Genomic DNA, 53640 nt, shown 5'->3' on the forward strand with positions numbered 1-53640 from the left:
GTCGGCGCCTGCGGCGGGCTTTCCCCCACCCCGCCCCTTCCCGAAACTGGGGGCAAGCCCCCAGACCCCCGAAGCACGCTTCGCGCGCTGTCCTCAAACGCCGGACGGGCTGAAGGTGCGGCAACGGGCCGCACCCAACCCCGGTGAAATCACTTCGCGTTACGCGCCAGCTCCAGCGCGTACTTCTCCCACCACTGGCCCGCCTCCGGGCCCCCCTTGCACGTGCCGTCCGACTCCCCCGGCCGCTTGACCCACAGATACGCGTCGACGAGCGCGTCACCCGTGCGCGTCGTCGGCGGCTCGCCCAGTGCCCGGCCCGAGGGGTTGCACCAGGATTTCTCGTGGTCGGCGCCCGACAGCGGGCCGTTGCCGTTGCGGCTGGTGTCGATGACGAAGTGCTTGCCGCCCAGGAGGGCGGAGAGGGTTCGCCCGTATTCCTTGTTGTCCTGCGTGGTCTGGAAGTTGGAGACGTTGAGGGCGAATCCGTCGGCCTGGTCGACGCCGGCCCGCTTCAGCGGATCCACCATCCGGTCGGCGGGCGTGACCCAGCTGGAGTTGCCGGCGTCCAGATAGACCTTGGTGCGGGGCAGTGCCTTGAGCTTGCCCACGGCCTCCTTGAGCAGGGCGTACCGCTCCTCGTGGAACTGCTGGGGGGTGCAGCCGTCCTCCATGTGCGGCAGGGAGTCCGGCTCCAGGATCACGGTCGCGCCGCGGTCGCCGATGCCCTTGGCCGCCTTGTCGAGCCAATCGCGGTAGGTGTTCCCGTCGGAGGCGCCGCCCTGGCTGTACTGACCGCAGTCGCGGTGCGGGATGTTGTAGAGCACGAGCAGCGCGACCCGGTCGGCGGCGGTCGCCGCCTCCGTGTAACCGCGGGTCTGGCCCTCGGGGTCGTCCACCCCGATCCACTCCGCGACCGGCTGGGCCGCGATCTTCGTCAGGAGGTCGGCCTTGTCGGTGCTGCCGTCCTTGCGGAGCTCGGCCGACCGCTTGGAGGCGGTGGACTCGGGGTTCACCCAGAAGGGGACCCGTGACTTGGGCAGTTGGGCGGGCTGCCGGGGCGGCGCGTCGGCGGCCTTCGGCGGCTCCGCGGAGGAGGAATCGGATGAGCATCCGGCGAGCAGCAGCAGGGCCGCCACCGCGGCTCCGGCTCCTGTACGGGCCGTACGGGCACGACATGTGCGGCCGGTGTAGCTGCCGTACATCCATTCCCCCTTGGGTGTACTTCCTGTGGGGTGTCCCCCCGCCACCACGGGACATGACCGGTCTTTTCCATGCTTGCACAGAAAACGCCGCCGCCGTGGGCGGTCGGGGGATGACCCGGTGTCAAGTCGCCCTGTTGGAGCAGGGGAGGGCCGTGCGGCGGGGTCAGGCATGTCCGGTGCCGGTGAGGTAGGCGGAGACGACGACGTTGGCGCTGTAGGAGCGGCGGGCCCGGTCGTAGGTGCCGCCGCAGGTGATCAGGCGCAGCTCGGCGCGGTTCGCCCGGCGCGGGCCGTAGACGCGGTGGGCGTCGAAGTGCTCCTTGGTGAAGACGGAGACGTCCTCGACGGTGAACTCGGCGGTGGAGCCGTCCGCGCGGTCGACGGTGACGGTGGCGCCGCGCTTGAGGGCGGCGAGGTCGTAGAAGACGGCGGGAGCGTGGTCGGTGTCGACGTGGCCGACGAGGACGGCCGCGCCGGGCGAGCCGGGCCGCGGTCCGCCGCGGTACCACCCGACGGCGCCCGCCCGCTGGTACGGGGGCGGGTCGACCGCGCCCAGCGGGTCGAGGCCGCGGTCCTCGACGGGGGCCCTGACGCCGACGGACTTGATGACGAGGCCGCGGGGGCCGGCCGGCGGGAGCGGGGCGTGGGCCGGGGGCAGCGGGTGGGCGCTCGGGCGTCCCGCGGCGGCGACGTCACCGGCCGTGGGGGTGGTGGTCACGGTCCCGTCGGTGATCTCACGCCCCCAGAGCCACAGGGCCACCAGCAGCGCGGCCCAGGCCACTCCGGTCAGGAGGCGGCCGTGGCCGCTGCTGCGCTCTTCGGACATCTCGGCGGCCGCCCTTCCGTCACCGTCGGCCGACGGGGGTCCGGCGGCGGTACCAGGTCACCCCGGCGGCGGCCAGCGCGGTGCCGCCCGCGAGGACGAGGCCGGGGACGCCGGGGGGATCGGCGGCGGCCGCGGTGCCGCCGCCACCGGCCGGTACGGGTGCCACGGGCGAGGGCGCCGGAGGGCGGCGCACGGCGCGGCCGGCGTGCTCGGGGGACCGGGCGTCCTCATGGGCGACGACCGTCAGCCGGCCCTCTCCGGTGCCGTCGCGGCCGTCGCAGCGGACCCTGACCGCGTAGGTGCCGGGCGCCGCGGTCGAACGGACGGTGGTCTCCGCGAAGAGTCCCGCCCGGTCCTTGGCGAGCCGCGCGTCGGTGACGAACGCCGGGGAGGTCGCGGTCGCCTTGTCGGTGGCGCACCCCGCGACGCGCAGCTGGACGCGCGAGCCGGGGGTGCCGGTCACGGGCGTCAGGGAGACCGCGCCGGGCATGGTCACGGGGCCGTCCTGGGCGTACGCGGGCGCCGCGCACACGGCGAGAGCCGCCAGAGCGGCGCACAGAGCGGATCGGGCTGGGTCCATGGGAAACCTCCTGGTATCCCAGAGACTCACTCGCCTTCGCGGGGCGCCGCATCCGCTGCGTGGCGCCATTGCTCCGTCCGGTCGCGGAACCAGCCCATTGCCGGACCGCTGCGCTCAGACGAGGTCGACGAGGTCCGCGATGGAGTCGACGACGCGGGAGGGGCGGAAGGGGTGGTGGTCGACGTCCTCGGGGCGCGTCAGTCCGGTCAGGACCAGGAACGTCTCCATGCCCGCCTCCAGGCCGGCCAGCACGTCGGTGTCCATCCGGTCGCCGATCATCGCGCTCGTCTCGGAGTGCGCGCCGATCGCGTTGAGCCCGGCCCGCATCATCAGGGGGTTCGGCTTGCCGACGAAGTACGGTTCCCGGCCGGTCGCCTTGGTGATCAGCGCGGCCACGGAGCCGGTCGCCGGGAGCGCGCCCTCGGCGGAGGGCCCGGTCTCGTCGGGGTTGGTGGCGATGAAGCGGGCGCCGCCGTTGATCAGCCGGATCGCCTTGGTGAGCGCCTCGAAGCTGTAGGTGCGGGTCTCGCCGAGCACCACGTAGTCGGGCTCCGCGTCGGTGAGGACGTAGCCGATGTCGTGCAGCGCGGTGGTGAGCCCGGCCTCGCCGATGACGTAGGCGGTGCCGCCGGGCCGCTGGTCGTCGAGGAACTTCGCGGTGGCCAGCGCGGAGGTCCAGATGTTCTGCACCGGCACGTCCAGCCCGATCCGCTCCAGCCGGGCGTGCAGGTCCCGGGGGGTGTAGATGGAGTTGTTGGTCAGGACGAGAAAGGGCTTGCCGGATTCGCGGAGCCGCTTGATGAAGGCGTCGGCCCCGGGCACCGGAATGCCCTCGTGCATCAGCACACCGTCCATGTCGGTGAGCCAGGATTCGATCGGCTTGCGCTCTGCCACGGTGGGACTCCTGCCGTCTTCCGCCCCGTGCCGGGGCTGGGGAACGCCGGGGCGGCACCGCTCGTGCGCCGTCCCGACGCCTCCAGCCTAATCAGCTTCCGGTCGCCTTCTTCCACGCGTCGACGTACGAGACAAGGTTCCGGTTGATTTGTGCCCAGTCGGGGCGGAATATCTCCACGCCCTTCATGATCTTCGCGAGTGCGGTGGCGTTCTGGTCGGCGGCCTTGACGTCCGCGCGGGCGGGAAATCCACCGGCCACGGACGATGCCTGCTGCTGCACCTCGTCGGAGAGCAGGAAATCCAGGAATTTCTTGGCCTGTGCGGTGTGCGGGGCGTTCTTCACCAGTCCCGCGGCGTAGGGGAGGGCGAACGTGGTGGGCTTTCCGTTGCTCCCGGCCGGGAAGAAGATGCCCTGATGGGGCATGGATTTCATGTTCGCGAAATTCATCTGGACGTCGCCGTTGGCGACGAGGAGTTCGCCCTTGTCCGTCTTGGGGGCGAGCTGTCCCGTGGAGGAGGAGGGACCGACATTGTTCTTCTGGAGTTTCCTGAAGTAGTCCATGGCGGCGTCCTGACCGCCGAAGTCGTGAAGTGCCTTGATCAGTACGGCGGTGCCGTCACCGGCGACCCCGGGCGTGGAGTACTGCACCTTGCCCTTGAACCGGCTGTCCAGAAGGTCGTCCCAGGTCTTCGGCGGGTCCTTCAGTTCCTGGGTGTTGTGGATGAAGCACAGGTAATTGTCGACCACGGAGGTCCAGGTGCCGTCGGTCGACCGGTCGCCATCGGCGACCTTGTCCGCACCCGCGGGCTCGTAGCGGGCGAGCAGTCCCTTGTTGTCCGCCTGCTGGATGAACGGCGGCAGGGTGACGACCACGTCGGCCTTGCTGTTGGAATGCTCCCGGATCAGGCGCTGCACCATCTCGCCGGAGCCGCCCTCGACGTATTTCACCTTGATGCCGGTCTTCTCCTCGAAACTCTTGAAGACCTTGTCGTAGAAGCCGGATCCGTCCTCCGACTTGAGACCGTCCGCGCTGTAGACGGTGATCTCCTTGGCGTCCGCGCCGGACGTGCCGCCGCAGCCGGTCAGGGTCGTGGCGAGGACGGCGGCCCCGAGGACGGCGGCGGTGAGCGGCTGGGGGAAGCGGGCCATGACGTGTCGTGCTCCTTGGTTCGGGGCGGTCATCGGTAGGACGCCCTGGTGCGGACGCGGGAGACGCCGAGCAGGACGGCGAGCGTCGTCACCATCAGGACGACGGCGAGCGCGGCTCCGGCGAAGAGGGCACCGCGGTCCGTGGTGCCGAAGATCTTGACGGGCAGGGGCAGCCAGTCCGGGGGGTAGAGCATCATCGTGGCGCTCAACTCCCCCATGGACAGGGCGAAGCAGAGCCCCGCGGCCGCCGTCAGGGACGGCAGGAGCAGGGGCAGTTTGACGTGCCACAGGACGTAGGAGGGCCGGGCGCCGAGGCTCGCGGCGCTCTGTTCGTAGGCGGGGTCGAGGCGGGCGAGCGCGGCGGTCACGGACTGGTGGGCGAAGGCCGTGACCAGCACGGTGTGCGCGACGACGACGATCTCGCGGGTGCCGTTGAGCAGCAGCGGCGGCTCCGAGAAGGCGACCAGCAGCGCCAGCCCGACCACGACGGACGGCACGGCGACCGGCAGCATGAACAGGGCGTCGACGACGCGGCGTACGCGGCGCCCCAGGCGTTCCGCCGCGAGGGCGGCCCAGGTGCCGGTGACGAGCGCGAGGGTGCTCGCCGCGACGGCGGTCAGCAGGCTGGTGGTCAGCGCGCTCAACGAGTCGCCCCGCGCGATGTCCTGATAGTGCGTCAGTGTCGCACCGGAGGGGAGCGCACCGCTCCAGTTGGTGGCGAAGGACGCGGCGAGGACCACGAGGAACGGCAGCGCGAAGACGGGCAGGAAGAGCGCGAAGAAGACGGTCCGGACGGTCCAGCGGGCGAGGCGGCTATGCACGAGCACGGCCGGCACCTCCCTTTCCGGTGACGAGCAGGCGGTAGAGGCCGTACAGCGCGACGGACAGGGCGACGTTGACCACGGCCACGACGCACGCGCCGGTGTAGTCGCCGTCCAGGATCGCCTTGCTGTAGACCAGCATCGGCAGGGTCGTGACGCCCTTCGCCCCGGTGAACAGCACGATCCCGAACTCGTTGAGGCACATGACGAGTACGAGGCTGCCGCCCGCCGCGAGCGCCGGGAGCGCCTCGGGCAGGATCACCTGCCGCACGATCCGCGGCGCCCGCGCCCCCAGCGAGGCCGCGGCCTCCAGCTGCGCGGTCTCCACCTGCGAGAAGGCGGCGAGCAGGGGCCGCATGACGAGCGGTGTGAAGTAGGTGATCTCCGCGAGCAGTACGCCCCAGGGCGTGTGCAGGAAGTCGAACGGCCCGTCGGTGGCCCCCGTGACGTCCGTCCACAGTCCGTTGGCCATGCCGCGGGAGCCGTAGACGAAGAGCAGGGCGAGCGTGATGAGGAAGGAGGGGAACGCGAGGAAGATGTCGATGAACCGGCTCAGCGCTTTGGCGCCGGGGAACGGCACGAAGGCGATGACGAGCGCCAGGGTGAATCCCAGCACGAGGGCACCTGCGCTGGCGCCTGCCGCGATGGTGACCGTGTTCCAGAGGGCTTCGCGGAAGGCGGTCTGCCGGAAGATCTCGCCGTAGCCGTCGGCTTGCCGGACGACGAGGGCGAGGGGGTAGAGGAAGAAGAGCGCCAGCGCGATGAGCGGGGGCAGGATCCATAGGGCGCGTCGGCTGCGGGCCGGTTCACCGCCTGCGGCGGGCTTTTCCCCCACCCCGCCCCTTCCCGAACCGGGGCTCCGCCCCGGACCCGCGGTTTTCGGAGCACGGTCCGCAAGATCAAGCCCGTCCGGCGATTGAGGACGCGCCCGAAGGGCGCTCCCGCCGCAGGTGGCAACGGACCGGTGGCCGGGGGTCTGGGGCGCGAGCCCCAGTTTCGGGAAGGGGCGGGTAGGGGAAAAACCCTCGGCCCGAACGCTACGCATCGGCCACCACCACCGCGTCCCCGGAAGAGAAGTGCACAGCCAACCGCTCCCCCAACACCGGCACCACCCGAAGCTCCGGCACCTCAGCTGTCACTTCGGCCCCGTCGGCCAGCGCCACCGTCACCCGGTGCGACGCACCGCGCCACTGAAGCCCCGTGACGGTCCCCCGCAGCACATTGGTATCGGAACCGTCCGGCTCCCCCAGCCCGATCAGATGCGGCCGCACGCAGACCGTCACCTCACCCGTACCTCTGCCTTCGCGGACACGAAGCCGTGCCCCACCCACCTCGACCACACCCGTCCCGCACCACACACCGCGCAACAGATTCGCACTGCCGACGAACGACGCCGTGAAAGCGCTGCCCGGCGACCGGTACAACTCCCGCGGCGTGCCGCAGTCCTGGAGGCGGGCGCGGTCCATGACCGCGATGCGGTCGGCGAGGGTGAGGGCCTCGGACTGGTCGTGGGTGACGTAGAGCATGGAGACGTCCGGCAGGTCCCGGTGCAGCCGGCCCAGCTCGGCGAGCATGTCGCCGCGCAGTTGCGCGTCGAGCGCGGAGAGGGGTTCGTCGAGGAGCAGCACTCCCGGCCGGACGGCGAGTGCCCGCGCGATGGCGACGCGCTGCTGCTGGCCGCCGGAGAGTTCGCGCGGATAGCGCTTGGCGTACGCGCTCATGCCGGTCATCTCCAGCGCGTCGGCGACCCGCCCGGCGATCCGGTCGCGGGGCGCCTTTCGCGCCTTGAGGCCGAAGGCGACGTTGGCGTCGACGCGCAGGTGCGGGAAGAGCGCGTACTGCTGGACGACCATGCCGATGCCGCGCCGGTGCGGCGGCAGCTCCGTCACGTCCCGGCCTCCGATCAGCACCCGTCCGGAGGCCGGCCGGACGAACCCGGCGACAGCGCGCAGCGCGGTGGTCTTGCCGGAGCCGGAGGGGCCCAGGAGTGCCATGACCTCGCCGGGCTCGACGGTGAGGTCGAGCGAGTCGAGCACGACGGTGTCGCCGTAGGCGACGGAGACCCCGTCGAAGCGGATGCCACCGCTCGTGGTGGTGGTCGTCACGACTCGTACTCCGCTATCAGGTCGGGCAGTTCGGCGACCGACGGCAGGACGGCCGTGGCGCCGGCGGCCCGTAGCGCCGTCTCGTCGTGCGCCCCGGTGAGCACTCCCGCCACGAGCGACGCGCCGGCCCGGCGCCCGGAGAGCATGTCGTAGGAGGTGTCTCCCGCGACCGCGATCCGCTGGACGGCGTCGACGGCGCCGGTGCGCAGCAGCGCGGTGAGGACCATGTCGGGGAAGGGGCGGCCGCGGCCCGCGTCGGCGGGGCAGAGGGTGAGGTCGGCGAGGCCGGTCCAGCCGAGGGCGGTGAGGATCGCGTCCTGGGTGACGCGGGCGAAACCCGTGGTCAGGACGACGGTCCGGCCTTCGGCCCGCAGGCGTTCGATCGCGGCGCGGGCGCCGGGCACGGGGGCGCAGTGCCCCTCGCCGACCAGCCGTCCGTACGCCGCTTCGAAGGCCGTGTTGGCCCGCTGCGCCCGCTCCTCGTCGCCGAAGAGGTGCCGGAAGACGGAGATCTTCGACTCGCCCATGGTGGCGCGGACATGGGCGAGGTGGGCGGCGTGTTCCGCCGACCTGGGCCGTACGCCGAGCTCGGCCGCGGCGCTCTCGAAGGCCCGCTCGACGAGTCCTCCGTCGGCGACGGTCGTGCCGGCCATGTCCAGGACGACGAGCCCGATCGTCGCGTTCTTCCCGTCGGTCACGGAAGTCATCTCCTTCACCAGCCCAGTTCGTTCGCGGTGGTCTCGGCGATGGCGGGCGCGCAGGTCATGCCGCGCCCGCCGGGCCCGGTCACCAGCCAGATCCCTTCGCGCACCCGCTGCCGGTGCACGACGCGCGTGGTGTCGACACACTGCGCGTACACCCCGGCCCAGCGGCGCCGGATCTTCGGCAGGGGCCGGCCGAGTAGCGTTTCGGTGACGGTCGTCAGGTGTTCGTACGGGTCCTCGTCGACGTCGAAGGCGAACGGCGCCTCGTATTCGTGGGTGTCGCCGATCGTCAGCCCGCCGTCCGCCCGCTGGACCATGAGCAGTTGCATCCGGTGCTCGGCGGCGACGGGCGGCTGGCTCTGCGCGGCGGCCAGCGCGTCCAGGGCGGGGCCGCCGTAGGCGGGGTAGTAGCGGAAGCTGTCGGCGTCGGCCACGGAGGTGGTGAGCGGCTCGCCGAGCGGCGCGGTCTGCATCATCTGGAGGCGTACGCGGCGTACGGGCAGGTCGGGTGCGAGCTCGCGGACCAGGCCGCCCAGCCAGGCGCCGGTGCAGAGGACGACGGCGTCACCGGTGTGGGTGACTCCGTGGTCGTCGCGGACGGCGTGCTCGCCGATGGTCTCGCGGACCTCGCGGCCGCCGAGGAAGGTGTAGCGGCCGGAGGCGAGGAGCGCGTCCTTGAGGGCGCGCTGGGCGGTGCGCGGTTCGACGGCGGCGTCGCGCGGGCACCACAGGGCACCGCGGAAGTCGCCGCGCAGGGCGGGGTTGAGCTCGCGGGTCTCCTCGGGCCCGAGGAGGGCGAAGCCGCGGGCGGCGGCGTCGGGGCGGGCGAGGGCGGCTCGGGCGACGGCCAGCTCCGCCTCGTTGGTGACGACCGTCAGCGAACCGTTGGCCCGGAAGCCGAGGCCGGGGACGCCGTCGGCGATCTCCGCCCAGAGATCCCGTGCGCGCAGGGCCGTGTCCAGTTCCTCACCACCGGCCCGGCCACTGACCCAGACCAGGCCGAAGTTGCGGACCGAGGCACCCCGGGCCTCGGCCTCGCGCTCGATGTGGACGACCTCGTGGCCGCGTTGGACTGCGTGCCAGGCGTGCAGGGTTCCCAGCACGCCGGCTCCGACGACTATGACTCGCATGCCGGGAACGTTCGTCGGGGCGGGTGACCCGAAGCGGTCCGCACAGCGACGGGACGGTGAACGGGCTGTCAAAGTTGGCCTAGACCCGTTATCATTACGTTACATACGAGGGGGGTGCCGGGCGGTCTACTCCTACCGTTTCGTTCCGAGATGTGTGGTGAAGGAGAAGCGGTCGCCCCGGTAGAGCGACCGCACCCGCTCCAGCGGGCGGCCCTCCGTGTCCCGGGACAGCCGGTGGATCAGCAGCATCGGCAGCGCGGGCGGGGTGCCGATGAGGAGGGCCTCGCGCGGCGTGGCCAGGACGGTCTCCAGCCGCTCGTCCGCGTCGCCGAAGGAGATGCCGAGGTGGTCGTGGAGATAGCCGTAGAAGGAGGAGTCGGGCTCGAAGCCGGTGTCCAGGCGCGGCACGCGCTCGACCGCCAGATAGGTGCTCTCCAGGCCGACCCGCTCGTCGTCGGCGAGCAGTACGCGCTCCATGTGCCAGACAGGCGCGCCCTGTTGGACGCCGAGGTCGGGCGCGAGGGCGGGCGGGCAGGGGAAGCGGTCGAGCCCGATGAGGGAGCGGCCGGGCCGGCGGCCCTGCCTGCGGACGCCCTCGGTGTAGCTGGCGAGGGCGAGGGGCTGTTCCAGCTTGGGCCCCGCGACGACCGTGCCGCGCCCCGCGCGCCGCAGCCGCCCCTCCAGCAGCAGTTCACGCAGGGCCTGGCGGACGGTCTCGCGTGACACCTCGAAGCGCACCGCGAGGTCGCGTTCGGTCGGCAGCGGCTCGCCCTCGCCCAACTCGTCGAGCAGGGCGGCCACTCGGGTCTTGACCGCGTAATACTTCGGGATGCGGCCGTGCTCGGGAATGCCGGCGCGGATGGGCGCGCCGGGTGCGGCGCCGGGTGTCTGCTCCCCGGTGCCGCCGGGGTAGTCCATGAAGTCCACGGCGCGATCCTCGCACCTCAGCGCCGTGCGCGCCGCGCCCCGAAGATCATGGAACCGCCGGCGAGGACCAGCGCGAAGGCGGCCGCGCCGATCGCGAAGAGCGGCCGCTGGGAGCCGGTGTCGGCGAGCAGGGAGCGGTGCCCCGCCTCGGTGGCCTCCCCTTCGCCGGGCGCCTCGTCATCGGCGCGGCCCGCGCCCGGGGCGGCGCTCGCGGCGGTGCCCGCGACGCCGAAGGTGTAGTCGTCGGACTCCCCCACCCAGTCGCCGTCCCCACCGCGCCGCTGCACGGCGGTCACGTTGAACGTGACCGGCCCCTCGGGCGCGCCGCCGGTGAAGCCGAGGCGTACACGTACGGGCACGGCGGCGTGCGCGGGCACCGCGAAGCCGGGGAAGTCCGGCGAAGTGCCTTCGAAAACCCCGACGTTCTCGGCCTCGTCGGTCCGCTCGAGGCGCACCGGCCGCCAGCGGGAGGCGGCCGTGTCGTAGAAGTCGAACCGGATGTCGCCCGGCCGCAGCGCGCGGCCCCGGTCCGCGAACACCGCCACCGGGTGCACGTCCCGGCAGTCGGCCCCGGTGCCGTTGCGCAGCTCCAGCTCCCAGACCTGCTGGTCACCACCGCGCTCGTACGTGACCGGCCCGCCCTTCAGCCGCGCGGCGATCGGAAACGTGGCGCTCCCCGGACGGCCGCAGCGCGACTGGACGGGCGCCCGGTCGAGGGGCGGCCGGGGGTAGGTGGGTGCCGCCGACGAAACGATCGCGAGCGCGACGGCGCCGACGACGAGCGCGCGGGGCAGGTACATCGCGAAACCTTTCCGGAGGGTCCGGGAACGCGAGACACGGTGGCAGCGCGGGGCGTGAGACCAGGGGCCCGGCACGGCTCGGGTGGGCTGAGTGGGGGTGCGATTCCGCTCGATGTGCGTATTTTCTTTTGATCCGTACGGGCGGGGGTCCTGCGACCGGGCACGGGGTCCGGGGCGGAGCCCCGGCTACGGGGAGGGGGAGGACGCCCCCTGACCGACCGCTCCGCCGAACAGCGGCGCCAGCGCGAGCTCGGCCGCGCCCGCCACCACGGCCCTCGCCTCCGCCACCTCCACCCGGGCCGCCTCGCCGACCACCGCCCGCACCCCCTCCTCGAACCGGGCGGCATCCGCGAGCACCGTCCTCCCCCCGAGCAGCACCAGGTCGACGTCCAGCAGCCGCACCAGGTTCTTCGCGCCCACGCCCAACAGCCAGGCCGCGCGCCCCACATCCCCCGACGCCACCGCCTCCAGGCAGAGCGCCTCGACGCAGCCACGGCTGCCGCACGCGCAGAGCGGACCGTCGAGCTGGAGCACTTGGTGCCCGAACTCCCCCGCCCCCGTCCGCTCCCCCCGGTGCACGGCACCGCCGAGCACCAGCCCCGCACCGAGCCCCGTACCCAGGTGGAGACAGGCGAAGGACGACGCCCCGCCGCGCGGCAGCAGCCCCAGCGCCGCCGCGTTCGTGTCCTTGTCGATCACCACCGGCACGCCGAGCCGCCCGGCGAGCGCGTCCCGCAGCGGGTATCCGTCCCACCGCGGGAACCCCGTCACCTTCCCCAGCACGCCGCCACGGTGATCGAGCGGGCCCGGCGCGGCGACCCCGACGCCCAGGAGGGTTTCCGGAAGCAGGCCGTCCAGCAGCGCCCCGATCTCGGCCAGCACCGTCTCCGCCCCCGACCCGAAGGCCAGCGGAGCCGTACGCGTCTCCACCTCGGCGCCCGACAGATCGACAAGGGTCGCCGTCATCGCGTCCCGGTCCAGGTGCAGGCCCACGGCATGGCCCGCCTCCGGGACCAGACGGAGCAGCGTCGGCGGCTTGCCGCCCGTCGAGGCCCGGCGCCCGGCATCCGTGGCCATCCCGGCCGCCCGCAGCCGCGCACCAATCTTGCTGACGGCCTGCGGCGTCAGGCCCGCGACCGCCGCCAGCTCGGCCCTGCTGGCACCCTCCGACCCCGCGTCACGCAGCAGGCCGAGGACCACGGCGGTGTTGTGGTCCCGCAGCGCTACGAGATTCGCCCCGGCCGGGCCGAGCGGCGTGGGTCCGGCGGGGCGGACGTCCGACCGGACACCCGGGCCGACGGGGCGGGCGCTTGGGCCGACGGTCCGGGTGTCCCTGCCGGCGTCCCGGCGGGCGTCTGGGCTCATGCCCGGGCGGGTGTCCGGGTTCGTGTCCGGACGGGCCTCCGGACTCATGCCCGAGCGGGCATCCGGGCTCGCGCCCGAGCGGGCATCCGGGCTCGTGCCCGGGCGGGTGTCCGAGGCGGCGTCCCGGCGTGCGGTCCGACCGGCGGTCCGGCCGACGCCTGGGGCCGTGACCGGGCGGGTGTCCGGGCTCGTGTCCGGACGGGCGCCCGGGCTCATGCCCGAGCTCGTGTCCGAGGCGGCATCGCGGCGAGCGGTCCGACCGGCGGTCCGGTTGGTGCCTGGGGCCGTGACCGGGCGGACGGCCGGGGTCGCGTCTGAGTCGGGGGTGTTCGCGCTGCTCACCTCACCATTGTCGTCACCGCTTGCACTTTCGCAACAGCGTTGCCAAAGTGGAGGGCATGGATGGCACCCCTGACACCCCCCGCACCCCCTACCGCGTCGGGCTCATCGGTTACGGCCTCGCGGGCTCCGTCTTCCACGCCCCGCTGATCGCCGCGACCGACGGTCTCGTCCTCGACACCGTCGTGACCGCCAACCCCGAGCGGCAGCGGCAGGCCGTCACCGAGCACCCCGGTGTCCGTACCGTCGCCGACACGGACACCCTCTCCGCCCGCGCCGACGAGCTCGATCTCATCGTCATCGCCTCCCCCAACCGCACGCACGTCGCGCTCGCCCGCACCGCCCTCGAAGCGGGACTGCCCGTCGTCGTGGACAAGCCCCTCGCCGCGACCGCCGCCGAGGCCGAGGCCCTGGCCGACCTCGCCGACGAACGCGGCCTGCTGCTCAGCGCCTTCCAGAACCGCCGTTGGGACAACGACTTCCGTACCGTCCAGCAGCTCGTCCGTGACGGCTCGCTCGGCGACGTCCTCCGCTTCGAGTCCCGCTTCGAGCGGTGGCGGCCCCGGCCCAAGGGCGGCTGGCGGGAGTCCGGCGACCCGGCCGAGATCGGCGGGCTCCTCTACGACCTGGGCAGCCACGTCGTGGACCAGGCCCTCGCCCTCTTCGGGCCCGCTGCCACCGTGTACGCCGAGGTCGACATCCGCCGGCCCGGCGCCGAGGCCGACGACGACACGTTCATCGCCATCACCCACACGAATGGCGTCCGCTCCCATCTGTGGGTGAGCGCCATCACCGCCCAACTCGGGCCGCGCTTCCGGGTGCTCGGCAGCTCCGCCGGCTATGTGAAGTACGGTCTCGACCCCCAGGAAGCGGCCCTGCGCGAGGGGCTCCGTCCGTCGGACGACCGTTCGGCCTGGGGCGTCGAGCCCGAATCCGCCTGGGGGCGGATCGGTGCCGGGGAGTCCCCCCGTACGGGTGGCGGCGAACCCGTCCGCACCTTGCCTGGTGACTACCCCGCCTACTACTCGGCCGTGGTGGAGGCCCTCCTCTCCGGTGGTCGGCCGCCGGTCTCGGCTCGGGAGGCCGCGGCGGCTCTGCGGGTGCTGGAAGCGGCTCGGGCCTCTGCGGATGAGGGACGTGTCGTGCGGATCGAGGCAGCGGCTGCCTGATGGTTGGGGTTGGCCGGCTGGAGGCTGTTCGGGTCGTTGGCGTTGAGCGGTGTGCCGTGCGCCGTGCGGGTCGAGGAGGGTTCGGCGTGCCTACGGGCCGTGGAGGTTACGGCGTGCCTACGGACCGTGGAGGTTTCGGCGTGCGTGCGGGTCGAGGAGGTTCGGTGTGATGGATGAGGAAGTCTCGGCGTGATGGATGAAGTTGCTCGCCTGGAGGGCGATGAGCGGCGGCTCGTTCTTGAGCGGTTCGGGAACGATGACGCCTGGGAGCTTGGATCCCTGCTCGTTTCCCTTGCTCGTGAACGTGGTGCGGCGGTCACGGTCTCCATCCGGCGGGGTTCGCAGCGGCTCTTCCACTGCGCGCTGCCGGGGACGTCCGCCGACAATGACGCGTGGATCGACCGCAAGTGCCGGGTGGTCGAGCGGTATGCGGAGTCCTCCTTCCTGGTCGGGGCGCGCTTCCGGGCCAAGGGGCGTACCTTCGAGTCTCACTCCCGTCTCGATCCTGATCGCTATGCCGCGCATGGTGGGGCGTTTCCGATTCGGCTGCGGGGGACGGGGGTTGTGGGTGTGGTCGCTGTCTCCGGGCTGGCCCAGGGGGACGATCACGCGTTGGTTGTTGCGGGGTTGGAGCGGTTTCTGGGGGTTACGGGGGGCTGACGCTGCGGGGGGCTTGCCGTTGTTGGGGACGGTGCGTTTTGTCTGCCGGGTGCGTTGCGCCTGCGGCGGGCTCGCCGTTGTTGGAGGGGCGGGTTCGTCTTGCGTCTGCGGGTGCGTTGCGCCTGCGGCGGGCGGCCTCAATCGCCGGCCGGGCTGGGGTGGTGGCTGGACCGGGGGTGTGGCCTCCGGGCTGAGGACCTGGAACGCGGTGCGTGGCACCGTCACGCGCATTGGGTGCCCCGACGACGCACCGCGTTCCAGAACCCCACCCTCCGGCCCCACCCCCTCCGCCGGTGGGCAACATCGGGGTCGTCCGGCCTCTCCTTCCGTAACTTGCTATGCGGGGGCTACCAGTTCGACCTCGAAGCCGTCGTCGTTCTCCAGGAACGCCGCGTAGTGCGATTGCCCTCCCGCGTACGGGTGGCGGTCGGCGAACATCAGGCGCCAGCCGTGTTTCTTCGCCTCTTCGGTGATGGTCTCCACCGCGGTCCGGTTCTCGACGTGGAGGGCCAGGTGGTTGAGGCCCGGGCGGTGGCGGTCGTGGGTCCGGGTGGTGAGTGCCGGGGACTGCTCGACGACGATGTAGAAGGATCCGAGCCGCCAACTGCGGCCGTGCTCCCAGGTCTGGTACGGCTCGTATCCCAGGGTTTCCAGCAGCCATCCGAAGGTGTTCGCCGCGCGAGTGAGGTCGGGGACCCAGAGTTCGAGGTGGTGGGGCATCCCGGTTGGCTGTTCCATGGCCGTGCCTTCCTGTCGTGGCTCCGCCGCATGGTGTCACCCTCCGGGGCGCCACCCCTTGCGGCGGGTTCGGCGCATCAGCCACTCGGCGGCCGCTCGGTCCGCGAGCGCGGCGGTTGTGCGGGGTGAGGTCAGCGCCTGCGCTATTCCTGGTGGGCGCACCGCGCGGTATTCCGTGAACCGTCTGACCCCGCACCTTCCGCACTGCGCCTCGCCTCCTGTGTGTGTCCAGCTGTCGCGGTGAGCGCATGCGAGCGTCGCTACGGCGGTCACAGTCCGTGCTCCAGACGCCAGTGCGCCCGCTGGGCGAGGACCGCTTTGCCGGCTTTGAGTTTGTCGGCGCCGGCCTGTGCGTCGCGCAGTGCGGCCGCCAGGTCCGGGCACTCCGCGCAGCCTCGGAACGGTTTGATCGTCTGGGGCCGAAGGCCGATCACTTCCCGCTCATCTCTTGTGGCCAACCGCAGGGCGGAGAAGGGGACTTCCCACTCCCGGCCGCCTCCTGGTTCGCGTAGGTGCACGCGCCTCCCCACGCTGTCGATCACCTGCCCGATCCGCTCCTCGCGGGTATCCACCACGAACGCGCCGTTCCGATACGTCATCGCTCCGCGCCTCCCCCTGATGTCGATGCAACTACGCTCTGTAGCCACACGTCTACGATGAACCGCCATTTGGACTAGCGCAACAAAGTTGGGCCCATAGTGGGCCAGCTTCATCCTTGTGGGTGATCGCCGCGCCTGTGGCCTGGGTTCTGGACCACACTGAGCAAGCACTGCCAGCAGGGGAGGAAGCAATGGGGAACGCCCGTCGGACAGCTCGTCGCCGCAGGCTGGGCACCGAGTTGAGAGCACTTCGAGAAGCGGCCAATATCTCGACCGAAGAAGCGGCGAAGGCTATCCACGGCGACAAGACAAAGATCAGCCGACAGGAAACGGGGCTGTTCCGTACCACTCGGCTTGAGCTTGAGGTCTTGCTCAACCTCTACAGCGCCGAGGACGAGAAGCTACGGAGGTGGCTCATCGCTCTCGCGGCCGAAGGGAACAAACGCAGTTGGTGGCACCGGTACAGCGAGGCGCTCGCGAACCACTTCAAAGAGACGCTGACGCTGGAGTCGGACGCGGCAAGCATCGCGGCGTTCCAGTCCCGAGTCGTTCCAGGGCTGTTGCAGACCCAGGCGTACGCGACCGCCGTACTCGAAGGCCAATCGCAACCACTATCCGAAGAGCAGCTCAGGCTGTCTGTTGACATTCGGATGAGCCGCCAGAGCATCTTCCTGCGCGGCAACCCTCCCAAGTACGCAAGTGTCTTGACGGAAGGGGTTATCCGTCAACAGATCGGTGGGCCCCAGGTCATGGCTGATCAGCTGCGGCATCTGGCCTCCCTGAGCCAGAGTCCCGAGTTGGCGATCCAAGTCGTCCCCTACTCGCAGAGCAGGTTCACAAACACCGGCGGATCCTTCATCCTGTACTCCTACCCTGAGCCCCTGGAGTTCGATGTCGTCCAGGTGTCGTACCTCGGAGGCGACCTGTACCTGGACGAAGACGAGGCGGTAGCGAAGTACCGCAAGGCTTTTGGAGAGCTGCAAGCTTCAGCACTGCCAGTACAGGAGTCAGCCGAGCTGATCTCATCCATCGCGCAAGAGCTTGAACGCGAGTGAGGTACATCCTGTGATACGCCACGATTTCTCCCACCGCAGATGGCGGAAGTCCTCTTACAGCCCTGACGAAAGCGCCGACTGTGTCGAAATACGGCTCGCGGACGACCTCATATCCATACGGGACAGCAAAATGCCCCCCAGAGGCACCCTCGCCGTCCCGTCCCGGACCTGGGCGGCCTTCGTCCGTGCCGTAGAGCACGACCGGATCGGGCCCACCTAATGGCGCCGCTCCTGATGCGCTGATCACCGGCCCGCCCTAGCGTCGATCTTGGCGAGAGTGGGCGATCCGGGAGAGGGCGATGCGCGGTCTGACGGTGGATCATCGGCGCCTCATGCTCATTTTCCTGACGCTTGCCCTGATCACCGTCGCCTTTCAGACAACCGCGCACGCCCGTCATCGGACGTGCGCGCCTTCCCTGCGTGACGGGTGTACGCACCCGCCCGCCATCGTCTCCATGGGTGACAGCTATCTCTCCGGCGAAGCCGGGCGGTGGGCCGGGAATGCCGATACCGGAGCCGGTGGCAGTGCGTGGGGGACGGATCGCGCCGCGGTCTATTGCAATGCCGACGAGACCAGCTGCGATCACTACCTGCCGCGCGTCTACGGCAACACCTCGTACGACCGGGGCGGCAACCGGTGCGACCGGTCGTACAGTGCCCCGATCACCACCGCCGCCTACCCCGGCGTTCCTGCGGAGCGGCGCTTCGACATCGCGTGCTCCGGCGCCACGACGTACGAGTTCACCCATGCGTACGACGAGAAAGGCGAGCGCCCGCAGATCGAGCAGCTCAAGGATCTCGCCAGGGAGTACCGGGTCAAGATGGTCGTCGTGTCGGTCGGCGGCAACGACCTGAAGTTCAAGGACATCGTCGAGTCCTGTGCGAAGCGATACCTGGCGCCGTCGTGGTGGTTCGTCGACTACTGCAAGGACGCCTGGGGTGACATGCGCGGCGAATTGGACGCGGTCGAAGCCAAGGTGACCCGGACACTGAAGGACATCCGCAAGGCGCTGGAAGACCTCGGTTACGAGGAGGCGGACTACCGCCTGGTCATGCAGTCCTACCCGGCTCCGATCCCCCCGGGGTCGGACTACCGCTATCCGGAGAAGTACGTGAGGTACACCTCCGGCGGCTGCCCGTTCTACAACACGGATTCGGACTGGGCCCGGGACACCCTCGTGGGAGGAATGGGAGACCGGCTCAGGCGGGCCGCGTCCGAAACGGGTGCGACCTTTCTGGACGTCAAGAACGCGTTCACCGGCCATGAGCTCTGCGCCAAGGAGGACCGGCAGGCGACCGAGGGCAACTCCACGAAGAACCCGCTGAAGTCCCAGGAAGCGGAATGGGTCCGCTGGATCCCCTATCTCTATTTCTCCGGCCTCCCCTGGGCTTCCCAGGGGGATCAGCAGGAGTCCCTGCACCCGAACTACTTCGGCCAGCTGGCCCTGGGCAAGTGCCTGACCCGGCTCGGCGAAGAGTTGCAGCTCACCACCCGCACCACGTTCGAATGTCTCAACGACGGACGCAACGGCGCGGACGGCATGAGCGTCACGAGAACCCCGTAGCAAGGAGTCCGCATGCTGGTGCGCCGGCGTCTGAGAGCGCTTTCCGTCATCGGTGCCGTCGTCCTGGTCGTGGCGCTCCCGGGTACGGTCGCGCGCGCCGAGCCGGTGGATGACGACATCGCCTGCGAGGGGCCGGGCAGCGACGATTCCTCCGGCGCCCTTCCGCCCGACAGCGCGCCCAAGGGCCGGAAGCACGGCGGATGGACCCCCACGAAGTGGCCGACCGGCATTCCGAACGCGGGTGACGCCCGGATGATGCTGTACAACCTGACCGTCGAGGACAAGCAGGTCGCCAATTACGCACGGACCAAATTCAGGGTCAGCGGCAGCAAGGACTGCTGGATCAAACAGGGTCCGGACTGCTGCTCCACGCGGGAGATCGTGCTCCAGAACCAGTCCACGACGCCGGTGACGCTGAAGGGTAAATGCAATGTACTCACGGGGAGTTGGACGAGTGAGTACGACAACAAGCCGCCGTTCACCACACCCAGGGGCGTCGACATCGATCACATCGTGCCGCTCAAAGCCGCATGGAACTCCGGTGCCGAGAAATGGGACGTCGCCAAGCGGGAGAGGTTCGCCAACGACATCTCTCCCAACACCCCGCAGCTGATCGCTGTTTCAGCGTCGTCCAACCGCTCCAAAGGTGACAGGCGACCCGACCAGTGGATGCCACCCGAGCCCGGCGCGCAATGCCCGTACAGCGAAGCCTGGGTCGCGGTGAAGAGCAAATACGGCCTGTCGGTCACCCCGGACGAGAAGAGCGCCCTGACCGCGACACTGCGCCATTGCTGAACCGCTCGCCGGGCGGCTACATCCGGCTCCTCCCCTGGCGGGACCGGACGAGGACCATCAGGCCCAGGCCCGAGCCCGCGAGCACCAGGCCTCCGCCCAGCACCATCGTGTCCCCCAGGGGAGGTGTGCTGTGGTGGTGCACCGGTACGTAGCGCGCGGGCGGTCGGTCCAGGCCCGTGAACGCGCACACCAGCAGCGCACCGGACACCACGGTCATGGCGACCAGCGGCCGCCGGCCGCGCCACCGTCTCGGACGCCGGTGCCGGCCTGTTCCGCCCAATACCTTGCGCATGTCCGAAAATATGCACACTCAGGGAGCGCGAACGGGGCAGCACACGCCCCCGTTCCCCCGAATCGCCTTACGCGTCCTTCAACTGCTGGCGCTGGCGGCCCAGTCCCTCGATCTCCAGTTCCATCACATCGCCCGCCCGGAGGTACGGCTTGGGGTCGGGGTGGCCGTCCGCCACTCCCGCGGGGGTGCCCGTGTTGATGATGTCGCCGGGGTAGAGCGTCATGAAGCGGCTGACGTAGCGGACGACCTCGGCGACCGGGAAGATCTGGTCGGCCGTCGCGCCGTCCTGTTTCAGCTCGCCATTGACCCACAGGCGCAGGCGCAGGGCCTGGGGGTCGGGGACCTCGTCGGCGGTGACCAGCCAGGGGCCCAGGGGGTTGAACGTCTCGCAGTTCTTGCCCTTGTCCCACTGGCCGCCGCGTTCCAGCTGGAACTCCCGCTCCGACACGTCGTTCGCCACCGCGTACCCGGCTATCGCGGCCAGCGCCTCCGCGTCCGTCTCCAGGTGGCGGGCCGTGCGGCCGATGACGACGGCCAGCTCGACCTCCCAGTCCGTCCTCTCGCTGCCGCGCGGCACCAGCACCGGGTCCTCCGGCCCGACGACGGTGTCCGGTGCCTTGAGGAAGAGGACCGGTTCGCCGGGGGCCGGTACGCCGAGCTCGGCGGCGTGGCCGTGGTAGTTGAGCCCCACGCACACGATCTTGCCGATGCGGGCGACCGGCGGGCCGATCCGCAGGCCCTCCGGGTCGAGGGCCGGGAGGATCCGGGCGCCCACCGCGGCCCGTACGCGGTCCAGCGCGGAGCGGTCGCCCAGCAGCCTTCCGTCGATGTCGTCCACGACGGTGGAGAGGTCGCGGAGCGTACCCTCGTCGTCCAGCAGGGTGGGGCGTTCCCCGCCTGGCGGGCCTGTGCGCAGCAGCTTCATCCGGTCTCCCGAGGTCGTGGTCGGCGGTTGCCCGTCCGGGTCGGCCGATGGGGACGGCCATCGAGGGATCCGTTTGATCGTGTGCGAACGGAGGGGGGCTCCGCAAGGGCGGTTTCGGCCTGTTGACGGCCGGTGTCTTTCCCCGCCAAGCGGAGCGAGGCCCTCAGGTCCCGGGGCGGGCGAACGCCTCAGGCAGGTCCCGGGGCGGGGCGAGCCCCTCAGGCGGCGGGCGGGCCCGTGGGCAGCCCCCGGGTCAGATACGCCCGCTCAAGGGCCGTCCACGCGCTGCTCGTCACGAGATAGAGCCCGGCCGCCAGCGGGACCACGGCCACCGTGATCAGTGTGCCGAAGGAGAGCAGGGGCAGGTACCTCGTCAGGGCCGGGGCCTCGGCCGGCACCGGCGTCCGGCGCGAGCGGACGTACGTCCATGTGGCGACCGCGGCGACCACGACGAACAGGGCCGCGTACACCAGTCCCTGCGCGCCGAACGGGGCATCCTTCCAGTGGCCGCCCAGCCTCGCGCCCAGCAGCGTGTGGTCCAGCAGGGCGGGCGCGCCGCTGCCGAAGAGGTGGTACATCACGAACAGGACGGGCAGCTGTGCCAGTGACGGCAGGGCGCCGGCCATGGGCGACACCTCCGCCTTCGCGTGTGCCTCGCGCATCGCCCGCATCAGCCGCTCGGGGTCGTTCTTGTGCTTGCGCCGCAGCTCGGCCATGCGCGGGGCGAGTTCGGCCTTGGCCCGCTGACCGCGCGCCGCCGAGCGGGCCAGCGGGTGCAGCGCGAGCCGCACACACAGGGTGAGCAGGATGATCGCGACGGCCGTCGCCGAGGCGCCGAACAGCGGGTCGATCGCCTCGGCCAGGGAGGTGAGGCAGGAAAGGAGCGGGGAGAGGAAAGCGGACATGGTGAGCCCTCCACGGGTCTCGTCGTGCCGGAATCAGAAGCGTTCGGGCGTGACGAGCCGCGCGGGCTCAGCGGGAGAGGAGCGGTGAGCGCCTACGCGGCCGTCGGGAGGGCACGGCCGGGCGCGCGGGGCCGTCGTCGGCCCCGTCCGTCGGGATCGCGCTGGGCGAGGAACGCCGTGCGCAGCTCCCGGTCGCGGATCGCGGTGCGTATTCGCGTGGGGGTGAGGGGGCCGCCGGTGCCGGCCGTGGCGGCCACGGCGGACAGCAGCAGGGCGGCCGCGACGGCCGTGGTCGCGGCGAGCGCGACCACGCCGAGCAGGCCGCTCTGCGCGAGCAGCAGTTCGGACAGCAGGAAGAGGAGCACGCTCACGTGCGTACGGAATACGGCGTTCATCAGCGCGGCCCCCCTTCTCTTGTCCTTCTCCGTCGAACCTTCTTGGTCGAACTTCAGCGTGACGGTCGTTCAGTCATCCGCTCGTTCCGATGCTAGACCGTGCCACTGACAACGGCCTCACCCGGGCCGGGATCCCGCGCCAGCACCTCGTCGTCGGGCCGTGCGGCGTCCTCGGGCCGTGGCCGCGGGCCCCACCGGGAGACGGCCAGCGCCACCAGCACGTTCACGCCCAGGGCGAGCGCTCCCGCGTTCACGCCCCACACGGGGTCGTGGTCGGTGAAGACCAGGGCGCAGACCAGCGTTCCGCCCGCCACGAGGCCGCTCATCGCTCCCCACAGCGTCAGCTTCCGCCACACCAGCCCCAGCAGGATCATGGGAACGAGCTGGGCCATGCCCTCGTACGAGATGAGCGACAGCCGCACCAGCGTGTTGGGCGCGGTGTACGTCATCAGCAGCGCCAGCGCGCCCGCGGCCACGACGACCACCTGGGCGCCCGTCTTCTGCCGGTCGGGGCGCCCGGCCAGCCGGGGCATGACGCCGAGCACGCTCTTGCCCCACATCGTGCCGATGACCAGCATGAACACCGCCATCGGCACGATCGACGACAGCGCCGCCGCCACCCCGATCAGGCCGACCGCCCAGGCGGGCAGCGAGTCCACGACGAGCTTGAAGAGCGCGAGGTTGGAGCCCGCTCCGGTGAGGCCGGGCACGACGAAGACGGCCGCCATGCCGAGGAGCATCGGCACGAACAGCAGGACGTTGTAGAACGGCAGCAGCATCGCGTTGCGGCGCAGGGCGCCGGCGTTCCGCGCGCCGAGGTAGCCGGCCACGGTCGTCGGGAAGATGACGACGGTGAGGGAGTTGAGGAAGCTCGTCGTCACGAACCAGCCGCCGCCGAGCCCGCTGCCGCCGTGCCCCGTGAACGTCAGCCAGTCCGGCTTCTCCGCCACGACGCGGTCGAGGAACGGCCCGTAGCCGTCGAAGTAGTGCAGCGGTACGTAGATCGCGAGGAAGCCCAGCGTGCCGATGACCAGCACGTCCTTCAGGACCGAGACCCAGGCGCTGCCGCGCAGCCCGCTCACCACGACGAAGCCGGTGGTGACGGCGAAGGCGATGAAGTACGCCCAGTTCAGGCTGATCGCGCCGTAGGAGATGGTCGAGACGACCACACCCATGCCGGTGATCTGCAGCTGGATGTACGGCAGCAGACAGACCGTCGCCAGGATCGCCACCAGCGTGCCGAGCCAGGGCCTGTTGTAGCGGTGGGCGACCATGTCGGTGATGGTCACGAGGCCGTGCCTGCGGGCGTACGACCAGAGGGTCGGGCCGACGACGTAGCCGATGGCGTACCCGCACGACATGTACGCGATGACGTAGAGCACCGGCGCGCCGTAGTTGTAGCCCCAGCCCGCCGCGCCCAGGTAGCTGAAGCTCGTATAGCCCTCACCGGCCATCAGCACCCAGATGAAGACCGTGCCGAGGCTGCGGCCGCCCACCGACCACTCGGCGAGCCCGCCGCCCGCTCCCCTGCCGCGCACGGCCAGCAGGCCGAGGGCGACGGTGAGCACCATGAAGCCGGCGAAGACGGAGGTGGCGACGGTGGCGTTCATACGCGGCCTCGCTTGCGGTCACCGCGCCAGGCGAGGAAGACGGCGCCGGGGGTGAGGAGCGTGGCGAGGAGGAGCCAGGCGAAGAGGAAGGGCAGACCGAGGACGGTCGGACGGATCCGGTCCACCAGGGGCAGGGTCCCCAGGAACAGGACGTACGGGATGAGCAACCACAGCAAGGTGGGACGTTTCAGCACGGGCCGACCCTAACGCTGCCGCTGGGCACGGCATACGGGGTGCGGGAACCGCCAACGGGGGGATTCCTCCCCCGCCCCCTACCGGAATCCCGGGCTCCGCCCCGGACCCCGGCCCGCGGTCTTCGCGCCGTGGTCCGGAAGCCGGTGCGTCCGATGCGTCCGGCGACCGGAGGTGCGCCCACCGAGGCACCCTCCGGCAGTAGCCGGAAGAGGGCGCGCCCGGGGCTCGCGCTACGCCCCCACCAGCCGCGACGCCGAATAGATGCACAGGCCCGCCAGCGCGCCCACCACCGTGCCGTTGATCCTGATGAACTGGAGGTCCCGCCCGATGTGGGCCTCGATCTTGCGGGAGGTGTGCTCGGCGTCCCAGCTCGCGATGGTGTCCGTGATGAGGGCGGTGATCTCGTCGCGGTAGGTGGTCACGACGTAGACCGCCGCGTCCTCCAGCCAGCCGTCGACCTTCGCGCGGAGGCGTTCGTCGCCGGCCATGCGGGCACCCAGGGAGAGGAGTCCGGCGCGCACGCGGAGGCGGAGTTCGCTGCGTTCGTCCTCGGCGGCGGCGACGATCATGGCGCGTACGGAGCTCCACGCGGAGGCGATCAGGTCCTGCACCTCGCCGCGCCCGAGCACCTCGGACTTCAGCCGCTCGACACGGGCCCGGGTGTCCGTGTCGGAGCGCAGGTCGCGCGCGAAGTCGCCCAGGAAGCGGTCGACGGCGCCGCGCGCCGGGTGCTCGGGCATGTCGCGCATCTCCGTGACGAAGCGCAGCAGTTCCTTGTAGACACGCTCGCCGACCTTGCGGTCCACGAAGCGGGGCGTCCAGCCGGGCGCGCCGCCGGTGACCGCCTGCATCACCGAGTCACCGTGGGCGACCAGCCAGTCGTGGGCCCGGACGCACACCAGGTCGACGACCCTGTGGTGGCCGCCGTCGGCGACGATCTTCTCCAGCATGTTGCCGAGGCCGGGCGCGATCTCCTGGGCGTCGGCCCTGCGGGTGATGGCCTCGCCGACGACGGCCTGTACGTCGGAGTCGCGCAGGACGGTCAGGGCGCCGCGCAGCGCCGTGGCCAGCTCGGCCGTCACCCGGTCGGCGTGCTCGGGGTCGGCGAGCCAGGCACCCAGCCGGGAGGCGATGCCGACAGTGCGCAGCCTTACGCGTACGACATCGCCGGAGAGGAAGTTCTCACCGACGAATTCACCGAGGCTCCGGCCCAGCTGGTCCTTCTTGGTGGGGATGATCGCCGTGTGCGGGATCGGCAGGCCCATCGGGCGCCGGAAGAGCGCGGTGACGGCGAACCAGTCGGCCAGCGCGCCGACCATGCCCGCCTCCGCGGCGGCCGCGACATAGCCCGCCCAGGCGCCCGCGCCCGCGGACTGCCCCCACTTCGCCAGGGCGTAGACGAGCGCGACGAGGAGCAGGAGCCCGGTCGCGAGCGCTTTCATACGGCGCACTCCGCGCCGTTTCTCCTCATCTGCGGCGCTATAGGTGAGGCCGCCCACGCCCAGGGGCATAACTCCCTCGGAGGCTCCCCAACCGTCGTCAGGGGACCGTTCCATCCGCATCACCCGTTCCAGCCGTCATCACATGCATTGTCCCTACCCGAGGTACTCGGGGAACGGACCGTGAGTTCCCCGCGTCTGACAAGTCGCATGTGACACGTTGCGTGACCCCACCGGCCGACAGGCGCGCCCCCCGGCCCCCGTGGGATCATGGAACGGCGATCGGACCGCGAGGGCGCTGTTGCTGATCAGTCGCTGTCTCGTCCCCGGTTCCGCACCGGAGCGTCTCGCTCCGCCACTCCCAGGAGAAGCCCGCCATGAACAGGCCACCTCTGCCCCGAAGTACGGCCTACGCCGTGCTCGCCGCACTGGCAGCCGTGGTGATTCTCGTCTCGACCGCGATATTCGTCGGCGTCGGCGGCCGCGGCCGCACACCCGCGGCGGAGCCGCACGAGGCCCATGGCACGGCCGCGCCGGCCGCCTCCGGCGCATGGGTGGGCGCCTGGTCCACCGCGCCGTCGGGCGCCGAGCCGAACACCCTCCGGGGCTTCCCCGGGATGTCCGTCCGCAACGTCGTGCACAACGGCGTCACCGGCACGGCCGCCCGGATCCAGCTCTCCAACCTCTACGGCGCCCAGCCGCTGCCCGTCACCCACGCCTCCCTGGCCCTGGCCGCGGCCCACGGCTCCCCCGCCGCCGTCCCCGGCAGCATGCGCAGGCTGAGCTTCGGCGGGCAGCCCACGGTGACGATCCCGGCCGGGCAGTCGATGCTGAGCGACCCCGTGCAGCTGGCCGTGGCCGCCGGGGCCGATCTGCTGGTCACCACCTTCTCCCCGACCCCGTCGGGCCCGGCGACCTATCAGAACCAGTCCCGCCAGACGTCCTACCTCGCCCACGGCGACCGGGCCGAGGACTCCCAGGGCGCCGGCTACACCGCCAAGGTCCAGTCCTGGCGCTATCTGACCGGCGTCGACGTCTGGTCCCAGGAGGCCCGCGGCGCGGTCGTCGCCTTCGGCGACTCGATCACCGCCGGCTACAACTCCACCCCCGGCACCAATCACCGGTGGCCGGACCTCCTCGCCACCCGGCTGCGCACCGAGCCGGGCGCGCCCCGCTACAGCGTCCTCAACGAGGGCATCAGCGGCAACCGCGTCCTGCTCAGCAACGCCGGGCCGCCGCCCGCGAACAACGCCAGCGGTCTGGAGCGCTTCGACCGCGACGTCCTCGGCCGGACGGGCGCGCGCGTCGTGATCATGGCGCTCGGCGTCAACGACATCCTGCGTACGCCGCAGCAGCGGGACCCGGAGCGGATCGTGGCCGGCCTGCGGAAACTGGTCGAGCGGGCGCACGCCCGGGGGCTGCGGGTCGTCGGGGCGACGATCACGCCGTTCGGCGGGCACAAGGGAGCCGTCGACCTCCAGGAGGTCACCCGGCAGCGGGTCAACGAGGCGATCCGGTCCGGGCAGGTGTTCGACGCGGTGGTGGACTTCGACCGGGTGCTGCGGGATCCGGTGTCTCCGGAATCCCTGCTTCCCGCGTACGACTCCGGGGATCATCTGCACCCGAACGACACGGGATATCAGGCCATGGCCGATTCGATCGACCTTGAGGTTCTCAAGGGTGAGGCGGTCACGGCACTCTGAGTGCGCCGTTCTTCGACTGCGGGTCGCTTGCTCCCCAGCTACCTCCCCCAGAGGTGCCCCCAAGGGCGGGCTTTTCCCCCTGCCCGCCCCTTCCCGAAAGGGGCCGGGGAACGAATCAGCCCGCCGCAGGCGGCGACGGCGCGCACCCCGTCCTCGCTAATCTATTCGCATGATGAGCGAACTCCCCGAGATGCGGGCCTCCGACGCCGAGCGGGACCGGGTTGCCGATGTGCTGCGGGAGGCCGTCGCCGAGGGGCGGCTGGAGATGGGCGAGTTCGAGCAGCGGCTGGAGGCCGCGTACAAGGCGCGTACGCACTCCGAGCTGGAGCCGCTCGTACGGGACCTGCCGGCGCCCGCCCAGGACGCCGCCCCGGCGGCCGGATGGGCGGAGCGGGTCGGCGGGAGCGCCACGTCCGGCGGGGCGGTCGGTGTCTTCGGTGGTTTCCAGCGCTCGGGCCGGTGGACCGTGGGGCGGCGGTTCACCGCCTTCACGATGTGGGGCGGTGGCCAGATCGACCTGCGCGAGGCCCGTTTCACGGAGCGCGAGGTGGTCATCCGGTGCTTCGCCCTGATGGGCGGCATGGGCGTCGTCGTACCGCCGGACCTGGACGTCCAGGTCTCCGGCATCGGCGTCATGGGCGGCTTCGGCGACCGGGCGACCGGACCGGGCACGCCCGGTTCGCCCAAGGTGAGGATCACCGGCTTCGCGCTCTGGGGCGGCGTGGGCGTCACCCGTAAGGCGAGGAAGACCGAGCGCAAGTCCCTGGACTGAGCCCTCACACCTCCCGCTCCGCGTACATCCTCGCGATCACGTCCTCGATGTCCGGCTCCTTGACGGAGAGGTCGACCAGCGGATAGCGCTCCGCCACCGCCGCCACGACCGGGGCCGCGCTCCGGTCCGCCGGGAAGGCCAGCCACTGGCGGGGGCCCGCGACCTTGACCGTGCGGGCGCCGGGGATGCCCTCGATCGGCGGGAGTTCGCGCTCCAGGTCGACCACGAGCGTGCGTTCGCTGCCGCCCACCGCGTGGAGCGTGCTCAGCCCGCCGTCGTGGACGAGGCGCCCGTGGTCGATGACCATGACCCGCTTGCACAGCTGCTCGATGTCGGTGAGGTCGTGCGTGGTGAGCAGGACCGTCGTGCCGCGCTCGGCGTTGAGCTCGCGGAGGAACTGCCGGACCTTCGCCTTGCTGATGACGTCCAGGCCGATCGTCGGTTCGTCGAGATAGAGCACCTCGGGGTCGTGCAGCAGCGCGGCCGCGATGTCACCGCGCATCCGCTGCCCCAGGGAGAGCTGACGCACGGGCACGTCGAGCAGCTCGCCCAGGTCGAGGAGTTCGACGCAGCGGTCCAGGTTGGCGCGGTAACGGGCGTCAGAAATGCGGTACATGCGGCGCACCAGTCCGTACGAGTCCCGCAGCGGCAGGTCCCACCAGAGGGTGGTGCGCTGCCCGAAGACGACGCCGATGCGGTGCGCCAGCTTCGTACGCTCGCGGGAGGGGTCGATCCCCGCGACGCGCAGCCGGCCGCCGCTGGGCGTCAGGATGCCCGTGAGCATCTTGATGGTGGTGGACTTCCCGGCTCCGTTGGGGCCGATGTAGCCGACCATCTCACCGCGCGGCACGCGGAAGCTGATGCCGTCCACGGCCCGCACCCGGTGCCGCTCGCGGCGCAGGAAACCGGCCTTCCGACGTACGTCGAACACCTTCTCCACGCCGTCGAGTTCGATGAAACCGTCCACTGTCCGCCTCTCAGCTCCCCGTACTCCGATAGCTCCGCAGCCCTGCCCGCCACACCAGCCCCGCGCCGGTGAGCATCAGGAGGGCTACCAGGGGCCCGCAGAAGTCGACCCACCCGGGCAGGCCCAACGGGTCGTCGCGGCCCAGGAGGCGCAGCGCGGGCAGCCAGTTGACGAAGGCCAGGGGGACGACGAAGGTCACCCCTCGGACCAGCTCCGTCGCGAAGACCGTGGGCGGGTACTGGAGCATGGTGGCGCCGCCGTAGGTGAAGGAGTTCTGCACCTCCGCGGCTTCCGTCGCCCAGAACTGGAACGCCGCGCCGACGATGAAGACGGACGCGAAGAGGGCCGCCCCGCTGATCACCATCACGGCGGTGAACAGCGCCTTGGGCAGCGTCCACGCGACGTCGACGTGGGCCAGCCCCCAGCCCAGCACCACGGCGCCCTGGCTGATGCGGCCCAGCCTGCGCAGCGCGAAGCGGTCGGCGGCGACCTGCGCGAGTACGGGCGCCGGGCGCACCAGCAGGACGTCGAACGTGCCGTCCCGCACCCGCTGCCCGATCCGGTCCATGCTGCCGAGCCCCAGGTCGGCGAGGCCGAGCGAGCAGCTGCTCGCCCCGTACAGCAGCGCGACCTCCGGCAGGGAGAAGCCTCCGAGGGCGTCGATGTGGGAGAACATCAGCATGATGGCGACGAAGTCGAGGCCGCTGGCCACGAAGTTGCCGACTGTCGTCATCACGAAGGACGCGCGGTAGGCCATCGTGGAGCGCACCCACATCGCGACGACGATCCCGTACGCCCGCAGCCCCGTCGTCACGGAGGACCGGTCAGCCACCCTGGACCACCACCTTCGCCGTCGCGAGCGACTGGACGGCGCGCCCCGCCGCCAGCAGGAGCACCGCCCAGGCCGCCTGGAAGGCGAGCGCCCGGGCCAGCCCGGCGCCCGTGTGCAGGCCGAGCAGGACATCGGCCGGGACCTGGAGCATGGCCGCCCACGGCAGCAGCCGTACGGTCTCGCCGAACGCTCCGGGGAAGACCGTCAGCGGCAGCAGCATCCCGGAGAAGAACATGCTCGTCAGCGTGCTCACCATGTTGAGCCCGGTGCCGTCGAGCAGCCAGAAGGCGCACAGGCCGATCAGATAGCGCAGCCCGAAGCCCACGCCGAAGCCGAGGAGGCAGGAGAGCAGGAAGGCGAGCCAGACCAGCGGGTCGGCGGGCAGGGCAAGTTCGAAGCAGAGGGCGCCGACGGCCAGCGGCACGACCCCGCGGCCGAGCAGCTGGAAGGCCGCCCGGCCGAGGTCGGCGGCGAACCACCACAGCTGGAGGTCGGCGGGGCGGTAGAGGTCCACGGCGATGTCGCCGGAGCGGATGCGCTCCTGGAGCTCCTCCTGGAAGCCGCCGCCGAGCAGCGCCATGGCCGCGAGCAGCGCCTGGCTGACCCAGACGAAGGTCAGGGCCTGCGCCTGGCCGTAGCCGCCGAGGTGCGGCCGTTCGTCCCACAGGGCGATGAACGTATAGGCGATGACGAAGCCGAAGACGGTGTTGGTGAAGACACCGGCGGCGGTGGCGATGCGATACGTGGCATACCGGCGGAATCCACTCACCGCGACAGCGGCATAAAGCCGCATCCCAGGACACCTCCCGTCGTTGACCCCGATAGTCCGCTGACCTCGAAGCGCTGGAGCCTATCCGCACGGCTCGGCCACCGACCACGCATTTTTCACTCCTGGGAGTGGTCGGCCTGACCCGTTCGGCTCTTCAGTGCCGTCACAGGTGCGCTACGTCCCTCCGACTCGGAACGCATGATGCCAAAGTGTCCGACGGGGCGTACGACGCACAGCGAACCGCCCGACACAACACCGCTCACCGTGGCCGAACAACCCCGGGGGCGGCCGAGGAGTCCCTAAAGACATGAGCGACGAGCAGTCACAGCAGCAGCCGGACGGCGGTGATGAGCGCTCCCGCCGTGCGGGCCCGACCCCGGACGGCGCCACCGGCCCCGGCGGTTCCGCCCGGCCCCGCCGCCCCAAGCGCACCGGCTGGCGCAGGCTCCTGCCGACCTGGCGCATGGTCCTCGGCGGCTTCCTGCTGATCGTCCTGCTCATCGCGGGCGGTCTCGTCGCCGGCTACATGCTGGTGAACATCCCGCTGGCCAACAGCGCGGCCACCGCGGAGAGCAATGTGTATCTCTACGCCGACGGCACCCAGTTGGCGCGCGACGGCGAGGTCAACCGCGAGAGCGTGTCGCTGAGCCGGGTCCCCAAGGTCGTCCAGCACGCCGTGCTCGCCGCCGAGGACCGCGACTTCTACTCCGAGTCCGCCGTCAACCCCGAGGCGATGCTCCGCGCCGCGTGGAACACCGCCACCGGCAAGGGCAAGCAGTCCGGCTCCACGATCACCCAGCAGTACGTCAAGAACTATTACCTGGGCCAGGAGCAGACCGTCAGCCGCAAGGTGAAGGAGTTCTTCATCGCGATCAAGCTCGACCGCGAGGAGAGCAAGGACGAGATCCTCGAAGGCTATTTGAACACCAGCTACTTCGGGCGCAACGCCTACGGCATCCAGGCCGCCGCCCAGGCGTACTACAACAAGGACTCCGACAAGCTGAACGCCGCCGAGGGCGCCTATCTCGCGACGCTCCTCAACGCGCCCAGCGCCTACGACGTCGGCGCGCACCCGGAGAACAAGCCCCGGGCCATGGGCCGCTGGAACTACGTCCTCGACGGCATGGTCAAGAAGAAGTGGCTCGACGCGAACGAGCGCACCGCCATGAAGTTCCCCTCCCCCGGCAAGTCCCGGCCGCGGCTGGGCATGTCCGGGCAGCGGGGCTATCTCGTGGAGGCAGTCAAGGACTACCTCACCACCGACAACAAGATCGTCGACGAGCAGACGCTGGCCCGCGGCGGTTATCGCATCACCACGACGATCGACAGGAAGAAGCAGGACGCCTTCGTCAACGCCGTGCAGAAGCAGCTGATGGACGACCTCAGCGAGGACCGCCAGGTCGACCGCTACGTCCGCGCGGGCGGCGCCTCCATCGACCCCACGACCGGCCGGGTCGTCGCCCTCTACGGCGGCATCGACTACACCAAGCAGTACGTCAACAACGCCACCCGCCGCGACTACCAGGTCGGCTCCACCTTCAAGCCCTTCGTCCTCACCTCGGCCGTCGAGAACGACTCCACCACACAGGACGGCCGCCCGATCACCCCCAACACCGTCTACGACGGCACCAACAAGCGCCCTGTGCAAGGGCGGAACGGGCCCGTCGGCTACGCGCCCGCCAACGAGGACGACAAGTCCTACGGGCAGATCACCGTCACCAAGGCCACCGACCTCTCCGTCAACGCCGTCTACGCCCAGATGGCGCAGGACGTCGGCCCGGGCAAGGTCAAGGACACCGCCGTCGCCCTCGGCATCCCCGCCAAGACCCCCGAGCTGACCGGCTACCCCTCCATCGCGCTGGGCGTGGCCACCGCCAGCGTCCTGGACATGACCCAGGCGTACGCCACGCTCGCCAACCACGGCCGGCACGGCCCGTACACCCTGGTCGACAAGGTGACCAAGGGCGGCGAGAACGTCGAGCTGCCCGGCAAGGAGCCCAAGCGCGCCGTCACCCGCGACGCCGCCGACACCACCACCGCCGTGCTCAAGAGCGTCGTCGACAACGGCACCGGCTCCACCGCGCAGGCCGCCGGGCGGCCCGCGGCCGGCAAGACGGGCACCGCGGAGGAGGACAAGGCCGCCTGGTTCGCCGGTTACACCCCCGACCTGGCCACAGTCGTCGCGGTCATGGGCCAGGACTCCGACACCGGCACACAGAAGTCGCTCTACGGCGCGACCGGGCTGCCCCGCATCAACGGCGGCGGCGCGCCCGCGGACATCTGGGCCGCCTACACCGAGGTGGCCCTGGAAGGCACCGCCGTCAAGGACTTCGACCTCCAGACCTCCGGCGGCGAACCCCCGCCGACCCTGGAGCCCCCGACGACGTCGGCGCCCCCGGAGACCAGCGCCCCGCCCACGGCGTCCGCGCCGCCCAGCAACCTCCCGCCGCAGCCCCCCACGCCGCCGCGCCGGCCGACCGGGCCCCCGACCCTGCCGGGCCCGCCGACCGGGCTCCCCACCCTGCCGCCCTTCACGCTCTTCCCGAACGAACCGAAGGACGCCGGGCGGCACGGGGGTGACCGGGACTCGCTCCTGGGCGACTACTGACGCACGGAAGGGCTCAATGGCCCGAGGTCGCCTTGAGGCCCACCACGGCCACCAGCAGCAGCACGACGAAGAAGATCCGCGCGGCGGTCGCCGGTTCGCCCAGCACCGCCATACCGAACACCGCCGCGCCGGCCGCACCGATACCGACCCACACGCCGTAGGCCGTACCGATCGGCAGCGTGCGCGCGGCCTGCGACAGCAGGAGCATGCTGGCGGCGATACCCGCGATGGTGAACACGCTCGGCCAGAGCCTGGTGAACCCTTCGGTGTACTTCATACCGATCGACCAGGCGACCTCGAGCAGACCCGCGACAGCGAGCAGGACCCATGCCATGACGGCACCTCCGTGGAAAGTTCCTACAGGGGTGCGTCGTCTTGTCATGACCCGGTACGGCGCGTCTCGTCGGGTTCTTCCGACGGTATCAAAAAGGGAGAATCACGGACGGCGGGCTCCCGTACGTCAGAGATCACGGACGGCGGGCCGTATGTCAGAGGCCGTACGTCAGAGATAGAGCCCCGTGGAGTCCTCGGAACCCTCCAGCCGCTCCGCCGCCACCGCGTGCAGGTCCCGCTCGCGCATCAGGACGTACGCCACACCGCGGACCTCCACCTCGGCGCGGTCCTCCGGGTCGTAGAGCACCCGGTCGCCCGGCTCCACCGTGCGCACGCTCTGCCCGACCGCCACGACCTCCGCCCAGGCCAGCCGGCGGCCCACCGCCGCCGTCGCCGGGATGACGATGCCGCCGCTGGACCGGCGCTCGCCCTCCGGGATGTCGGTCCGGACCAGCACCCGGTCGTGGAGCATCCGGATGGGCAGCTTGTCGTGGGTGGTGTGCGTACTCACGCCATGACCGTACCCGCCCGGGCGCGGCCCCGAGGCCGCGGGCCGCGGATCCGCCGGTGTGACCTACGCCCGGCGGCGGCGCGAGGAGAGGGTCAGCAGCCCGACCACGCCGACCGCGACCATCGCCACCGGCACGATCCGGTCCAGCCGCGGCGTGCCGTCCTCGGCGACGAAACGGGACCGCACGTCCGAGACCAGCTGGTTCGCCGCCACATAGGCGCGGCCCGCGGTCTGGTCCACCTTCGAGGCGACCTTGGCCTTCGCATCGCCCACGATCGTCCTCGGGTGCATGCGCACACCGATCTCGTCGAGCGTCACGGCGAGCTCGTTCCGCCTGCGGGCGATGTCCGCCTCGATCTGCGCAGGGGTCCTGGCATCCGACACCGCGCTGCCTCCGTCGTCTCGAAAAGAGTGATGATGAGTGATGACGACAGTCTGTCAGCTCACCGGACCCCGTGCCCCACGGCACCCCCGATCGAGGAGCTGACTACCCTCGGGGACCGGACAGCCCGCGCGGGGCACCCCGCGCGACCCCCCGACGAGGAGACCTCATGAGCGAGCGACTTCAGCCCGGCGACACCGCCCCCGCCTTCTCCCTGCCCGACGCGGACGGCAAGCAGGTCTCCCTCGCCGACCACAAGGGGCGCAAGGTCATCGTCTACTTCTACCCCGCCGCCCTCACGCCCGGCTGCACCAAGCAGGCCTGCGACTTCACCGACAACCTCGACTTCCTCGCCGGCCACGGCTACGACGTCATCGGCGTCTCCCCCGACAAGCCGGAGAAGCTCGCGAAGTTCCGCGACAAGGAGGAGCTCAAGGTCACGCTGGTCGGCGACCCGGAGAAGAAGGTGCTGGAGGCCTACGGGGCCTTCGGCGAGAAGAAGCTGTACGGCAAGACCGTGACCGGCGTCATCCGCTCCACGGTCGTCGTGGACGAGGACGGCAAGGTGGAGCGCGCCCTCTACAACGTCAAGGCCACGGGCCACGTCGCGAAGATCATCAAGGACCTGGGGCTGTGACCCGCGGCTCCGGTCCCGGCCGGCGCCGGGGCCGGAGCCCCCACCCGTGCCGGGGCCGGAGCCCTCACCCGTCCTCCGCCGGAGGATCCGCCTCCGGAAGATCCAGCACCGCCTCCGCGCCGCCGCCCTCCGCCGTGCCGAACTCCAGACTCGCGCCCAGCACCACCGCCTGACCCACCGCGATCGTCAGCCCCAGACCGTGCCCGGTGCCCCGCTCCGGCGCCGCCGTACGGAACCGCCGCGGCCCCTGGTCCACCAGCTCCGGCGGATAGCCGCCACCGTGGTCACGCACCACGATCCGCGTACCCTCCACCCGCACCTCGATCGGCGGCTTCCCGTGCTTGGCCGCGTTCCCCAGCAGGTTCACCAGGATCCGCTCGACCCGGCGCGCGTCCGTCGCCACGATCCGGCCCTCGCCGACCACCTCGACCGACACGTCGTCGACCCCACGCTGCCCCCGCGCCCGCTTCACGATCCCCCGCACCAGCGAAGGCAACTCCACCGGATCCAGCTGCGCCCGCTCCACACCGGAGTCCAGCCGGGAGACCTCCAGGAGGTCCTCCACCAGCGACCGCATCGTCTGCGCCCGCTCCCGCACCATCTCCACCGCGCGCGGATGCGGCAACAGCTCCGCCGACGCCACCAGGCCCGCCACCGGCGTCCGCAGCTCATGCGCCACGTCCGCCGTGAACTCCCGCTCCGCCTCCACCCGCGCCGCCAGCGACGCCGCCATGTGGTGCACCGACCGGCCCAACTCCGCGACCTCGTCCCGGCCACCCGCCAGCAGCGCCTCCGCGTCCGGCTCCCCGCCGGCCGCGATCCGGCGCGCTGCGGCCGCGCTGCGCCGCAGCCGCCGCGACAGGCTCTGCGCCACGAACCACGCGACCACCGCCATCAGCGCCACCGTCGCGGCACCCGCCACCAGCAGCGCCTTGTCGAGCGCCTTCTGCAAGGGATCACGGTCCGGATAGGGCGCCGACACCGACAGCACCTTGCCGTCCCCCACCGACGTCGCCGCCCACACCCGCGGATCGGCGCCGTCGCTCACGTACGTACCGGGCTTGCCCTTGGCCACCCGCTTCACCAGCGGAGCCGGCAGCGTCGAGTCGTCCAGCTGCGCCCCGAGCGCGAGCAGACCGTCCCGCTGATACACCTGGAGCGCCGAACTCAGCAGGTCGTCCTGGTACGACTGCGCCTGCCGCGCGCGCTCCACCGCCGAGATGTGGTGCACGGCGATACCGAGCACCACCACCGCGAGCGCGGTCACGAAAGAGATCGCCAGAGCGATCCGGCCACGGATACCCATCACGTGATCGAGTACGTTTCCTTCGACTCCCCCAGAGGCGTGGCCCCGGTGTAGTCGACGTCGATTCCGGTGAAGGCCAGCACGCCGTCGACGTTCTTCACGCCGTACAGCCGGAAGCGGGCCGGATAGGTCGCCGCGGCCGCGCCGTTGGCGGCACCCGAGACCTGGACCACGCCGCGGCCGTCCGCGCCGTCCGCCCCGTAGTGCGCCCACTTGATGCCACTCGCCACCATGCCGGTGTTCGAGCAGTTCAGCGTGATGATCTCGGGCTCCACGGTCGCCGAGCCCAGCCCGCACTCCCGCACACCCGGCAGCCCCTCGGGGCCGGCCGCCTCCACCGTGTCCTGCGGCACCTCGCGCACCGGCTGCGGCGACTTCTGCGCCGCCGCCGTCTTCGGCGCGTCGGACACCGCGCTCGCCCGGTCCTGCGCCTGGCTGAACCACACACCGCCGAGCGCCAGGACGGTCACCGCCGCGAAGATCGCCAGAACAGTGCGCATGCTGGCCCGGCGGGGCTCGGCACGGTCGGCCATCGGCCTCTCTTCCTCGGTGGGGAACGCTGGCGGGGCGGTCATGGGGGCCCCGCTCTGAGTGACGGGGAAATCGGGCGGCGCGTTCCCTTCATGCCTATATCAGGTTCTCCCCGGGCAAGCCGCGGACCGCGCCCTTCCGCGCGGCGCGGACGTGACCAATCTCCTGAACCCGCCCCGGACCGGTTTGAGCCGCCGCGCAGCGCGCAGACGCACGAAGCGCCCGTACCAGCACTGCCGCCCCTCAGCGCGGCCGAGCAGAGAAGGACAACGAGCCGTGCCCACCGGCAGCAGCACCGAGACCTCATCCGACCGCGACCCGGAGGCCGTCAGGCGGCACCCGGCCCTCTTCCGCGCCGTCGTCCGGCGCCGGAACCCGCGGCTGCGTCGTACGGACATCACCGTCACCGACGAGCGGACCGTCAGACGCGCCGTCAAGGCGGCGGCGCTCGGCAACGCCATGGAGTGGTTCGACTTCGGGATCTACAGCTATCTCGCGGTCACCCTCGGCAATGTCTTCTTCCCCTCCGGCAACGACACCGTCCGGCTGCTGTCCTCCCTCGCGACCTTCGCCGTCGCCTTCCTCGTACGGCCCCTGGGCGGCCTCTTCTTCGGGCCGCTCGGCGACCGCGTCGGCCGCAAGCGCGTCCTCGCCCTGACCATGGTCCTCATGGCCGTCGGCACCTGCGCGATCGGCCTCATCCCCTCCTACGCGTCCATCGGCTTCTGGTCGCCCGTCCTGCTGATCTGCTTCCGGATGCTCCAGGGCTTCTCCACCGGCGGCGAATACGGCGGCGCGGCCACCTTCATCGCCGAATACGCCCCCGACAAGCGCCGCGGCTTCTTCGGCAGCTTCCTCGAATTCGGCACCCTCGCCGGCTACATCGGCGCCGCCGGGCTGGTGACCGTCATGAACTCGGCGCTCGGCAGCGCCACGATGGAGGACTGGGGATGGCGCCTGCCCTTCCTCGTCGCCGGGCCGCTCGGCCTCGTCGGCCTCTACCTGCGGCTGCGGCTGGAGGACACCCCCGCCTTCCGGAAGCTGGAGGAGGAGAACGCGATGGCCGGCACGGACGGCGAACGCCCCGACGTCGAAGCCACCGAGCTCAAGCAGATCTTCACCGCCCACTGGCAGCGGCTGCTGCTGTGCGTCGTCCTCGCCGGGGCGTACGGCATCACCGACTACATGCTGCTCTCCTACATGCCGACGTATCTGACCGACCAGCTCGACTACGACGACACCCACGGCCTGGTCATCCTCATCGCCACGATGGCCCTGCTGATGGTGGTGATCACCTTCGTCGGCCGGCTCAACGACCGCGTCGGCCGCAAGCCGCTGCTGATGGCGGGCATGGGAGGCTTCGCGCTGCTGTCGGCACCCGCGTTCCTGCTGCTCAAACAGGGCGGTGTCGTCGCCGTCTCCGGCGGCATGCTGATGCTGGGCCTGCCGCTGGTCTGCCTGCTCGGCACCATGTCCGCGGCGCTCCCCGCGCTCTTCCCCACCTCGGTCCGCTACGGCTCCCTGGCCATCGGGTACAACATCTCCACGTCCCTCTTCGGTGGCACGACCCCGCTGGTGATGACCGGCCTCATCCACACCACGGGCAGCGACATGGCCCCCGCCTTCTACACGACGGGCGCGGCCGTCGTCGGCATGGTGGCCGTCGCCTGCATGAAGGAAACGGCCCGCCAGCCACTGGAAGGCTCCCCGCCGTCGGTCTCGACGCCCGAGGAAGCGGCGGAGATCGTGACGTCCCAGACCCGGGAACCACGGTTCTGACGTCGCCCCGTACGGCGTAACCGATCGGGAGTGCGGTCGTTGGTGTGTACGAGGCTGTCCTCTGAAGAAGCCAGCACCGCACACTCGCAGAGCTGCTCGTCGAGCAGGATCCCTCCAACGCGAGCCGGGTTCACGGCGATCGCCTCAAACGGGCACTGCTGGACTCCGGCTTCGAGGAGCAATGCGCGTTGTGCGGCATCGAACCGCTGTGGCAAGGCCATCCGCTTCCGATCGAGGTGGATCACATCGATGGAAATCGGCGCAACAATCGCATCGAGAACCTTCGCCCGCTGTGCCCCAACTGCCATGCCATCACGAGCACCTGGTGCCGAGGAGGCAGCCACCGACGGAGACAGTGACCACGACCACGCCCCCGTCGCCACCACAGCCGCCAGCCCGCTACCATGGCTGGCGGCTAGCGGCGGTGGCGCAGAGGTGACGCAGCAGACTTAGGATCTGTGGCCCGTGAAACGGCTTGAGGGTTCGAATCCCTTCCGCCGCACCGAGAACGGCCCGCGAATCGAATGTTCGGTTCGCGGGCCGTTTGCCGTTACCCCGCCACTCACCCCAAAAACTCCCCCACCACCACCGCCAGCCCCCGGAACGCCTTCCCCCGGTGGCTGATCGCGTTCTTCTCCTCCGCCGTCATCTCGGCGCACGTCCGCGTCTCCCCCAGCGGCTGGAGGATCGGGTCGTAGCCGAAGCCGCCCGAGCCCGACGGCTCGTGGCGGAGGGTGCCCTCCAGGCGGCCTTCGACGACGCGTTCCGTGCCGTCGGGGAGGGCCAGGGCGGCCGCGCACGCGAAGTGGGCCCCGCGGTGCTCGTCGGCGATGTCGCCGAGCTGGGCGAGGAGGAGGCCGAGGTTGGCCTTGTCGTCGCCGTGGGTGCCGGACCAGCGGGCGGAGAAGATGCCGGGGGCGCCGTTGAGGACGTCCACGCACAGGCCCGAGTCGTCGGCGACGGCCGGGACGCCGGTGGCCGCGGCCAGGGCGTGGGCCTTGAGGAGGGCGTTCTCGGCGAAGGTGACGCCGGTCTCCTTGACGTCCGGGATCCCGGGGTAGGCGTCGGCGCCGACGAGTTCGACGTCGAGACCGGCCGCTTCGAGGATGGCGCGGAGTTCGGTGACCTTGTTGGCGTTGCGGGTGGCGAGGATCAGGCGCTTCATACGCCGGATTATCCCCGCCGGTCGCCGCACGACGACGGTGCCCTCAATCGCCGGACAAGCTTGATTCACCGCACGTGATCGTCAACCTGTACCGAATCCAGCCCGTCCGGCGATTGAGGACATGCCCGCAGGGCGCCCCGCCGCAGGCGGCAGGGCGCCGTACCCGGCAACGAACCGCCGCAAGCGCAGCGTCAGAGCGTCCCGGCGAGTGCCTCGCGCTGGGCCGTGTCGAGCGTGGCGCAGCCGCCGACGGCGAGGTCGAGGATGGCGTTGAGCTCGTCGCGGGCGAAGGGCTCGGCCTCGGCGGTGCCCTGGACCTCGACGAAGCGGCCGTCGCCGGTGCAGACGACGTTCATGTCGGTCTCGGCGCGGACGTCCTCCTCGTAGCAGAGGTCGAGGAGGGGGACGCCGTCGACGATGCCGACGCTGACGGCGGAGACCGTGCCGGTGAGCGGCTGGCGGCCGTGCTTGATCAGCTTCTTGCCCTGGGCCCAGGTGATCGCGTCGGCCAGCGCGACGTACGCGCCGGTGATGGCCGCGGTGCGGGTGCCGCCGTCGGCCTGGAGGACGTCGCAGTCGAGGACGATCGTGTTCTCGCCGAGCGCCTTGAAGTCGATCACGGCGCGCAGGGAGCGGCCGATGAGGCGGGAGATCTCGTGGGTGCGGCCGCCGATCTTGCCGCGCACGGACTCGCGGTCGCCGCGGGTGTTGGTGGAGCGGGGCAGCATCGAGTATTCGGCGGTGACCCAGCCCTCGCCGGTGCCCTTGCGCCAGCGCGGCACGCCTTCGGTGACGCTGGCGGTGCAGAACACCTTGGTGTCCCCGAAGGAGATGAGGACGGAGCCTTCGGCGTGCTTGCTCCACCCGCGCTGGATGGTCACGGGGCGGAGCTGATCGGGGGTGCGGCCGTCGATGCGAGACATGGTGATGAGCCTATAGGCAACGCGAAGGGCCCCGTTCCGGTCCGTGTCGAACCGGGGGACGGTTCGTGCGGGACGGGCGCGGGGCCCTTCGCGGGAGCTCAGTGGCTCACATCATGTCTTCGATCTCGCCGGCGATCGGGTCGGCGTCGGTGCCGATGACGACCTGGATGGCGGTGCCCATCTTGACGACGCCGTGGGCGCCGGCGGCCTTGAGCGCGGCCTCGTCGACGAGGTCGGGGTTGACGACCTCGGTGCGGAGGCGGGTGATGCAGCCCTCGACCTCTTCGATGTTGTCGATCCCGCCGAGCCCGGCGACGATCTTCTCAGCCTTGCTGGCCATGCTCGCTCCTGGTTGTCTCTGGCCCTTCGGCGGTCTCGCCGACCGGCTTTCACACGGTAACCCACGTTCAGACCAGTTACGTGGGCGTATGTCCGCCATCTAGCGAAAGATGGCGACCAACCGGCGCCGCGCTCCGGAAGGCCCGGCACACACCGCAAGTGGTCTACACCAGTATGCGGCAAAGCACCGAGTGGACTGCCGCCGGGGCGGCAGGCGGAGGGACCGAGATGAGTTCGAACGCCGCGGCGGCCCCACGGGGGAAGACATGGACGCAGGGCCTCTTCCAGAACCTCCAGAAGATGGGCCGCAGCCTCCAGTTGCCGATCGCGGTGCTGCCCGCGGCGGGCATCCTCAACCGGCTGGGGCAGCCGGACGTCTTCGGCAAGGACGGGCTGGGCTGGACGGACGTGGCCAAGGTCTTCGCGGGCGCGGGCGGCGCGCTGCTGGACTCGGGGCTGGGGCTGCCGCTGCTGTTCTGCGTGGGCGTGGCCATCGGCATGGCCAAGAAGGCGGACGGCTCGACGGCGCTGGCCGCGGTGGTGGCCTTCCTCGTCTATTTCTCGGTGCTGCACCAATTCCCCGAGGACTGCCCGCACGAGACGAAGTTCGGCGGGGCCGGGCTGTGGAGCGGGGTCTGTGTGACGGGCGCGGGTGCGGCGTCCCCGGCGACGTTCCAGAACCCCGGGGTGTTCGGCGGCATCGTCATCGGGCTGCTGAGCGCCTGGTTCTGGATGCGCTTCCACAAGGTGCGGCTGGTGGACTGGCTGGGCTTCTTCAACGGCCGCCGTCTGGTGCCGATCCTGATGTCGTTCGTCGCGCTGGTCTTCGCGGTGATCTGCCTGGGGGTCTGGCCGCCGGTCGGTGACGCGCTGACGAGCTTCAGCAAGTGGCTGTCGGACCTGGGGTCGACGGGCTCGGGTGTCTTCGGCGTGGCCAACCGCGCGCTGCTGGTGGTCGGGCTCCACCAGTTCCTCAACACCTTCATGTGGTTCCAGTTCGGCGACTACACCAAGCCGGACGGCACGGTGGTGCACGGTGACATCAACCGCTTCCTGGCGGGCGACCCGCACGCGGGCCAGTTCACCACCGGTTTCTTCCCGATCATGATGTTCGCGCTGCCCGCCGCGGCGCTGGCCATCGCGCACTGCGCGAAGCCGCACCGCCGCAAGGTGGTGAGCGGGATGATGCTGTCCGTCGGCCTGACGTCGTTCGTCACGGGCATCACGGAGCCGATCGAGTATTCGTTCCTCTTCATCGCTCCGGCGCTCTATGTCATCCACGCCCTGCTCACGGGGGTGTCGATGGCGGTGACGTGGGGATTCGGGGTGCACGACGGCTTCAGCTTCTCGGCGGGCCTGATCGACTACGTCATCAACTGGGGGCTGGCGACGAAGCCGTGGCTGATCATTCCGATCGGGCTGTGCCTGGCGGTGGTCTACTACGTGCTTTTCCGGTTCGCGATTACGAAGTTCGACCTGCCGACGCCGGGGCGCGAGCCGGAAGAGCTCGCGGAGGAGATCGAGCAGGACAACGTCAAGTAACGTCAGGTAAAGAGGAACGTGAAGTGAGGATCCAGTGACACTGCGCTGGGTTTAACGCCGCCGCTCCAGGTAAAACGCCGTCCCCGGGCCTTGGGCCCGGGGACGGTTTGTCGTCGGGCGCCGGCCTGTGTCCGAGACCACCGGGAACGATGGATTCCTTTATCCCTGACTCACGTGCTACAACAGGTCTAAACCACTGAGTGGTGTAGACCAGATTGCGGGCCGTCCCCCCTTCCCCCCGAGCGCCCGCCTCACCTGGAGGAATCCGATGAGTAAGAGCGCCAAGGCGGCGAAGACGGCGCCTGATGACGCCGCGCCGGAGAAGAAGAAGTTCGGCGCCGGTGCCATGGCCGTCGCGCAGCGCATCGGCCGCAGCCTGATGCTGCCGGTCGCGGTGCTCCCCGCGGCCGCGCTGATGGTCCGCCTGGGCCAGGACGACATGCTGGGCAGGAAGTCCTTCCCGGAGTTCCTGAACAAGATCGCCGAGTTCATGTCCGCGGGTGGCGGCGCGATCCTCGACAACATGGCGCTGCTGTTCGCCGTCGGTGTCGCGATCGGCTACGCCAAGAAGTCGGACGGCTCCACCGCGCTGGCCGCCGTGGCCGGTTACCTGGTCTTCCAGAAGGTGCTGGGCACCTTCACCGACGGCAGCCTGCCGAAGAAGGAGGCCGTGGTCGACCACAAGGTCGCCATGGTGGAACAGGCGGTCGACGCCAAGGTCCTCGGCGGCATCGTGATGGGCCTCGTGGTCGCGCTGCTCTATCAGCGCTTCTACCGCACCAAGCTGCCGGACTGGGCGGGCTTCTTCGGCGGCCGCCGCCTGGTGCCGATCCTGTCGTCCTTCGCGGGTCTCCTCATAGGCGTGGCCTTCGGCTACATCTGGCCGGTGCTGGGCTCCGGCCTGCACAACTTCGGTGAGTGGCTGGTCGGCTCCGGCGCCGTCGGCGCGGGCATCTTCGGTGTCGCCAACCGCGCGCTGATCCCGATCGGCATGCACCACCTGCTGAACTCCTTCCCGTGGTTCCAGGCCGGTTCCTACGACGGCCCCAAGGGCGCCGTCAACGGCGACATCGCGCGCTTCCTCGCGGGCGACCCGAACGCCGGCCAGTTCATGACCGGCTTCTTCCCGATCATGATGTTCGCGCTGCCGGCCGCGTGCCTGGCGATCGTGCACTGCGCCCGCCCCGAGAACCGCAAGGTCGTCGGCGGCATGATGTTCTCGCTCGCGCTCACCGCCTTCGTCACCGGTGTGACCGAGCCGATCGAGTTCACGTTCATGTTCATCGCCCCGGTGCTGTACGCGATCCACGCGGTGCTGACCGGTGTCTCCATGGCGCTGACCTGGGCGCTCGGCATGAAGGACGGCTTCGGCTTCTCCGCCGGCGCGATCGACTTCCTGCTGAACCTCGGCATCGCCTCGAAGCCGTGGCTGCTGGCGCTGGTCGGCCTGTGCTTCGCGGCGGTCTACTACGTGGTCTTCCGCTTCGCCATCATCAAGTTCGACCTGAAGACGCCGGGCCGTGAATCCGAGGAGGAGTCGGCCGAGCTCAAGGCCTGACACTCCCCGGGAATTCCCGGAAAACGAGAAACAACGAGAAGGGCCCCCGGAATCCCATGGATTCCGGGGGCCCTTCTCGTTATCGCCTTTTAAATGCCATTACCTCGGCTAAATCTCGTAGACCGCACCGGACCGGGCCAGCTCGACCGGCCCGGCATAGGCGGCCCGGGCGTCGCGGAGGTTGGTCAGCGGGTCCGTCCACGGCGGGATGTGCGTGAGCACCAGCCGGCCGACACCCGCGCGGGCGGCGTGCTCGCCGGCCTCCAGGCCGTTGAGGTGGAGGTCGGGGATGTCCTCCTTGCCGTGGGTGAACGACGCCTCGCACAGCAGGAGGTCGGCGCCCACGGACAGCTCGTGGAGGGCCTGGCAGGGGCCGGTGTCGCCGGAGTAGACGAGCGCGCTGCCGTCGTGCTCGACGCGGAAGGCGAACGCCTCGACGGGGTGGCGGACGCGGTCCGTGCGCACGGTCAGCGGGCCGAGGGTGAAGGTGCCCGGTTTCAGGGTGCGGAAGTCGAAGACCTCCGCCATGCAGCTCTCGCCCACGTCGCCGTAGGCGGTGGTGAGCCGCTGCTCGGTGCCCTCCGGGCCGTGGACGGGGATGGCCTCCGCCCGGCCGCCCTCGTGCCGGTAGTAGCGGGCGACGAAATAGCCGCACATGTCGATGCAGTGATCGGGGTGCAGGTGCGACAGCAGGATGGCGTCGAGGTCGTAGAGACCGATGTGGCGCTGCAATTCGCCGAGGGCACCATTGCCCATGTCGAGGAGCAGCCGGAAGCCGTCGGCCTCTACGAGGTAGCTCGAACAGGGTGATTCCGTGGACGGGAACGACCCCGAGCATCCGACGACGGTGAGCTTCATGCGGGCCTGAACCTCCGTGGGCTGGTTACGGGGGGCCATGCGGTCCGTCGAGCGTAAGGCGCGAAGTCGGCGGTCGCTCCTCCGCGAGGTTCGGTTGTGGTTGAAGTCACCGGTACGGACGCGTATGCCGCGGGGCGGCGGTGTCGAGACTACTCCCGGCCAGCCTGTTCCCGCCCCGGCCGGCCGGGGCCGGCGGAGGCGGGAGGCGTCAGGCCCAGAGCTGGCCGTGCAGGACGGCGACAGCCTCCTCGTCGGTGGCCGCGGTGTAGACGCCGGTGGAGAGGTACTTCCAGCCACCGTCGGCGACGACGAAGACGATGTCGGCGCGCTCCCCGGCCCGTTCGGCCTTGCGGGCCACCCCGAGCGCCGCGTGCAGGGCGGCGCCGGTGGAGATCCCGGCGAAGATGCCCTCCTCGGTGAGGAGTTGCCGGGTGCGGCGGACGGCGTCCTCGGAGCCGACGGAGTAGCGCGTGGTGAGCACGGACTCGTCGTAGAGCTCGGGCACGAAGCCCTCGTCGAGGTTGCGCAGCCCGTAGACGAGGTCGTCGTAGCGGGGCTCGGCGGCCACGATCCGTACGCCGGGCACGTGCTCGCGCAGATAGCGGCCGGCGCCCATGAGGGTGCCGGTGGTGCCGAGGCCGGCGACGAAGTGGGTGATCTCGGGGAGGTCCGCGAGGATCTCGGGGCCGGTGGTGGCGTAGTGCGCGCCCGCGTTGTCGGGGTTGCCGTACTGATAGAGCATCACCCAGTCGGGGTGCTCCGCGGCGAGCTCCTTGGCCTTGCGCACGGCGGTGTTGGAGCCGCCCGCGGCGGGCGAGGGGATGATCTCCGCGCCCCACATGGCGAGCAGCTGGCGGCGCTCCTCGCTGGTGTTCTCCGGCATGACGCAGACGATGCGGTAGCCCTTGAGGCGGGCCGCCATGGCCAGCGAGATGCCGGTGTTGCCTGAGGTGGGCTCCAGGATGGTGCAGCCGGGCGTGAGCCGGCCGGCCCGCTCGGCCTGCTCGATCATGTGCAGGGCCGGGCGGTCCTTGACCGAGCCGGTGGGGTTGCGGTCCTCCAGCTTGGCCCACACCCGGACGGTGCCGGACGGGGAGAGCCTCGGCAGGCGGACGAGCGGGGTGTTGCCGACCGCTGCCAGCGGGCTGTCGTAGCGCACGGGGATCCCGCCGATCAGACCATGCCGCCGGCCACGGCCGGGAGGATGGTGACGCTGTCGCCGTCGCCGAGTTCGGTGGCGATGCCCGCGAGGAAGCGGACGTCCTCGTCGTTGAGGTAGACGTTGACGAAGCGGCGCAGTTCGCCGCCGGTGGCCTCGTCGACGAGGCGCTCGCGGATGCCGGGGTGCCGGACGTCGAGGTCCTTGAAGAGCTCGTCGATCGTGGCCCCGGCGCCCTGGACGGCCTTCTGCCCGTCGGTGTAGGTGCGGAGGATGGTCGGGATGCGGACCTCGATGGCCATGGGTGTGCTCCTGTCGGAGTGCGGGGAGGGGCGGCGGCGACGGGAAGGCGTGCGCGCCGCGGGGGTCACGCGGCGGTGCCGCGCGGACACAGCGCACCGGCGAGCCGGCACAGGTCGACGTGGAGCCGCGCCGTGAGCAGCGTGCTGCTCGGCGTCCTGTCGCTCACGTTGTCGGCAACCATGGGCGCATCGTATCGATTCCCTGTGCGCGCCCCGGAAGTTCGTCCCGGCATGCGGACCCTTCGGTCTCAGTAGGCAGTCACGACGCGGACTTCCTCCTCGGTCACCCGGCCGTCGGTGATCCGGAAGGAGCGGAACTGGAAGGGGCCCGCGTCGTCGGTGTCGGCGGTGGAGACGAGGACGTAGTGAGCGCCGGGCTCGTTGGCGTAGCTGATGTCCGTGCGGGACGGGTGGGCCTCGGTGGCGGTGTGCGAGTGGTAGATGACGACGGGTTCCTCGTCGTGGTCGTCCATCTCGCGGTAGAGCTTGAGGAGGTCGGTGGAGTCGAACTCGTAGAAGGTGGGCGAGCGGGCCGCGTTGAGCATGGGGACGAACCGCTCGGGCCGGTCGCTGCCGGCGGGACCGGCGACCACGCCGCACGCCTCGTCGGGGTGGTCGGCGCGGGCGTGGGCGACGATCCGGTCGTGGAGGTCCTGGGTGATGGTCAGCATGGGGGCAAGGATAAACACGGGGGCCCGCCCGGACCTTGGGAAGGTACGGGCGGGCCCTGGTGGTGACCAGCGGTGGTGTCAGGCCGCGTGTTCCGCCTCCGCGCGGGTGGCCGCGGCCAGCCGCGCGTAGTGCTCGGGGGACTTGCGGGCGAACGCCTCCGGGTTGCGGCGCTTGAGCGCGTAGTAGGAGACGACCATGAGCGCGGCCCAGACGGGAGCGCAGTAGAGCGAGACGCGGGAGTCCTTGTCGATGCCCATCAGCACGATCACCATGAAGATGAAGGCGAGCGCGAAGGCACTGGTCCAGGGCGCGCCCGGGGCCTTGAACTCGGACTGCGGGAGTTCGCCGCGGTCGGCCATGCGGCGGTAGCGGAGCTGGGCCACGAGGATCATGATCCAGGCCCACATGCCGGAGATGGTGGCGAAGGAGACGACGTAGGTGAACGCCTGGCCCGGCCACTGGTAGTTGATCCAGACGCCGACCAGCATCAGGGCGGCGGAGGCGGTCGTGCCGCGCAGCGGCAGGCCGTTCCTGGTCAGCTGGGAGAAGAACTTCGGGCCCTGGCCGTTGAGCGCGAGGTCGCGCAGCATGCGGCCGGTGGAGTACATCCCGGAGTTGCAGGAGGAAAGGGCGGCGGTGAGGACGACGAAGTTGACGATGCCGGCGCCCGCGGGGAGGCCGATCTTCTCGAAGGCGGCCACGAAGGGGCTGACGCCGGGCATGAACTCGGTCCACGGCACGACGGCCAGGATGATGACGAGCGCGCCGATGTAGAAGACCGCGATCCGCCACGGGACGGTGTTGATCGCCTTGGGGAGCGTCTTCTTGGGGTCCTTGGCCTCGCCCGCGGTGACGCCGACGAGCTCGACGGCGAGGAAGGCGAACATCACGATCTGCAACGTCATCAGGGTGCTCTTGATGCCGTTGGGGAAGAAGCCGTGGTGCGACCAGAGGTTGCTGAAGGTGGCGGTGTCACCGGCGTCGGAGAAGCCGAGGGTGATCACGCCGATGCCGATCAGGATCATGCCGATGATGGCGGTGACCTTGACCATGGAGAACCAGAACTCCAGCTCACCGAAGAGCTTCACGGAGATCAGGTTGGCGAAGTAGAGGACGACCGTGAAGCCGAGCGCCGAGGCCCACTGCGGGATGCTGCCCTTGGACCAGAAGTTCACATAGGTGGCGGCGGCGGTGACCTCGGTGATGCCGGTGACGACCCAGAAGAGCCAGTACGTCCAGCCGGTCACGTATCCCCAGAAGGGGCCGAGGAATTCACGTGCGTAGTCGGAGAAGGAGCCCGAGACCGGGCGGTACATGAGCAGCTCGCCGAGCGCGCGCATGATGAAGAAGATGACGAGGCCGGCTATCGCGTAGGCCAGGATCAGGCTGGGTCCGGCCTTGTGGATGGCGGTGCCCGCGCCGAGGAAGAGGCCGGTGCCGATGGCACCGCCGATGGCGATCATCTGAATCTGCCGGTTGCCCAGACCCCGCTGGTAACCCTCGGAAGCGTCCTGTCCGCTTCCGTCCTGCCGTGCGGCCTCCGCGTTGGCGGAGCGGTCCGCGACCTGCTCAGAGGTCATGGTGGTGCGCCTTTCTCCATACCGGTCCGACAATTCGGACCGGGTCCAGATCCCCCCGGATGGAGTCCTGCATGCCGACGGTCGGCCGGCGAAGCGCTCCCGCCGCGACATGGGTGGCGTCACGGAGGCAGGTCGTGAAGATTTATCACGTGGCGCAATGAGATCGTCTACCCGCGTGTGGCCTGGGCCACTTTTAAAGTAGGACAAATGTAAAAAGGCCGCTCATTGGCGGCCACTACGGTAACTCGATCGTTATCCGGAATTGAGCGTCCGCTGAGCGAACACCCAATGAAGGGTGTTCGCATTCCGGACGGAATCGTGGGGTCCGTACGGTCCCCGGTCAGGGCATCAGCGCCTCGACGAGGGTCTCCTGGAGACCCCCCAGCCAGAGGTACGCCATCACCATCGGCTTGCGGGGGTCCTCGTCCGGCAGCCGGAAGAGCTCGTCGCTGTCGTCCTCGTCCCCGATCTCCAGCCGGGTGCCGATGGCCAGCCGGAGGTCGTTGAGCGCGCCCAGCCACTGGCGGCAGTCCTCCGGCGCCAGCCGCAGCACCGCGCCACGGTCACCGCCGGCGGTCAGCGAGTCCAGCGAGCGGACGACGCCGAGGGCGTCCTCACGCTTGCGGGCACGCAGGTCGTTCTCCGTATAGCGACGGAATTCGGCCGCGTGCGCGCGCTCCCGCGGATCCTGCGCGGACCCGGGCTCACCGTACGCATCGGGGAAGAGCCGGGCGAGGGCGGGGTCGGCGGGCGGCTCGCTGGGGCCCTCCGCGAAGAGGCGGGCGAGCGGGTCCGCGTCGTCCGGGCCGTGCCCGTCACCCGGCCCGATCAGCTCCAGCAGCTGCACGGCGAGGCTGCGCAGGATGGAGATCTCGACCTCGTCGAGCGCGACGGCGGCCCCGCCGCCGGCGAGCGGCTCGAAGTGCCCGGCCATCAGCGGTCCTGCGAAAGGGTCGCCCACAGGCCGTACCCGTGCATCGCCTGCACGTCACGCTCCATCTCCTCGCGGCTCCCGCTGGAAACGGTGGCGCGGCCCTTCTGGTGGACGTCGAGCATCAGCTTGTGGGCCTTGTCCTTGGGGTATCCGAAGTAGGCCTGGAAGACATACGTCACATAACTCATAAGGTTGACAGGGTCGTTGTGAACCAACGTGACCCAGGGAACGTCGGGCTCCGCCACCGCGTAGGGCGCCTCGCCCGACTCGGGCCGTTCGATCTCAACAGGGGCAACGCTCACGCCTCCCATGCTGCCACTCGCGCCGGGCCGACGCACAAACGGGTCCCGGCAAACAGCCCCCCAAGAAATCGTCAGTCTGACGAGTATTCGCGGTAGCATCGTCGCGAAGGACAGGACGGAAATGCGAGGTAGGGCGAAGTGAACGCTGCGGACCTGGGACTGCCGGTGGCTGTGCCGTCGACGTCCCTCTTCACCGACCGTTACGAACTCACGATGCTCCAGGCCGCCCTGCGGTCCGGCACCGCGGACCGGCGCTCGGTGTTCGAGGTCTTCACCCGCAGGCTCCCCGAGGGCCGCCGCTACGGCGTCGTGGCGGGCACCGGCCGCGTCCTGGACGCCGTGGAGAACTTCCGCTTCGACCCGGACGTCCTGAAGTTCCTGGCCGACCAGCACATCGTCGACGAGCCCACGCTCGCCTGGCTGGCCGGCTTCCGCTTCCGCGGTGACATCTGGGGCTACCCCGAGGGCGAGGTCTACTTCCCGGGCTCGCCGATCATGCGGGTCGAGGGCAGCTTCGCCGAGGCGGTGCTGCTGGAGACCGTCATCCTCTCGATCCTCAACCACGACTCCGCGGTCGCCGCCGCGGCCTCCCGGATGTCGGCCGCCGCGGGCGGGCGGCCGCTGATCGAGATGGGCGCCCGGCGCACGCACGAGCTCGCGGCCGTCGCCGCCTCCCGCGCCGCCTACGTCGGCGGCTTCGCCAGCACCTCCGACCTGGCGGCAGGCTTCCGATACAACATTCCGACGGTCGGCACCAGTGCGCACGCCTTCACGCTGCTGCACGACAGCGAGCGGGACGCCTTCACCGCACAGGTCGACTCCCTCGGCGGGGGCACCACCCTCCTGGTGGACACCTTCGACGTCACCGAGGCCGTCCGGATGGCCGTGGAGATCGCGGGCCCCGAGCTGGGCGCCGTACGGATCGACTCCGGCGACCTGCTGCTGCTCGCCCACCGGGTGCGGCAGCAGCTCGACGCCCTGGGCGCCTTCGACACGAAGATCGTCGTGACCAGCGACCTGGACGAGTACGCCATCGCCTCCCTGGCCGCCGCCCCCGTGGACGCCTACGGCGTGGGCACCCAGCTGGTGACCGGCAGCGGACACCCCACCTGCTCGATGGTCTACAAACTGGTGGCCCGCGCGGACTCCGGCGACCCGGACGCCGAGCTGCGGCCCGTGGCCAAGAAGTCGATGGGCGGCAAGAGCTCCGTCGGCGGCCGCAAGTGGGCCGCCCGCCGCCTCGACGGGAACGGCGTGGCCGAGGCCGAGGTCGTGGGCACCGGCGAGGTGCCGCCGGAGCTCGCGGACCGGCAGCTGCTCGTGGAGCTCGTACGCGGCGGCGAGACCGTCGCCCGGGAGCCCCTGGACGCCGTCCGCGACCGGCACAAGGCGGCCCGGGAGGGGCTGCCCATGTCGGCCACCCAGCTCTCCCGCGGCGAGCCGGTGCTGCCCACGGAGTACGTCTGACGGGCGGGGTCCGCGGGCTGACCTGGGCGCACCGGAACCGGCGCGCGGCCCGGGTGCGCCGAGACCCCCTCCCAATACGCCACGGGAGTCACTACCCTCGGTCACAGCGACTTGATCCGCACTGTCGGCCGAGGGCCCTTCACAAAGGATCCGCACCATGCAACGTGCACTGATCATCGTCGACGTGCAGAACGACTTCTGCGAGGGCGGCAGCCTCGCGGTGGCCGGCGGGGCCGACGTGGCCGCCGCCATCACCGATCTCGTCGGTGAGGCCGCCCCGGGCTACCGTCACATCGTCGCGACGCGTGACCACCACATAGATCCCGGCGATCACTTCTCCGAGCATCCGGACTTCGAGCACTCCTGGCCGGTGCACTGCGTGGCCGGCACGGAGGGCAGCGGCTTCCACCCGAACGTCGCGCCCGTCATCGCCTCCGGCGCCATAGAGGCCGTCTTCGACAAGGGCGCCTACGCGGCGGCGTACAGCGGCTTCGAGGGCACCGACGAGAACGGCACGACGCTCGGCGACTGGCTGCGCGAGCGGGGCGTGACGGAGGTCGACGTCGTCGGCATCGCCACGGACCACTGCGTCCGCGCCACCGCCCTGGACGCCCGCGCGGAGGGCTTCGCGACGCACGTCCTGCTGGACCTGACCGCGGGCGTCTCCCCCCACACGACGGAGAAGGCCCTGGACGAGCTCCGCGCGGCGGGCGTGGAACTGAGCGGGAAGCCGGTGGTTTCTGGCGGGTGAGTGTGGGTGCGGGCCGTCGGTCGGGTGCGGCGCCGTTGCCGCCTGCGGCGGGAGTGCCCTGCGGGCACGTCCTCAATCTCCCCCAGCTACCGCTGGGAGGTGCCCCCACGGGCTGGATGTGGCTGATGTGGCCGTAATCCCGCCGGGCCGGCACAACGGTCCGCACACACGCCGAGGCCGGCTCAGGCCGCCGAGCGGCGGCGGGGGAAGAGGGTTGCTATCGGGTGCCAGGACTCCGTGTCGTCGCCCGGGTCCGCTCGCCAGACCAGGCCGTCCGGGTGGTGCAGGACCGCGGTTATCTCGTCCGGCGTGGGGGGCTCGCTGTTGCCCCTGAGGTAGACGGCCCGGAGGCCGAGGTTGCGCAGGCGGGTCAGCGCCCGCGCGCGGTTCGCCGCGTGGACCAGGACCCGGACACGTCCTCCGGGCGGTGCGCCGCCGCCCGGAGGCGTCGGCAGCGACAGGGCGACGACCACGCTGCCGCCCGGCAGCTTCATGAACCCGCCACCTGCCATCCGCGCCACCTCTCCCCCACCTGTGTCAATAAGAGCGTCACGACAGTCATCTAAACGCGATCGGCCGCCGCCCGCTAGAGGGCGACGGCCGATGCGCGTCTGACCTGCGAAAACGCCGATTACTGGCGGTTCACCGGGTGGACGGGCCCACCTGGATCGTCATCGTGGAGCCGTTCAGCGCCTCGGTGAGGATGCGGATCCTGGTGTTGGTGTCAGTAACCTGAACGCCGCCCGTCGGGTTGCTCTCGTCGTAGTACGAGCCCTTGTGGTCGTCGAAGACCGGCGTGCCGAGCTTGCCCTTGACGCGGGTGGCGACGCCGTCGTTGTGCACGGTGTAGCCCTGCGTCGGGAACCAGCTGAACGTCGAGTCGTACGCCTGGAAGCGGTTGCGCATCAGCGAGCCGTCGGCCCACTTCTCCGCCTTGGGGTGGGCGTCGACCGGCAGGATGCGGCCGGTGCCCGGGTGCAGGCCGACGTTGTTGTCGGGCTGCGAGGTGTCCCACTTCCAGATCAACAGGCCCTTCTGGTACGGGAAGTGCTCGACCCGGCCCGGCCGGGTGCTCTTCCATCCGAAGTTGTACGGGCCGGTCCTGAGGGTCTGGTCGTAGGAGACGTACTGGCGGTTCTCGGCGATGTAGTACTGCGGGTAGTCCTTGGTGAAGGACTCGCCGATGCGCGAGAAGCCGTGGGAGGTCCAGCCGTTGTCGTCGCCCTCGGCTCCGTCCGTGAAGAGGGCCGTGCCGTCGGCGGTGACGCTGATGGCGTCGGCGGTGAAGCCCTTGCCGGAGGTGCCGCCGTCGGTCTGGTAGCGGAAGCGCAGGTCGATCTTCTTGCCCGCGTAGGCGTCCAGAGGGTACGCCAGCTTCTTGTACGCGCCGGAGGTGCCGGTCAGCGCGGGCCGGTCGCCGCCGTCCCGGGTGATGGCCTTGCCGTCGGCGGTGCCGTCGAGCGGCGTCCAGTCGGCGCCGCCGTCGGTGGACACCTCGGCGTAGAGGTAATCGTAGTTGGCCTCGATGTCCCACCAGCCCGAAAGGTCCAGCCGGGCCTTGGACTTGCCGGTGAGGTCGACGCTCCGGGTCAGGGTGTTCTTCAGGTCGTCGCCCTGGCCGCCCCACCACTGCTTGGCGCCCTCGGCGGGCTTGACCACGTCGGTCCTGACCGCCTTGTCGGGCAGGTCGACGACGAGTGCCTGCTTGTCCTTGGTGTTGTACTCCGCCACGCCCAGCTTGTGCGTCGACCTCGTCGCCGCCTTCGCCTTGTC

60 protein-coding genes, 1 tRNA gene and 1 riboswitch (1 of these 62 only partly in view) are annotated in these 53640 nt (G+C 70.6%); of the genes, 17 read left to right on the top strand and 44 right to left on the bottom strand.

The annotated features are described in order from the left end of the window. Positions 1–149 precede the first annotated feature (149 nt). From AB0435_RS14065 to AB0435_RS14125, 13 genes are all read right to left on the bottom strand, one after another. The gene (locus AB0435_RS14065; RefSeq protein WP_366004166.1) at positions 150–1202 is read right to left on the bottom strand and encodes a glycoside hydrolase family 6 protein; all 1053 of its coding nucleotides are present in this window, start codon (positions 1200–1202) and stop codon (positions 150–152) included. 163 nt (positions 1203–1365) lie between these two features. Next, positions 1366–2028, bottom strand: a complete 663-nt coding sequence (locus tag AB0435_RS14070; protein ID WP_366004167.1) for a class F sortase — start codon at positions 2026–2028, stop codon at positions 1366–1368. Positions 2029–2047: 19 nt separating this feature from the next. Continuing rightward, on the bottom strand, positions 2048–2608 hold the full coding sequence (locus tag AB0435_RS14075; protein ID WP_366427096.1) for a hypothetical protein: 561 nt from the start codon (positions 2606–2608) through the stop codon (positions 2048–2050). Positions 2609–2722: 114 nt separating this feature from the next. After that, complete coding sequence (locus AB0435_RS14080) at positions 2723–3502, bottom strand: HAD-IIA family hydrolase (RefSeq protein ID WP_366004169.1); 780 nt, start codon at positions 3500–3502, stop codon at positions 2723–2725. 91 nt (positions 3503–3593) lie between these two features. Beyond that, positions 3594–4652 carry a 2-aminoethylphosphonate ABC transporter substrate-binding protein gene (locus AB0435_RS14085; RefSeq protein ID WP_366004170.1) on the bottom strand — a complete coding sequence of 353 codons (1059 nt, stop codon included), beginning with the start codon at positions 4650–4652 and terminating at the stop codon, positions 3594–3596. A gap of 29 nt (positions 4653–4681) precedes the next feature. Continuing rightward, positions 4682–5479: an ABC transporter permease subunit gene (locus AB0435_RS14090; RefSeq protein ID WP_366004171.1), complete on the bottom strand. Its 798-nt coding sequence runs from the start codon at positions 5477–5479 to the stop codon at positions 4682–4684. After that, on the bottom strand, positions 5466–6308 hold the full coding sequence (locus tag AB0435_RS14095; protein ID WP_366427097.1) for a 2-aminoethylphosphonate ABC transporter permease subunit: 843 nt from the start codon (positions 6306–6308) through the stop codon (positions 5466–5468). Before AB0435_RS14095 ends, AB0435_RS14090 begins: the two co-directional genes overlap by 14 nt. A 202-nt stretch (positions 6309–6510) precedes the next feature. After that, positions 6511–7578 carry an ABC transporter ATP-binding protein gene (locus AB0435_RS14100; RefSeq protein ID WP_366427098.1) on the bottom strand — a complete coding sequence of 356 codons (1068 nt, stop codon included), beginning with the start codon at positions 7576–7578 and terminating at the stop codon, positions 6511–6513. After that, on the bottom strand, positions 7575–8285 hold the full coding sequence (locus AB0435_RS14105) for a phosphonatase-like hydrolase (RefSeq protein WP_366004174.1): 711 nt from the start codon (positions 8283–8285) through the stop codon (positions 7575–7577). Before AB0435_RS14105 ends, AB0435_RS14100 begins: the two co-directional genes overlap by 4 nt. Positions 8286–8290: 5 nt before the next feature. Then, positions 8291–9412, bottom strand: a complete 1122-nt coding sequence (locus AB0435_RS14110) for a TIGR03364 family FAD-dependent oxidoreductase (RefSeq protein ID WP_366427099.1) — start codon at positions 9410–9412, stop codon at positions 8291–8293. 132 nt (positions 9413–9544) lie between these two features. Then, a complete protein-coding gene (locus AB0435_RS14115; RefSeq protein WP_366427156.1) occupies positions 9545–10330 on the bottom strand; it encodes a GntR family transcriptional regulator in 786 nt (261 codons plus the stop codon). 26 nt (positions 10331–10356) lie between these two features. Then, a complete protein-coding gene (locus tag AB0435_RS14120; RefSeq protein WP_366427100.1) occupies positions 10357–11139 on the bottom strand; it encodes a hypothetical protein in 783 nt (260 codons plus the stop codon). 186 nt (positions 11140–11325) lie between these two features. Further along, positions 11326–12504: an ROK family protein gene (locus AB0435_RS14125; protein ID WP_366004177.1), complete on the bottom strand. Its 1179-nt coding sequence runs from the start codon at positions 12502–12504 to the stop codon at positions 11326–11328. Between the two features lie 398 nt (positions 12505–12902). Here AB0435_RS14125 and AB0435_RS14130 point away from each other — a divergent pair, with 398 nt between their 5' ends. Together AB0435_RS14130 and AB0435_RS14135 are read left to right on the top strand one after the other, a co-directional pair. Continuing rightward, positions 12903–14012 carry a Gfo/Idh/MocA family oxidoreductase gene (locus AB0435_RS14130; protein ID WP_366427101.1) on the top strand — a complete coding sequence of 370 codons (1110 nt, stop codon included), beginning with the start codon at positions 12903–12905 and terminating at the stop codon, positions 14010–14012. Positions 14013–14204: 192 nt separating this feature from the next. Beyond that, entirely contained in the window at positions 14205–14672 is a 468-nt protein-coding gene (locus tag AB0435_RS14135; protein ID WP_366004235.1) for a heme-degrading domain-containing protein, read from the top strand. A gap of 336 nt (positions 14673–15008) precedes the next feature. Here the strand turns inward: AB0435_RS14135 and AB0435_RS14140 are convergent, their stop codons facing one another. Genes AB0435_RS14140 through AB0435_RS14150 form a run of 3 tightly spaced genes read right to left on the bottom strand, consistent with a single transcriptional unit; the run spans position 15009 to position 16009 of the window. Then, entirely contained in the window at positions 15009–15410 is a 402-nt protein-coding gene (locus AB0435_RS14140) for a VOC family protein (protein ID WP_366427102.1), read from the bottom strand. Positions 15411–15446: 36 nt separating this feature from the next. Next, the gene (locus AB0435_RS14145) at positions 15447–15794 is read right to left on the bottom strand and encodes a DUF6255 family natural product biosynthesis protein (protein WP_366004180.1); all 348 of its coding nucleotides are present in this window, start codon (positions 15792–15794) and stop codon (positions 15447–15449) included. After that, positions 15680–16009 (bottom strand): hypothetical protein, encoded by a 330-nt coding sequence (locus tag AB0435_RS14150; RefSeq protein ID WP_366004243.1) that lies wholly within the window; start codon positions 16007–16009, stop codon positions 15680–15682. Before AB0435_RS14150 ends, AB0435_RS14145 begins: the two co-directional genes overlap by 115 nt. Before the next feature lie 191 nt (positions 16010–16200). On the opposite strand from AB0435_RS14150, the gene AB0435_RS14155 reads away from it, so the two are divergent. The 4 genes from AB0435_RS14155 to AB0435_RS14170 all read left to right on the top strand — a co-directional run bounded on the left by AB0435_RS14155 (position 16201) and on the right by AB0435_RS14170 (position 19424). Next, positions 16201–17064: a helix-turn-helix transcriptional regulator gene (locus tag AB0435_RS14155; protein ID WP_366004181.1), complete on the top strand. Its 864-nt coding sequence runs from the start codon at positions 16201–16203 to the stop codon at positions 17062–17064. Between the two features lie 10 nt (positions 17065–17074). After that, positions 17075–17284: a DUF397 domain-containing protein gene (locus AB0435_RS14160; RefSeq protein WP_366004182.1), complete on the top strand. Its 210-nt coding sequence runs from the start codon at positions 17075–17077 to the stop codon at positions 17282–17284. A 112-nt stretch (positions 17285–17396) separates the two neighbouring features. Then, positions 17397–18629, top strand: a complete 1233-nt coding sequence (locus AB0435_RS14165) for a GDSL-type esterase/lipase family protein (RefSeq protein ID WP_366427103.1) — start codon at positions 17397–17399, stop codon at positions 18627–18629. A 12-nt stretch (positions 18630–18641) separates the two neighbouring features. Then, complete coding sequence (locus AB0435_RS14170; protein WP_366004184.1) at positions 18642–19424, top strand: HNH endonuclease family protein; 783 nt, start codon at positions 18642–18644, stop codon at positions 19422–19424. Between the two features lie 16 nt (positions 19425–19440). Here AB0435_RS14170 and AB0435_RS14175 read toward each other — a convergent pair whose 3' ends face one another. The 7 genes from AB0435_RS14175 to AB0435_RS14205 all read right to left on the bottom strand — a co-directional run bounded on the left by AB0435_RS14175 (position 19441) and on the right by AB0435_RS14205 (position 25302). Further along, complete coding sequence (locus tag AB0435_RS14175; protein ID WP_366004185.1) at positions 19441–19716, bottom strand: hypothetical protein; 276 nt, start codon at positions 19714–19716, stop codon at positions 19441–19443. A 67-nt stretch (positions 19717–19783) separates the two neighbouring features. Next, on the bottom strand, positions 19784–20641 hold the full coding sequence (locus AB0435_RS14180) for a fumarylacetoacetate hydrolase family protein (RefSeq protein ID WP_366427104.1): 858 nt from the start codon (positions 20639–20641) through the stop codon (positions 19784–19786). A gap of 218 nt (positions 20642–20859) precedes the next feature. Next, a complete protein-coding gene (locus AB0435_RS14185) occupies positions 20860–21546 on the bottom strand; it encodes a YidC/Oxa1 family membrane protein insertase (protein WP_366427105.1) in 687 nt (228 codons plus the stop codon). Positions 21547–21638: 92 nt separating this feature from the next. Further along, a complete protein-coding gene (locus tag AB0435_RS14190) occupies positions 21639–21941 on the bottom strand; it encodes a DUF6412 domain-containing protein (protein WP_366004188.1) in 303 nt (100 codons plus the stop codon). A gap of 92 nt (positions 21942–22033) precedes the next feature. Then, positions 22034–23551 carry a sodium:solute symporter family protein gene (locus AB0435_RS14195; RefSeq protein ID WP_366004189.1) on the bottom strand — a complete coding sequence of 506 codons (1518 nt, stop codon included), beginning with the start codon at positions 23549–23551 and terminating at the stop codon, positions 22034–22036. Beyond that, positions 23548–23745, bottom strand: coding sequence for a DUF3311 domain-containing protein (locus AB0435_RS14200; protein ID WP_366004190.1), 198 nt, complete (start codon positions 23743–23745; stop codon positions 23548–23550). The genes AB0435_RS14195 and AB0435_RS14200 overlap by 4 nt, the downstream gene beginning before the upstream one ends. A gap of 231 nt (positions 23746–23976) precedes the next feature. Then, a complete protein-coding gene (locus AB0435_RS14205) occupies positions 23977–25302 on the bottom strand; it encodes a DUF445 domain-containing protein (RefSeq protein ID WP_366427106.1) in 1326 nt (441 codons plus the stop codon). A gap of 260 nt (positions 25303–25562) precedes the next feature. On the opposite strand from AB0435_RS14205, the gene AB0435_RS14210 reads away from it, so the two are divergent. After that, positions 25563–26888, top strand: a complete 1326-nt coding sequence (locus AB0435_RS14210) for an SGNH/GDSL hydrolase family protein (protein ID WP_366427107.1) — start codon at positions 25563–25565, stop codon at positions 26886–26888. A gap of 169 nt (positions 26889–27057) precedes the next feature. Then, positions 27058–27660 (top strand): DUF1707 domain-containing protein, encoded by a 603-nt coding sequence (locus AB0435_RS14215; protein WP_366004193.1) that lies wholly within the window; start codon positions 27058–27060, stop codon positions 27658–27660. 4 nt (positions 27661–27664) lie between these two features. On the opposite strand, the gene AB0435_RS14220 is transcribed toward AB0435_RS14215, so the two are convergent. Genes AB0435_RS14220 through AB0435_RS14230 form a run of 3 tightly spaced genes read right to left on the bottom strand, consistent with a single transcriptional unit; the run spans position 27665 to position 30252 of the window. Further along, a complete protein-coding gene (locus AB0435_RS14220; protein WP_366004194.1) occupies positions 27665–28627 on the bottom strand; it encodes an ATP-binding cassette domain-containing protein in 963 nt (320 codons plus the stop codon). Between the two features lie 10 nt (positions 28628–28637). Beyond that, entirely contained in the window at positions 28638–29402 is a 765-nt protein-coding gene (locus tag AB0435_RS14225) for an ABC transporter permease (protein WP_366004236.1), read from the bottom strand. A 49-nt stretch (positions 29403–29451) separates the two neighbouring features. Further along, a complete protein-coding gene (locus AB0435_RS14230) occupies positions 29452–30252 on the bottom strand; it encodes an ABC-2 family transporter protein (RefSeq protein WP_366004195.1) in 801 nt (266 codons plus the stop codon). A 439-nt stretch (positions 30253–30691) separates the two neighbouring features. Between AB0435_RS14230 and AB0435_RS14235 the strand changes: the two genes are divergently transcribed. Next, positions 30692–32836 carry a transglycosylase domain-containing protein gene (locus AB0435_RS14235; protein ID WP_366427157.1) on the top strand — a complete coding sequence of 715 codons (2145 nt, stop codon included), beginning with the start codon at positions 30692–30694 and terminating at the stop codon, positions 32834–32836. Positions 32837–32849: 13 nt separating this feature from the next. On the opposite strand, the gene AB0435_RS14240 is transcribed toward AB0435_RS14235, so the two are convergent. From AB0435_RS14240 to AB0435_RS14250, 3 genes are all read right to left on the bottom strand, one after another. Further along, positions 32850–33170 (bottom strand): SMR family transporter, encoded by a 321-nt coding sequence (locus AB0435_RS14240; protein ID WP_366004196.1) that lies wholly within the window; start codon positions 33168–33170, stop codon positions 32850–32852. A 30-nt stretch (positions 33171–33200) separates the two neighbouring features. Beyond that, positions 33201–33271, bottom strand: a riboswitch (guanidine-III (ykkC-III) riboswitch). Positions 33272–33338: 67 nt separating this feature from the next. Next, positions 33339–33641 (bottom strand): co-chaperone GroES, encoded by a 303-nt coding sequence (locus AB0435_RS14245; protein ID WP_058046871.1) that lies wholly within the window; start codon positions 33639–33641, stop codon positions 33339–33341. Between the two features lie 102 nt (positions 33642–33743). Next, positions 33744–34064, bottom strand: coding sequence for a DUF3618 domain-containing protein (locus AB0435_RS14250; RefSeq protein ID WP_366004197.1), 321 nt, complete (start codon positions 34062–34064; stop codon positions 33744–33746). Positions 34065–34231: 167 nt separating this feature from the next. On the opposite strand from AB0435_RS14250, the gene bcp reads away from it, so the two are divergent. Further along, entirely contained in the window at positions 34232–34699 is a 468-nt protein-coding gene (bcp, locus tag AB0435_RS14255) for a thioredoxin-dependent thiol peroxidase (protein WP_366004198.1), read from the top strand. A gap of 64 nt (positions 34700–34763) precedes the next feature. Here the strand turns inward: bcp and AB0435_RS14260 are convergent, their stop codons facing one another. Then, positions 34764–36005, bottom strand: coding sequence for a HAMP domain-containing sensor histidine kinase (locus tag AB0435_RS14260; protein WP_366004199.1), 1242 nt, complete (start codon positions 36003–36005; stop codon positions 34764–34766). Beyond that, positions 36005–36580, bottom strand: a complete 576-nt coding sequence (locus AB0435_RS14265; protein ID WP_366004200.1) for a hypothetical protein — start codon at positions 36578–36580, stop codon at positions 36005–36007. Before AB0435_RS14265 ends, AB0435_RS14260 begins: the two co-directional genes overlap by 1 nt. Positions 36581–36812: 232 nt before the next feature. On the opposite strand from AB0435_RS14265, the gene AB0435_RS14270 reads away from it, so the two are divergent. The 3 genes from AB0435_RS14270 (at position 36813) to AB0435_RS14280 (ending at position 38817) form a co-directional block, all read left to right on the top strand. Next, entirely contained in the window at positions 36813–38315 is a 1503-nt protein-coding gene (locus AB0435_RS14270) for an MFS transporter (protein ID WP_366427108.1), read from the top strand. Positions 38316–38551: 236 nt separating this feature from the next. Continuing rightward, on the top strand, positions 38552–38674 hold the full coding sequence (locus AB0435_RS14275; protein WP_366004238.1) for an HNH endonuclease: 123 nt from the start codon (positions 38552–38554) through the stop codon (positions 38672–38674). A gap of 59 nt (positions 38675–38733) precedes the next feature. After that, positions 38734–38817, top strand: a tRNA-Leu gene (locus tag AB0435_RS14280). Between the two features lie 60 nt (positions 38818–38877). On the opposite strand, the gene rdgB is transcribed toward AB0435_RS14280, so the two are convergent. From rdgB to AB0435_RS14295, 3 genes are all read right to left on the bottom strand, one after another. Continuing rightward, a complete protein-coding gene (gene rdgB / locus AB0435_RS14285; protein ID WP_366427109.1) occupies positions 38878–39480 on the bottom strand; it encodes an RdgB/HAM1 family non-canonical purine NTP pyrophosphatase in 603 nt (200 codons plus the stop codon). A gap of 191 nt (positions 39481–39671) precedes the next feature. Further along, positions 39672–40403, bottom strand: a complete 732-nt coding sequence (gene rph, locus AB0435_RS14290; RefSeq protein WP_366004203.1) for a ribonuclease PH — start codon at positions 40401–40403, stop codon at positions 39672–39674. A 106-nt stretch (positions 40404–40509) separates the two neighbouring features. Continuing rightward, positions 40510–40842 carry a PTS glucose/sucrose transporter subunit IIB gene (locus tag AB0435_RS14295; protein ID WP_366427110.1) on the bottom strand — a complete coding sequence of 111 codons (333 nt, stop codon included), beginning with the start codon at positions 40840–40842 and terminating at the stop codon, positions 40510–40512. Between the two features lie 128 nt (positions 40843–40970). Between AB0435_RS14295 and AB0435_RS14300 the strand changes: the two genes are divergently transcribed. Both AB0435_RS14300 and AB0435_RS14305 read left to right on the top strand, forming a co-directional pair. Beyond that, a complete protein-coding gene (locus AB0435_RS14300; RefSeq protein WP_366004205.1) occupies positions 40971–42284 on the top strand; it encodes a PTS transporter subunit EIIC in 1314 nt (437 codons plus the stop codon). A gap of 268 nt (positions 42285–42552) precedes the next feature. Continuing rightward, the gene (locus AB0435_RS14305; RefSeq protein WP_366004206.1) at positions 42553–43842 is read left to right on the top strand and encodes a PTS transporter subunit EIIC; all 1290 of its coding nucleotides are present in this window, start codon (positions 42553–42555) and stop codon (positions 43840–43842) included. Between the two features lie 108 nt (positions 43843–43950). Here AB0435_RS14305 and AB0435_RS14310 read toward each other — a convergent pair whose 3' ends face one another. From AB0435_RS14310 to clpS, 8 genes are all read right to left on the bottom strand, one after another. Continuing rightward, on the bottom strand, positions 43951–44700 hold the full coding sequence (locus tag AB0435_RS14310; RefSeq protein WP_366004207.1) for an MBL fold metallo-hydrolase: 750 nt from the start codon (positions 44698–44700) through the stop codon (positions 43951–43953). Between the two features lie 208 nt (positions 44701–44908). Further along, a complete protein-coding gene (locus tag AB0435_RS14315; RefSeq protein ID WP_366004208.1) occupies positions 44909–45859 on the bottom strand; it encodes a cysteine synthase in 951 nt (316 codons plus the stop codon). A gap of 14 nt (positions 45860–45873) precedes the next feature. Further along, positions 45874–46161, bottom strand: coding sequence for a MoaD/ThiS family protein (locus AB0435_RS14320; protein ID WP_366004209.1), 288 nt, complete (start codon positions 46159–46161; stop codon positions 45874–45876). Between the two features lie 65 nt (positions 46162–46226). Beyond that, the gene (locus AB0435_RS14325) at positions 46227–46343 is read right to left on the bottom strand and encodes a putative leader peptide (RefSeq protein WP_366004210.1); all 117 of its coding nucleotides are present in this window, start codon (positions 46341–46343) and stop codon (positions 46227–46229) included. A 66-nt stretch (positions 46344–46409) separates the two neighbouring features. After that, positions 46410–46832, bottom strand: a complete 423-nt coding sequence (locus AB0435_RS14330; RefSeq protein WP_366004211.1) for a M67 family metallopeptidase — start codon at positions 46830–46832, stop codon at positions 46410–46412. A gap of 78 nt (positions 46833–46910) precedes the next feature. Beyond that, positions 46911–48413 (bottom strand): amino acid permease, encoded by a 1503-nt coding sequence (locus tag AB0435_RS14335; protein WP_366427111.1) that lies wholly within the window; start codon positions 48411–48413, stop codon positions 46911–46913. A 340-nt stretch (positions 48414–48753) separates the two neighbouring features. After that, entirely contained in the window at positions 48754–49347 is a 594-nt protein-coding gene (locus AB0435_RS14340; RefSeq protein WP_366004213.1) for a DUF2017 domain-containing protein, read from the bottom strand. Continuing rightward, on the bottom strand, positions 49347–49658 hold the full coding sequence (gene clpS, locus AB0435_RS14345) for an ATP-dependent Clp protease adapter ClpS (protein ID WP_366427112.1): 312 nt from the start codon (positions 49656–49658) through the stop codon (positions 49347–49349). Before clpS ends, AB0435_RS14340 begins: the two co-directional genes overlap by 1 nt. 129 nt (positions 49659–49787) lie before the next feature. Between clpS and AB0435_RS14350 the strand changes: the two genes are divergently transcribed. Continuing rightward, positions 49788–51116 carry a nicotinate phosphoribosyltransferase gene (locus AB0435_RS14350; RefSeq protein WP_366004215.1) on the top strand — a complete coding sequence of 443 codons (1329 nt, stop codon included), beginning with the start codon at positions 49788–49790 and terminating at the stop codon, positions 51114–51116. A 157-nt stretch (positions 51117–51273) separates the two neighbouring features. Beyond that, positions 51274–51867, top strand: a complete 594-nt coding sequence (locus tag AB0435_RS14355; protein ID WP_366004216.1) for an isochorismatase family protein — start codon at positions 51274–51276, stop codon at positions 51865–51867. Positions 51868–52049: 182 nt separating this feature from the next. Here the strand turns inward: AB0435_RS14355 and AB0435_RS14360 are convergent, their stop codons facing one another. Together AB0435_RS14360 and AB0435_RS14365 are read right to left on the bottom strand one after the other, a co-directional pair. Beyond that, positions 52050–52379 carry a hypothetical protein gene (locus tag AB0435_RS14360; RefSeq protein WP_366004217.1) on the bottom strand — a complete coding sequence of 110 codons (330 nt, stop codon included), beginning with the start codon at positions 52377–52379 and terminating at the stop codon, positions 52050–52052. Between the two features lie 130 nt (positions 52380–52509). Continuing rightward, positions 52510–53640, bottom strand: partial view of an immune inhibitor A domain-containing protein gene (locus AB0435_RS14365; RefSeq protein WP_366427113.1) — the 3' portion only. 1275 nt of this gene lie beyond the right edge of the window; only the last 1131 of its 2406 coding nucleotides appear in the window; its start codon lies beyond the right edge, outside the window; its stop codon occupies positions 52510–52512.

Source organism: Streptomyces sp. NPDC051173 (assembly GCF_040689515.1).
Lineage (GTDB): Bacteria > Actinomycetota > Actinomycetes > Streptomycetales > Streptomycetaceae > Streptomyces.

What these genes read in the sequence shown, in the direction of transcription:
- AB0435_RS14170 (WP_366004184.1), top strand. Translation starts at nt 18,642, where the DNA reads ATGCTGGTGCGCCGGCGTCTGAGAGCGCTTTCCGTCATCGGTGCCGTC.
- AB0435_RS14185 (WP_366427105.1), bottom strand. Translation starts at nt 21,546, where the DNA reads ATGTCCGCTTTCCTCTCCCCGCTCCTTTCCTGCCTCACCTCCCTGGCC.
- AB0435_RS14115 (WP_366427156.1), bottom strand. Translation starts at nt 10,330, where the DNA reads ATGGACTACCCCGGCGGCACCGGGGAGCAGACACCCGGCGCCGCACCC.
- AB0435_RS14135 (WP_366004235.1), top strand. Translation starts at nt 14,205, where the DNA reads ATGGATGAAGTTGCTCGCCTGGAGGGCGATGAGCGGCGGCTCGTTCTT.
- AB0435_RS14140 (WP_366427102.1), bottom strand. Translation starts at nt 15,410, where the DNA reads ATGGAACAGCCAACCGGGATGCCCCACCACCTCGAACTCTGGGTCCCC.
- AB0435_RS14155 (WP_366004181.1), top strand. Translation starts at nt 16,201, where the DNA reads ATGGGGAACGCCCGTCGGACAGCTCGTCGCCGCAGGCTGGGCACCGAG.
- AB0435_RS14320 (WP_366004209.1), bottom strand. Translation starts at nt 46,161, where the DNA reads ATGGCCATCGAGGTCCGCATCCCGACCATCCTCCGCACCTACACCGAC.
- AB0435_RS14110 (WP_366427099.1), bottom strand. Translation starts at nt 9,412, where the DNA reads ATGCGAGTCATAGTCGTCGGAGCCGGCGTGCTGGGAACCCTGCACGCC.
- AB0435_RS14180 (WP_366427104.1), bottom strand. Translation starts at nt 20,641, where the DNA reads ATGAAGCTGCTGCGCACAGGCCCGCCAGGCGGGGAACGCCCCACCCTG.
- AB0435_RS14075 (WP_366427096.1), bottom strand. Translation starts at nt 2,608, where the DNA reads ATGGACCCAGCCCGATCCGCTCTGTGCGCCGCTCTGGCGGCTCTCGCC.
- AB0435_RS14355 (WP_366004216.1), top strand. Translation starts at nt 51,274, where the DNA reads ATGCAACGTGCACTGATCATCGTCGACGTGCAGAACGACTTCTGCGAG.
- AB0435_RS14175 (WP_366004185.1), bottom strand. Translation starts at nt 19,716, where the DNA reads ATGCGCAAGGTATTGGGCGGAACAGGCCGGCACCGGCGTCCGAGACGG.
- AB0435_RS14215 (WP_366004193.1), top strand. Translation starts at nt 27,058, where the DNA reads ATGATGAGCGAACTCCCCGAGATGCGGGCCTCCGACGCCGAGCGGGAC.
- AB0435_RS14065 (WP_366004166.1), bottom strand. Translation starts at nt 1,202, where the DNA reads ATGTACGGCAGCTACACCGGCCGCACATGTCGTGCCCGTACGGCCCGT.
- AB0435_RS14360 (WP_366004217.1), bottom strand. Translation starts at nt 52,379, where the DNA reads ATGGCAGGTGGCGGGTTCATGAAGCTGCCGGGCGGCAGCGTGGTCGTC.
- AB0435_RS14340 (WP_366004213.1), bottom strand. Translation starts at nt 49,347, where the DNA reads ATGGCCGGGCACTTCGAGCCGCTCGCCGGCGGCGGGGCCGCCGTCGCG.
- AB0435_RS14190 (WP_366004188.1), bottom strand. Translation starts at nt 21,941, where the DNA reads ATGAACGCCGTATTCCGTACGCACGTGAGCGTGCTCCTCTTCCTGCTG.
- AB0435_RS14305 (WP_366004206.1), top strand. Translation starts at nt 42,553, where the DNA reads ATGAGTAAGAGCGCCAAGGCGGCGAAGACGGCGCCTGATGACGCCGCG.
- AB0435_RS14265 (WP_366004200.1), bottom strand. Translation starts at nt 36,580, where the DNA reads ATGACCGCCCCGCCAGCGTTCCCCACCGAGGAAGAGAGGCCGATGGCC.
- AB0435_RS14335 (WP_366427111.1), bottom strand. Translation starts at nt 48,413, where the DNA reads ATGACCTCTGAGCAGGTCGCGGACCGCTCCGCCAACGCGGAGGCCGCA.
- bcp (WP_366004198.1), top strand. Translation starts at nt 34,232, where the DNA reads ATGAGCGAGCGACTTCAGCCCGGCGACACCGCCCCCGCCTTCTCCCTG.
- AB0435_RS14260 (WP_366004199.1), bottom strand. Translation starts at nt 36,005, where the DNA reads ATGGGTATCCGTGGCCGGATCGCTCTGGCGATCTCTTTCGTGACCGCG.
- rdgB (WP_366427109.1), bottom strand. Translation starts at nt 39,480, where the DNA reads ATGAAGCGCCTGATCCTCGCCACCCGCAACGCCAACAAGGTCACCGAA.
- AB0435_RS14330 (WP_366004211.1), bottom strand. Translation starts at nt 46,832, where the DNA reads ATGCTGACCATCACCCAGGACCTCCACGACCGGATCGTCGCCCACGCC.
- AB0435_RS14245 (WP_058046871.1), bottom strand. Translation starts at nt 33,641, where the DNA reads ATGCTCCACGACCGGGTGCTGGTCCGGACCGACATCCCGGAGGGCGAG.
- AB0435_RS14230 (WP_366004195.1), bottom strand. Translation starts at nt 30,252, where the DNA reads ATGCGGCTTTATGCCGCTGTCGCGGTGAGTGGATTCCGCCGGTATGCC.
- AB0435_RS14225 (WP_366004236.1), bottom strand. Translation starts at nt 29,402, where the DNA reads ATGTGGGTGCGCTCCACGATGGCCTACCGCGCGTCCTTCGTGATGACG.
- AB0435_RS14235 (WP_366427157.1), top strand. Translation starts at nt 30,692, where the DNA reads ATGGTCCTCGGCGGCTTCCTGCTGATCGTCCTGCTCATCGCGGGCGGT.
- AB0435_RS14085 (WP_366004170.1), bottom strand. Translation starts at nt 4,652, where the DNA reads ATGGCCCGCTTCCCCCAGCCGCTCACCGCCGCCGTCCTCGGGGCCGCC.
- AB0435_RS14205 (WP_366427106.1), bottom strand. Translation starts at nt 25,302, where the DNA reads ATGGAACGGTCCCCTGACGACGGTTGGGGAGCCTCCGAGGGAGTTATG.
- AB0435_RS14310 (WP_366004207.1), bottom strand. Translation starts at nt 44,700, where the DNA reads ATGAAGCTCACCGTCGTCGGATGCTCGGGGTCGTTCCCGTCCACGGAA.
- AB0435_RS14070 (WP_366004167.1), bottom strand. Translation starts at nt 2,028, where the DNA reads ATGTCCGAAGAGCGCAGCAGCGGCCACGGCCGCCTCCTGACCGGAGTG.
- clpS (WP_366427112.1), bottom strand. Translation starts at nt 49,658, where the DNA reads ATGGGAGGCGTGAGCGTTGCCCCTGTTGAGATCGAACGGCCCGAGTCG.
- AB0435_RS14195 (WP_366004189.1), bottom strand. Translation starts at nt 23,551, where the DNA reads ATGAACGCCACCGTCGCCACCTCCGTCTTCGCCGGCTTCATGGTGCTC.
- AB0435_RS14105 (WP_366004174.1), bottom strand. Translation starts at nt 8,285, where the DNA reads ATGACTTCCGTGACCGACGGGAAGAACGCGACGATCGGGCTCGTCGTC.
- AB0435_RS14130 (WP_366427101.1), top strand. Translation starts at nt 12,903, where the DNA reads ATGGATGGCACCCCTGACACCCCCCGCACCCCCTACCGCGTCGGGCTC.
- rph (WP_366004203.1), bottom strand. Translation starts at nt 40,403, where the DNA reads ATGTCTCGCATCGACGGCCGCACCCCCGATCAGCTCCGCCCCGTGACC.
- AB0435_RS14325 (WP_366004210.1), bottom strand. Translation starts at nt 46,343, where the DNA reads ATGGTTGCCGACAACGTGAGCGACAGGACGCCGAGCAGCACGCTGCTC.
- AB0435_RS14295 (WP_366427110.1), bottom strand. Translation starts at nt 40,842, where the DNA reads ATGGCGGACATACGCCCACGTAACTGGTCTGAACGTGGGTTACCGTGT.
- AB0435_RS14300 (WP_366004205.1), top strand. Translation starts at nt 40,971, where the DNA reads ATGAGTTCGAACGCCGCGGCGGCCCCACGGGGGAAGACATGGACGCAG.
- AB0435_RS14240 (WP_366004196.1), bottom strand. Translation starts at nt 33,170, where the DNA reads ATGGCATGGGTCCTGCTCGCTGTCGCGGGTCTGCTCGAGGTCGCCTGG.
- AB0435_RS14125 (WP_366004177.1), bottom strand. Translation starts at nt 12,504, where the DNA reads ATGAGCCCAGACGCCCGCCGGGACGCCGGCAGGGACACCCGGACCGTC.
- AB0435_RS14210 (WP_366427107.1), top strand. Translation starts at nt 25,563, where the DNA reads ATGAACAGGCCACCTCTGCCCCGAAGTACGGCCTACGCCGTGCTCGCC.
- AB0435_RS14150 (WP_366004243.1), bottom strand. Translation starts at nt 16,009, where the DNA reads ATGACGTATCGGAACGGCGCGTTCGTGGTGGATACCCGCGAGGAGCGG.
- AB0435_RS14165 (WP_366427103.1), top strand. Translation starts at nt 17,397, where the DNA reads ATGCTCATTTTCCTGACGCTTGCCCTGATCACCGTCGCCTTTCAGACA.
- AB0435_RS14120 (WP_366427100.1), bottom strand. Translation starts at nt 11,139, where the DNA reads ATGTACCTGCCCCGCGCGCTCGTCGTCGGCGCCGTCGCGCTCGCGATC.